Source organism: Aeromicrobium flavum (assembly GCF_007992115.1).
GTDB classification, from domain to species: Bacteria; Actinomycetota; Actinomycetes; order Propionibacteriales; family Nocardioidaceae; genus Aeromicrobium; species Aeromicrobium flavum.
Window position 1 is genome coordinate 1 of the sequence record NZ_BJZQ01000011.1, and the last position, 43421, is coordinate 43421.

Genomic DNA, 43421 nt, shown 5'->3' on the forward strand with positions numbered 1-43421 from the left:
CACCGCGACGGATGCGACCGCTGCGCTCCAGGCACCCGGTGCGGTCGGTGTGTGGGGCACACTGCCCGCCGCCGGATCGGCTGCCGCACCGCTCTCGATCAAGTGGGACCAGATCACCGCGATCGACCCCACCGTCGTGCTCGAGGAGCCGGAGGAGCCCGAGGAGCCGACGCCGAACGTCGCCCCGGTCGCGGACTTCAGCTGGTCGGCCTCGGGCCTGACGGCGGCGTTCACGTCGGGCGCGTCAGACTCCGACGGGACGATCGCGTCGCATGCGTGGGACTTCGGGGGCGGTGCGACGAGCACCGCGACGAACCCCTCGCACCCGTTCACCGCGGCGGGGTCGTACCCGGTCGAGCTGACCGTGACCGACGACGACGGAGCGACTCACTCGGTCACCAAGACCGTCACGGTGACCGCGCCCGAGCCGGAGGATCCGGAGCCGGCCCGGCTGCTGGGCAGGGATGCGTTCGAGCGGTCGGTGACGGGGTCGTGGGGCACGGCTGACGATGGTGGTGTCTGGTCGACGCCGGCGTCGGCGCAGCGGTACTCGGTGTCCGGTGGTGCGGGTGTGCTCGCGCTGCCGGCGGGTGGGACCGTGGCGGCCACGTTGGGTGAGGTGGAGTCGGCGAACACGCGGGTGACCGGGGTGTTCTCGGTCGACAAGCTGTACGAGGCGACGTACGTGTCGTTGGTGGGTCGCAAGGTGGGCAGCAACGAGTACTACGCCCGGTTGCGGTTGGCCGCGGACGGCAGTGTCCGGCTGAACCTGTTGCGCAACCCCGGAACCATCGGGGTGGGGACGCAGTTCGTGCCGAACCTGACGATCGTGCCGGGGGAGAAGTACCGGTTGGCGATCGAGGTGACCGGGTCGGGCACGACGACGGTCCGGGGCAAGGTCTGGAAGGACGGTGCGGCCGAGCCTGACTGGCAGCGCACCGCGACGGATGCGACCGCTGCGCTCCAGGCACCCGGTGCGGTCGGTGTGTGGGGCACACTGCCCGCCGCCGGATCGGCTGCCGCACCGCTCTCGGTGAAGTGGGACGACATCACCGCGATCGACCCCACGGTCCCGGAATGACCGGCGGGTCGAGCATCGGAAAGTGAGCGACGCCCCGGCGCCGCGGAGCTAGGGTGGAGTCCGCTGGCCTCGACATCGCGGGTCGGGGGAGGAGGCGCCGGTGACGCGACGCGACGCTGCGCGCAGGCTGTCGACCTTCCCGGGCGGGACGGCCGCGCGCGAGGTCGAGCTGGTGCACCTGCTCGCCCTGGCGCTCGTCCTGCTGACGGCGCTGAGGGTGCCGCTGCCGCTGGGGGTGCCCTCCGCGTTGGTGGTGGGGGTCCCGCTGCTGCCCATCACCCTCGGCGCGCTGCGTCGCTTCCGCTTCATCCCGCTTTTCGTGGTCCTCAGCACCGTGGCGGCGCTCTGCGGCGTCCTGCTGACGATGCACCACGCGGCGGACGCGGGCTGGGACTCCTCCATCCTGGTCGCCAACACGGCGCGCCTGTTGGCCCTGGCCGTCGCGGTCGTCAGCCTGCTCTGGGCCAGGACGGTCCTCGGGCTGCGCACCGTCATCCTGGTCTTCGGCCTCGGTGCGCTGATCAACGTGGCGCTCGTCGGCGGCATCCATCCGGGCAACCCGTGGAAGTTCTCGCTGTCCGTCCCGGTGATCCTGCTGGCACTCAGCCTGAGGGGGGTGTACGGCAACCGCACGCGGGAGTTCCTCGTGCTGGTGGTGCTCACGGTGATCTCGGCGATGAACGACTCGCGGTCGGCCGCGGCCATGCTCATCATCGCGGCGGCGATCGTCCTGACGCAGGGAGAGCGGAACCGGGACGGTCGGGGGTCGCGGCGCCGACTCGGCGTGGTGCTGGTCCAGCTCACGGCGATCGGGCTCGGTGGCTACTTCGCCGTCCAGGCGGCCATCCTCGAGGGGGCCCTCGGTGAGGCCGCCCGGGACCGCACGGTCGCCCAGTCCGAAGCCGCCGGATCGACGCTGCTCGGCGGCCGGCCGGAGATCGGCGCCAGCATCGCCCTGATCGAGGCGCATCCGCTCGGTCTCGGCGCGGGCACCCTCGTCAGCTACGACAACCTCGTGCTGGCCAAGGAGGGCATGCGCACGATCGGGTACGACCCGAACAACAACTACGTCGAGGTCTATCTGTTCGGCCGCACCTTCGAGGTGCACTCGGTCGTGGGCAACCTCTGGATCCATTTCGGCCTCGCCGGGCTGGGCGTGGTGGTCATGATCGCCCTGATCCTGATCCACGGCCTCATGGTCGTGTCGTCGGACAGGGTCGCCCGCGGCGCGGTGGTCTACCTCGCCCTGAGGTCGCTGTGGGACCTGCCGTTCAGCCCGTTCTACACGTCTGCGGCGACCCTGGCGCTGACGCTGGCGGTGAGCGCCGTTCCGGCCGCGAGGTCCGCGGACCCGGTCGAGAAGCTCAGCTGAACCTGCCGACGAAGCGCGCCACCGGCAGCTGCGGGGCGAGGTCGACCTCGAGGGTCACCCGCCTGCGGTCCTTGCGGTCGATGTCGAACAGGTAGACGCCCGAGGCGGATCTGCCCGCCGGGATCGACGTGGGGAGGGGACGCCCCCCGGGCTGGCTCAGGATGTTGGCCGGGACGAGGTCGTTGCCGTGGTAGGCGTTGACGACCGCGAACCGGGTGTCGAGGAGGTCACGGGTGCGATTGGTGACCCGGAGGGTCACGCGGACGGCCGGCCCGGCCGTGTCCTCGGGCAGGACGGCCTTGCTCCTGACGGACTCGATCCTGACGACGCGCAGACTGATCGCCTTCGAGAGCTTCGCCGTGCCGTCGGGCTCGACGGGATCGAGAGCGGTCCGCTCCCCGGCGGGGTCGGTGGCGACCGGCGAGGGATCGTCCGTCGGCACCACGGCCGACGGCTTGCCGGAGGCGGGGGCCTTCGACGGCTCGGCGGTGGTCGCGGAACCCTTCGTCGCGTCGGCGTCATCGTTCGCGGCGTCGCCGGCGGTGACGGCCCAGATCCCCCAGGCGAGCGCGGCGACGACCACGAGGGCCACGAGTCCCAGCAGCCAGGGTCGTGCGGCGCGGGGGCCGTCGGAATGGTCGCTCATGTGCTTGCTTCTTCCTCGCGGCCCGGTGCTGTTCGCCTCCCAAGTGTAGGTGGCGAACGGCGCGCGCGGACCCGATCAGCGCGGTCCGCCGGTCCCCTCCCCGCGGGAGGGGGACAGGCCGACCGCCTCCCGGATCTGCCGGCGGTACCGGTCGGTTCCGAAGCGCTCCAATGCCTCCGTGTGACCGTTCTCGGCCAGCCTCCGCGCGAGGGCCGGGTCGTGCGCCAGCGTCGAGATCTGCTGCGCCAGGGAGTCGGCGTCGCCCGGGACGGCCAGCAGGCCGGTGGACCCGGCGGTGACGATCTCCGCGAGTCCCTGCGTGTCGGAGGCGACCAGCGCGCGCCGGGCGAGGAGCGCCTCGACGGCCGTGTTGCCGAAGGGCTCGACGCGTGAGGGGACCAGGACGACGTCGGCGCGTTCGAGAGCGGGCCACACCGGGTTGACGTAGCCGTGGAAGGCGACCCGGCCGTCGAGGTCCGCCGACGCCGCCAGGTCGCGCAGGTCGTCGACGAACCACTCGTACCCCTCGAACACCGAGCCGTACACGTCCAGGGTCACGTCGATGCCGGACCGGGCGAGCCGGGCGGCCGCCTCGAGCGCGACGTCGATCCCCTTGCGGGGGGAGAGCCGCCCCACGACCACCAGCGCGAGCGGATCATCGGGCCTGCGCTCCCGGGCGGGCGCGGGAACGGTGGGTGGTCCGGGGACGCCGTTGTAGACGACCTCGACCCGGCGGCGCAGCACCGGCAGGACGTCGGTCAGGGCGCGCGCCGAGGACCGGCTGTTCACGATCAACCGCGTGGCCAGGAGGTTCGGCAGGGCCAGGAGCGTCCGGAACGCCTTCGCCCCGTCCTCCTCGGCCTCGTGCACGTGACAGATCGTGGGCCGGCGCATCGCCCGGCCGGCGGCCAGCCACCAGGGGATGGTGATCGTGTTCACGAGGACGAACTCGGGATCGAGGCGTCGCAGGAGCGCGGCCACGCGCGGGAGGGCCGCGAGCACCTCGGCCAGCAGGCGGGCGAAGCGCAGCGGGTGCAGGGCGGACTTCCGCAGCACCGGGAACCGCATCGTGAGGACCTCGGCGCCACGCGCCCGCAGCTCGCCGACCAGGGGTCCGGGGCCCGGCAGTGCCACGACGACGTGGCGGCCGGACTCGACGAAGGCCTCGACCGTCTCCAGCAGCTGCAGGTCGGAGCCGTACAGGTCGGCGGACGGATGGGCGACGAGGATCGCCGGGGCCGTCACGTCGGGCCACCTCGCCCCGTCGCCGCGAGGAACGCCCGGAGGTGGGCGCGTCCGGCGTCGGACCAGTCGCGCGCCGCGAGGTTCGGTCGGTCCGACGCGTCGATGGCGGCCGCGGCGTCGAGCGCGCGGGCCAGGTCGGAGGCATCCACCCGGTCCTCGAAGAGGTGGACCCATCGGGCACCGACCTCCGCGGCCAGCGCCCGGTTCACGGGGGTGTCCGGGACGAGGATCGGGCGGTCGAGCGAGAGGGCAGCCAGGGAGACGCCGGAGTTGTGCATGTGCAGGTACGGCATAACGACGAGCGAGGCGCTCGAGAGCTCCTCGACGAACGCGGCGTCGTCGACGTACTCCAGCCGCAGGCTGATCCGGGGGTCCTGCTCCGCCAGCGACGTGACGGTGTCGGCCAGCTCGGTCGTGGAGGGCTGACCGGTGACCCGCAGCGTCGCGCCCTCGTCGTCGAGATCGTGGAAGGCGCGCAGCAGGTCCTCCACGCCCTTGTACCGGCGGATGAGCCCGATGTAGCCGATGCGTCCGGGGACGGCGGTGGCCCGGGGGAGGCGCGCGTACCACTCCCGGTAGTGGCCATGGGGGATCGTCTCCACGACGCGGCCGACCGGGAGGTCGGTCGCGTCGTTCAGCCGGATCTGGACCCGGGTCAGCCGGTCGATCCAGTCCAGGAGCCGGTGGTCGTACCAGGCCAGGCCGCTGGGTCGATGGAGGTTGTGCGTCGTTCGCACGATCGGGGTGCGCGTCAGTGTCAGTCGCAGCAGGATCAGCGTCGTCAGCGCCCGGCGGGCCACACGTCCCTCGAGCGAGTGGCCGCCGAAGAGGTTCTCGGGCCAGTGGAGGTGCAGGAGGTCGTAGCCGCCGGTCAGCGCCCGCCGGGCCGTGAAGGTCGAGACGGTGAGGCCCTCGGTCGCGCGCAGCGCCGCGTCCACCTGCGTGATGTAGGGGTTCGTCGTGGGCTTGATCCCCGCGTACCCCTCCAGGACGCGGATCGGCCGACCGTGAGCGCTCACCGCGCGACCTCCCGGTACCAGCGTCCGACCACCGCGGGGAGTCTCTCGCGCGACCAGCGGTCGTGCGGCGTGCCGCCGTGCTCGGCCGCCGCGCCCAGCTGCTCGGCGAGATTGGCCACGATGTCTCCTTCCAGCGGAGCGACGTACGCATTGCGCTCGGCGAGCGTCGCGGGTCCGCCCAGCGGCAGGCAGACGACGGGGCAGCCCAGCGAGCTCGCCTCGCCCGCGACCCACCCGGCCTGGTCGTGCATGGACGGGAACAACAGCGCGTCGGCGCGGACGAAGGCGTCGAGGACCTCGGTGCGGGGACGGTGCCCGTGGAAGGTGACGCGGTCGTCGATGCCGAGCTCGCGCGCCAGGGCCTCGAGCGCCGGACGCTCGTAGCCCTCGCCGAACACCTCGAGTCTCCAGCCGGCGGCACGGGGGTGGGCGAGTGTCGCGAGGGCGAGGCGTCCGCCCTTCCAGGCGAGGAGCCGGCCGACGAAGACCGCGAGGTGGCCGTCGTCGCTCCGCCGCACGTGAGGACGGTCGACGACGGCCAACGGCTCGAGGGCGGCGTTCGGCTCGACCTCGACCCGGCGGCTGTCGCCGAACCGCTCGGCGACGCCCGGGTTCTGTGCCACCACGAGCGACGCCCGCGCGGCGATGCGGTCGCCCCAGAGCCGTCGCGGCAGGCCGGTGAGCGCACCGCGGACGGTCTCGACCACGGCGCCCCGGGCACCGAGCCAGCGGCGGAGACGGCGCACGGGCACGGCGGTGGCGCCGCCGACCGGACCCCAGACGAGGGGAACGTCGGGCACGGCGGTGAGCGCGGTGGGCAGCCAGTCGTTCGCGAAGGTGACGTGGTGGAGGACGTCGAAGCCGACCTCGTCGTGCGTCCGCCGGACCACGCGGCGCAGCGTCCACTGCCAGAAGCCGTAGTAGACGTAGATCCCGAGGGGCAGGGTGCGGATCCGCTGCACCCAGGCCGGCAGGTCGTGATAGATCAGCGTCACGTGCTGGGCCAGCTCGGTGTCGGCCCGCAGCGCCGACTCCATGGACTCGGCGAGGCGTGGCCGCGTGAACACCCAGACGTCATGCTCCTGCGCGGCCGCCAGGGCGAACGCCCATCCGGCGCTCTGCTCGGGCTCGTCACCGGGGCCGCATGCGGCGGCGCCCAGGGCGACGCGCAGCCGCCCGGCGTCGCCCGACCCGGCACGGGGCTGGCCGCTCATGTCGGTCTCCTGCCGGTCAGTGTCGCCATGCTGCCGCGAGTGTAGTGGGCTCGCGCGACTTGGTGAACAGGACGCGATTTGCGCTCTACCCTGACGCCATGAGCGATGCATCCGGCGTGCGTGACCTCGACGTCGTCGTGGCCGTGGTGACGTTCCGGCGCCCCGAGCAGGTGGCGGAGCTGGTGCCCGCGTTGCTTCTGCAGCTCGACGATCTCGCTCAGGAGGCGAGTCGGACGCGGCTCACGCTCCTCGTCGTCGACAACGACCCGGAGCGCTCGGCGCACGCCGTGGTCGAGCGGTTCGACGATCCTCGCATCCGCGTGGTCGCCGAGCCGGTCCCCGGCGTCTCCGCGGCGCGCAATGCGGCCCTCGGGGCAGCGGACGAGGCCGATCTCCTGGTGTTCATCGACGACGACGAGCGACCCCACCCGGGCTGGTTGCGGCACCTGCTCCGGACGAAGGAGGTCACGGGCGCGGACCTGGTCAGCGGGCCGGTGGTCTCGATCCACGACGGCGACCTGGACCCGTGGGTGGCCGCCGGCGGGTTCTACGACCGCGAGCACCGGTCCGGACTGGTCACCGGCGCCCCGATCACGCACGCCGCGACGAACAACCTGCTCGTCGACCTGCGCACGGTGCGTGCCGCCGGCGTGCGGTTCGACCCGGGTTTCGGGCTCACCGGTGGCGAGGACTCGCTGTTCACGGGCACCCTGGTCCGGGACGGCGCGCGGGCCGTCTGGTGCGCCGAGGCCCGGGTCGACGACGTCCTCCCGACGGAGCGGACGACCCCGCGGTACGCCGTGGACCGCACCGTCTCGCTGGCCAATGCGGCAGCACGCGTCCGGCTGGCGCTGGCCACGAGCCCCCGGCAGCGGGTCCGGGAGCGGGCGACGCTGGGGGTCAAGGCGGCCGTCCGGCTCACGACCGGCGCGCTGCGGCACGGGTGGGGGCGCCTCACCGGCTCGGAGCGCCACGCGGCCCGGGGCGCCCGCGCGATGGCTCGCGGCCGTGGCGAGGCCATGGCGGTGTTCGGTCATGCCGAGGCTCCCTACGCCCGTTCCTGACTACCCCGACGCACCGACGCGGGCGACGAGGTCGGCGATCTCGGGCTCGCCGAGGCGGGCGACCTCGATCAGCCGTGCACCGTCGCGGCGCCAGATGCCGGCGCGCGGCTCCGGCGACGCGACTCCCGCGAGGCGGGGGTTGTCGACGATCATCAGGTGCCCGCCCTGCGGGAGGCTGTCGCGCACGGACGTCAGGGCGGAGCCCAGCTGGGCGTCGGTGAAGTAGAGCCGGCGGAGCAGGTTCGCGATCTTGATGACCTGCGGCTGTGGTCCGGGCCACACCGCGAAGACGTCGTGGACCCGGTAGGTCACCCGGGGGTCCTCGGCGATGAGGCGGCGCGTCTCGGGGTTGAGCAGCAGGACCTCGTGGCCGGACGCGACGAGCCGGTCCCGGCCACGACGGATGAGCGGCGCGTAGAGACCCCGCACGGCGCGAGACAGGTGCGGCCAGGCGGAGAGGCGCCGGCCGCCCACGAGGACGCAGGTGCCGTCGGCGTCGAACAGCAGGGTGTGCCGGCCGACGTCCACGGCGCGCAGGGTCAGGAACAGGTCGGCGATGACGTACTCACCGAAGTCGGGCAGCCGCCGCACCAGGTCGACGCTGGTCGAGCCGTCGGACGCGCCGATGTCGACGATGCGGGCGCCGTCGAGGGGAACCGTCTCGATCAGGAGGTCGTCGGGGCCGGTGTGGCGTGCGGCTCCGGTGATCTTGATCGTGCCGCCGACGTAGATCGATGCCATCGCCTCCCGGAAGGCCTCGGGGGTCGCCGTCTCGTCGAGGATCGTCAGGGGGTCCTGGCGGAAGAAGCGCCGGGTCGGACCGACTCGCTCGAGCGCTGCAGGCCAACGACCGCGCACGGGCCGGATGGGTGCACGCATGCCCGCATGCTAGCGAAGCGGCTTCGGAGCCGTGGCGCTTTCGCTTGCGCTCCGCGTCACGTGCTCCGGCGCCTTCCGCTCGCCGTCCGGCGGGTCGAGGAGCCGTCGGCGAGCCGGGCCGCGAGGGCGAGGTAGCCGTCGGTGACCGCGTCCCAGGAGTAGCGGTGCCGGACCCGCTCGCGGACGACCTCGGCCGTGGCGACGGCGCCCGGGACGTCCCCCTCGACCGCGACGAGGGCCGGGGCGAGCTCCTCCGGCGTCGCGAAGTACCGCGAGTCCGAGCCCAGCGACTCGGCGTTGAAGCTGACGTCGAACGCGATGACCGGGGAGCCGGCCCCGATCGCGCGGAGCAGGGACGGGTTGGTGCCTCCGACGCTGTGGCCGTGCACGTAGGACGCGGCGTTCGCGTACAGGGCGTCCAGGAGCTCCTGGTCCCACACGCCGCCGACCAGCCGGATGCGGGGGTCGCCCGCGGCGATCGCCTCGATCCGGGCCGTGTACTCGTCGGCGTACGGAGCCGAGCCCACGACGACGAGCGGCAGGGTCGCCGCGCTGTCCGCGTAGCCGCGCACGATCTCCAGCACGTGGTTCTCGGGCTCGAAGCGGGCGACGACCAGGTGGTAGCCGCGGTCCGTGAGCCCGAGCTCGGCGATGCGGGCGGTGTGCCGGTCCGTGAGGATCGGGGCGCCGTAGACGAGCAGGTCGGTCGGGGCGCCGAACTCCTGCGTGTAATAGTCCGCGATCCCCTGGGCGTCGGCGATCAGGGCGTCGGCCCACCGCACCGAGAGGGCCTCGGCCGTGCGGTAGTACCGACGACCCGCGCCCCCCCACTTGGCGCGCTTCCACTCGAGGCCGTCGACGTGCACGGCGACCGGCAGCCGGCGGAGGCGCAGCAGCGGCAGGAACACCGCGTTGGCCGAGTTGAAGACGAAGGCGGCGTCGTGGCGACGCCGGGTGGCCAGCACGTGGAGCACGGACAGGAAGGTGTGGCTCAGGGTCTCGAGGGCCTTCTTGCGCGCGGCGGGCAGGTGCACGAGCGTCATGCCCAGGTGCTCGGCCGGTTCGCCCTCGGCGCCCCGGCAGTAGACCGTCACCTCGTGCCCACGATCGGCCATCCGCCGGCCGATCTCCTCGATCGCGGTCTCGAAGCCGCCGTATCTCGCGGGCACGCCGCGGGTGCCGATCATGACGATCCGCATCAGCGGGTCCCGGAGTCGAGGGCGCGCAGCTCACGCCACCACTTGACGAGGGCCAGGGCGAGCATCGCCGCGCACGCGGCGAGCACCAGCGTCCACGCGACCCGGAAGCCGGCCTCCCAGCCGAGCAGGACGAACACCCAGCACTGGAGGCCGTAGTCGGTGGGCAGGATGAGGAACCGGCGCACCGGGTGCTCCGCGGGCAGGCTCGCCGGGTCCACGGGCGCTGCCGGCGGTCGCAGGGTCGGCATGAGGATCAGGCCGAAGTAGGTCGCCGCGGCCACGAGGGTGAAGCCCAGCGGCACCAGGAGCCAGCCGTCCGAGGGCAGGTCGAAGAAGCGGAACCAGCACACGGCGACCGCCAGGTGCAGGCCCAGGGTCTTGAAGCAGTCGATCGTGTGGTCGAGCCACTCGCCGGCCTTCGAGCCGCCGCCCCGCAACCGCGCGAGCTGGCCGTCGACCGAGTCCATCACGTAGCCGGCCGCGAGCAGCACCGCCACGAGCACGCCCGACCACCACGTCGGATCGACGAGCGCCAGCACCGCGATCCCCGCCCCCGAGAGGAGGGCACTGACGACGGTGGCCTGGTTGGGCGTGAGGCCGAGGCTGTTCATCCACGCGGCGACGAGGCGGCCCGCCGGCCGGTTGACGTGGCGGGAGTACGCGGCCGTGCCCCGGGCCGGCTTCTGGGCGGAGCGCAGCGCGTGCAGGCCCGTCCGGAAGTCGATGCGAGTCGTCTCGGTCAAGGTGGCGCCTCTCCGCTGTCGCGCGTCTGCGGCGCGAACGTCGCGCGTCAGCCTAGTGCGGCCGGGTACGCCCTGTCCTCGGCTTGCGGCGGCCCGTGACGGGAGGGACGGCGGCGGGGCGATCCGTGGCCGGTGACCGGCGAGCGACCATGGGCGGTGGCCGTAGTCTTGACAGGCCATGGCCCAACCTCTTGTGACGGCGTCCGTCGCCGCCGAACCCCACCTCGCATCGTTCGTCTCCGCCGTGCGGGAGGGAGCCGAGACACTGCACCTGACGGCGCCGGCGCCGCTGTACCCGTTCGTCACCGCGGCACTCGTGCACGACGCCGCGGTCGTCGTCGCCGTCACCGCCACCGAGCGCGAGGCCGACGACCTGGCGGCCGCGGTGGGGGCCCTGATCGGACCCGAGGCCGTCGCCGTCTTCCCGGCGTGGGAGACCCTGCCGCACGAGCGCCTCTCGCCTCGGTCCGACACCGTCGGCCGGCGGCTCGCCGTCCTGCGCCGGGTGGTCCACGGGGGCGACCAGCGGCCGCGCGTCGTTGTGGCGCCGGTGCGCTCGATCCTGCAGCCGCAGGTCAAGGGCCTGGCCGACCTGGAGCCGGTCGAGCTGCACGCCGGCAGCGAGATGGAGCTGGACGAGGTCGTCCGGCGGCTCGCCGACGCGGCGTACACGCGGGTCGACCTGGTCGAGCGGCGCGGTGAGTTCGCGGTGCGCGGCGGCATCGTCGACGTGTTCCCGCCGACCGAGGACCACCCGCTGCGCGTCGAGTTCTGGGGCGACACCGTCGACGAGATCCGGCGCTTCGCCGTGGCCGACCAGCGCACGCTCGAGCCCGTCGAGCGGCTGTGGGCCCCGCCGTGCCGCGAGCTGCTGCTGACCGACGAGGTCCGGGCGACGGCCGCCCGGTACGCCGAGCGTCATCCCTCGCTGGCCGAGATCTTCACGAAGCTCGCCGAGGGCCACGCCGTCGAGGGCATGGAGTCGCTCGCGCCGGTGCTGTCGGGCGAGATGGAGCTCTTCGTCGACCTGCTGCCGGCCGGGTCCGTGGTGCTGGCGACCGACCCCGAGCGCATCCGGGCCCGCGCGGCCGACCTGTTCGCGACCAGCGAGGAGTTCCTCGCGGCGTCCTGGGCCAGCGCCGCCGGCGGTGGCGAGAGCCCGATCGACCTGGGCTCCGCGGGGTTCCACGAGCTGGACGAGGTGCGCACCCACGTGGCCGGGCTCGGCCTGCCGTGGGCCGAGGTGTCGCCGTTCGCGCTCGACGCCTCGCGCACGATGGACGCCGAGGCGGCTCCGCAGTACCGCGGCGACCTCGAGGCGGCCGTCGCCGACATCGTCCGCTGGCGGGGCGAGGGGCGGCACCTGGTGTACGTCGCCCCGGCCCACGGCCAGGCCCAGCGCGCCGTGGAGCTGCTCGGCGAGCGCGACATCCCGGCGGTCCTCGTCGACCGCGCGGACGGCGCCGACGTCGCCGGCCAGCGCGTCGTCCAGGTGGTCTGCGCCGACCTCGACCACGGCTTCGTGTCGGAGTCGCTCGGCCTCGTGGTCCTGACCTACGGCGACCTCGTCGGACAGCGCGCCCCCGAACGAGCCGCGCGCTCGATGCCGGCGCGCCGGCGACGCCAGATCGACCCGCTCGAGCTCAAGCCGGGCGACCCCGTGGTGCACGAGCAGCACGGCGTGGGCCGCTACGTCGAGCTGGTCAACCGGGTCGTGCACGGCGCAGCCCGGGAGTACCTCGTGCTGGAGTACGCCGCGAGCAAGCGCGGCCAGCCCGCCGACAAGCTGTTCGTGCCGATGGACCAGCTCGACCAGGTCAGCCGGTACGTCGGCGGCGAGTCGCCCTCGCTCGACCGCCTCGGCGGCGGCGACTGGGCCAGTCGCAAGAGCCGCGCCCGCAAGGCCGTGCGCCAGATCGCGGACGAGCTGATCAAGCTCTACGCCGCGCGGCAGTCGACCCAGGGCCACGCGTTCGGTCCCGACACCCCGTGGCAGGCCGAGCTCGAGGACGCCTTCGCGCACATCGAGACGCCCGACCAGCTCTCCACCGTCGACGAGGTCAAGCGCGACATGGAGCGCACCGTCCCCATGGACCGTCTGGTGTGCGGCGACGTCGGCTACGGCAAGACCGAGATCGCCGTCCGCGCCGCCTTCAAGGCGATCCAGGACGGCAAGCAGGTCATCCTGCTCGTCCCGACCACGCTGCTCGTGCAGCAGCACTACACGACGTTCGCCGAGCGGTACGGCCAGTTCCCGGTCACGCTGCGGCCGCTGTCGCGGTTCCAGACCGAGAAGGAGGCCAGGGCGACGCTCGACGGCCTGGCCGACGGCTCGGTCGACATGGTGATCGGCACCCACCGGCTGCTGCAGCCGGGCGTGAAGATCAAGGACCTCGGCCTGGTCATCATCGACGAGGAGCAGCGCTTCGGTGTCGAGCACAAGGAGGCGCTCAAGCACCTGCGCGCCGCCGTCGACGTCCTGAGCATGTCGGCCACGCCCATCCCGCGCACGCTCGAGATGGCCGTCACCGGCATCCGCGAGATGAGCACGATCGCCACCCCGCCCGAGGAGCGCCACCCCGTCCTGTCGTTCGTGGGTCCGTACGAGGACCAGCAGGTCACGGCCGCGATCCGGCGCGAGCTGCTGCGCGAGGGCCAGGTCTTCTACCTGCACAACCGCGTGCAGAGCATGGACAAGGCGGCCGCCCGCATCCGTGACCTCGTGCCCGAGGCGCGCGTCGCGGTGGCCCACGGCCAGATGGGGGAGGCCCGCCTCGAGGAGGTCATGGTCGACTTCTGGGAGAAGCGCTTCGACGTGCTCGTGTGCACGACGATCGTCGAGTCCGGCCTCGACGTCTCGAACGCCAACACGATGATCATCGAGCGCGCCGACACGCTCGGCCTGTCGCAGCTGCACCAGCTGCGCGGCCGCGTCGGCCGCAGCCGCGAGCGCGCCTACGCCTACTTCCTCTACCCGCCGGACAAGCCCCTCACCGAGACGGCCCACGACCGGCTGGTGACGATCGCCCAGCACTCCGAGCTCGGCGGCGGTATGGCGGTGGCGATGAAGGACCTCGAGATCCGTGGCGCGGGCAACATGCTCGGCGGCGAGCAGTCGGGCCACATCGCCGACGTCGGCTTCGACCTGTACATCCGGCTCGTCGGCGAGGCGGTCGCGGAGTTCCGCGGCGACGCCGAGCCCGAGAAGGAGGTCAAGCTCGAGCTGCCGGTCGAGGCGCACCTGCCGCACGACTACGTGCCCAGCGAGCGGCTCCGGCTGGAGATGTACAAGCGCCTCGCCGACGTGCGCGCGACCACCGACATCGACGAGCTGCGCACCGAGCTGCAGGACCGCTACGGCCCGCTGCCCGACTCGGTCGACACGTTGCTGCTCGTGGCGGCGCTGCGCGTCAAGGTGCGCGCGGCCGGCCTGACCGAGGTGACCTCGGCGGGCTCGAACATCCGCTTCACGCCGGTCACGCTCAGCGAGTCGGCCAAGCTGCGGATGAACCGGATCTACCCCAAGAACCTCTACAAGGAGGCCGTGAAGGTGCTGCTGGTGCCCGCGCCGCGCCAGGAGGGCATCGGGGGCAAGCCGCTGCGCGGACGCGAGCTGCTGGAGTGGGTCGGTCGCGTCGTCGACACGATCACCGGGTAGGCCCGCAGCAGGTCGCTGCGGGCCCCCGGATCAGCGGCGGCCGGAGAACGCGCCGAGCGACTTGGTGCCCGGGGTGCGGCCGATCGCCTGGGCGATCGTCGTCGGCAGGGGAGTGGCGACCGACGCCGTGGCGCCGCGGACGGCGCTCGTGGTGGTGCCTCGGCCGTCCACGACCGCAGCTCCCTGCAGGAGGCGGGACGCCTTGTCGTTGCCGGTCCACGCGCGGAACTGGGCGAGGTCCTTGAAGCTCTTGACCTGCTTGAGGCCGTTCGCCCAGCAGGCGAAGTTGGCGGGCGCCGTGACGCCGCGGCGGTGGAACACGTTGTTGTTGGAGCGGATGCCGAAGTCGTTCCCGTGGCGGACCTGCGCCTCGTCCTGGGTCAGGATCGGGCACGTGTTCGACCCGGTCATGCTGACTACGTTGTTGCGCAGCTCGATGTCGTCGGTCTTCCACGGGATCGTGGCGGCGAGGGACGCGACCTCCTGCTTGCGCGCATCGTCCCAGGCCGCGAACGGCCGCGGGTCGACGATCGTGTTGTTCCAGACGTCGACCGAGCCCGACGCCTGGACGCGCAGGCCGGTGCCGACGTTGCCGTAGATCTGGTTGTCGGCGACCAGTGCGCCCTCGCTCAGCTCGATCATGAGGCCCGCCGCGTTCCCGTGGATCGCGTTGCCGACGATCGTCAGGTTCGAGGACGAGACGTCGAACCAGATGCCACCGGCGAAGGGGGTGTCGGCGACGACGTTGTTGCGCAGCACCACCCGGTCCGCGCGGGTGATCTTGATGCCCGAGGCGACCGGCGCCGGCTTGAAGCCCTGGGCGTTGTTGCCCCGGAACTCGGAGTTCTCGATGACGAGGTTGCTCGACTTGTTGCCGCCGAAGCCCATGATGCCGTTGTTGGACACGGTCACGTTCCGGTAGCGCTGGCCGGAGGCCCACGCGGCGATGCCGACCCAGGCGTTGTCCGAGACCACGACGTTCTCGAAGGAGATGCCGGAGACGCCGGCGACCACCGCGGCGAACTGCTTCTGGGTGGACGCGTAGCGCCGCACGCCGATGCCGCGGATCACGACGTCCTTCGCGTGGATCTCCATCGCCTTCTGCAGGCTGCTCGCGTCGACCTTGCGCCCTGCGGGATTGTCGCCGATGACGATCCGCTTGCCGGCCTTGTCGATGAAGAACGTCCCGGAGGTCACGGACTTCTCGGAGGCGACCTGCGTCAGGGCGCGGCCGTCGAGCCACACCTGGTCGGGGTGGCTCGCCAGCGGGCGAGCGGCGTTCACCCAGCGACTCGTCTCGTCCTTCGATCCCGACATGATGCGGTGGTCGAACGTGTGGTTCCAGCCGGCTGCGGCCCAGCGGCCGCCCGTGGACTTCCAGTTCGTGACGCGCTCCGAGCCGTCGAGCCACACGGCCTCGCCCGGGGCGTTCTGGATCGTCAGGCCGGTCTTGCGGGCCCCGATGAGGAAGCTCTCGTGGTACGTCCCGCCGCGCAGGACGAGGGTGGCGCCGGCGGGTGCCTTGGACACCGCGTGGGCCAGGCTGCCGAAGGGGTTCTGGGCCGTGCCGGTGCCGCTTGCTGTTCCGCGCGCGGCGACGTACAGGGCGTTCGCGGGCACGGCGTAGCGCGCCGAACCGACTGGCGCCGATCCGAGCGTGCGGTCGCCCGCGACGGGAGCCGGGGCCGGAGCGGGCGCGGGAGCGGGGGAGGTGGACTTCGCGGCGGCGCGGCCCAGGACCGAGACGGCCGCGGAACGGGTCGTGGGGAAGGTGCGGACCTTCGTGCCGGCGCGCTGGCGCACCTTCGACGCGGTCGCGCGGTAGCGCCACGTGCCCTTGGGAGCCTTGATCGTGATCCGCACCGAGGTGCGCGTCTTGCGACTGGCGACGGTGCGCCACGTGCGCTTCTTGCCGTCCCAGCGCTGGAGACGGACGGTGCGCTTGACCTTGCTGGTGTTCGTGATGCGGAAGGTCACGGGCGAGCCGGCCGTCACCTTCTTCTGCGTCGTGCTGAGTCGCAGGGCGACCTTCTTCGCGGTGCGCGCCTTCACGGTGACGACGGCAGACCGGCGCGTCGCGCCGGACGCGACGGCGCGGTACCGGGAGGTGCCCTTCGGCGCCTTGACCGAGACGCGGGTCGAGGCGCGCATCTTCCGCTTCGCCACGGTGCGCCAGGTGCGCTTCTTGCCGTCCCAGCGCTGGAGGCGCACGGACCGCTTGGACTTGCTCGGGGCCGTGATCCGGAACTTCACGCGGGCGCCGGGGGAGACGCGGGTGTCGGATGCGCGCAGCTTCAGCGCGGGCTTCGCCGTCGCCTTCGTCGCGACAGCCACGGACGGCACCTGGACGCCGGTCGCCGCGGGCGCGCCGACAGCAGCCGTCGTCGACCCCACGAGAGCGAGGACGAGGAGGCTCAGGATGACCAAGGGACCGGTGGTGCGTGTGTGACTCACGTGATTGATGGTCGCACGTTTTGCCCATGATTTGCAATGTGATTGAGGGACACGCGGGCCCAATGAGTTGCAAGGGAGTGTCGGTGCGCTATGGGGGGAGTCCGCCACCACCGGTCGTGCAGCGCTCACGGGCGCCCTGCTCGCGCTTGCGGGGAAGCGTCAGGATTCGCAGGGGGCGACAACTACAGTGACGAGGTGAGTTCCGAGGATTTGACCCCGACCGCCGAAGAGCCGTCCACGTCGCGCCCGCGCTGGAAGTCGGTGCTGATCGTCCTGGTACTGGCGGTGGGACTGGCGCTGGTGGCCGCACTGCTCTCGGGAGCCTGGCTCCAGCGGCAGCTCGGCGGCCAGGTCGAGCGCCTGCCGTCGGCCATGCCGACCGGGGACCGGCCCGAGCCCACCGAGGCGATGAACATCCTGTTGATGGGCAGCGACAAGCGCAAGGACGGCTCGGTCGCCGGCCAGCGCAGCGACACGCTCATGGTGCTGAACGTCGCGGAGGACCGGAAGTCGGTCTCCGTGGTCGGGATCCCGCGTGACTCCTGGGTGCAGGTGCCCGGCCTCGGGCCGTCGAAGATCAACGCGGCCTTCGCCGACGGCGGACCCGCCCTCGCCGTCGAGACCGTCGAGAAGCTGACCAACGTGCGGATCGATCACGTCGGTGTCATCGACTGGGAGGGATTCAAGGCGCTCACTGACGCCCTGGGCGGCGTGCCGATCACCATCCCCGAGACGGTGCGCGACGGCTCCAACGGCCGGACGTGGGAGAAGGGCACGCAGCGCATGGACGGCAAGACCGCGCTGGCCTACGTGCGTCAGCGCTACGGCCTCGCGGGCGGCGACCTGGACCGCATCAAGCGTCAGCAGAACTTCATGCGGGCACTCATGAATCAGACGCTCTCGCGCCAAACGTTCACGAACCCCAGGCGTCTTTACGACGTGCTCGACGCGGTCACGGACAACCTCGCGGTCGACGAGGACTTGACGACGGGCGACATGCGCAATCTGGCGTGGTCGCTGCGGTCGATCAGGTCGAGCGACGTCAAGTTCACGACCGTCCCGGTCAAGGGCACGGGGATGGAGGGCGCGCAGAGCGTCGTGTACCTCGACCGTCCCGCCGGCGACGAGCTGTGGCAGGCGGTCCGTGAGGACAAGGCAGCCGAGTGGATCGACGCGACCGACTCGGGCCTGCAGGAGAAGGTGAACTGAGTCACGCGCCCGGTACTGTGGCGCCCATGATGAAGACTCGTGTGGCCGTCCTCGCGATCGCCGCGTCGGTGATGGCCGGCTGCGGTCCCGTGAGCCCGGGCGCCGCCGCCGTGGTGGACGGCAACAAGATCCCCTTCTCCGAGGTCGACGACGGAGCCGACGTCTATTGCGCGGCGTCGCTCTCCCAGGGTGGCGAGGGCGCGGCGAGCGTCGACAACGCCGCCCTGCGGCGCCAGTCGCTGGCCGACCTCGTCGCCGGCGAGGTGGCCGACCGGATCGCGGCCGAACGCGACTACACGGTCACGGTGCCGGCGCTCGGCGCGCAGGAGAGGGCCCAGCTCGAGGAGCTCTTCGGCGACCGGTTCGACGCGGCGTTGCGGCTGGTCGAGCGCAACCAGCGCACCGGCGTGATCGCGACGCAGATGGCGCGCGAGGCCGACGCCAGCCTCACCGACCAGGAGCAGCTCCTGCAGGCCGGCCAGCAGCTGTTGGCCCAGGAGACGGCGAGCAGCGACATCGACGTCGACCCGCGCTTCGGCCTCGACGAGACCGTCCAGCAGATCGGCGAGACCGGATCGCTGTCGGTGGCCGGCGGCGAGCTCGACGCCACCGCGGTCGAGGACCGTCCCGCGGCACTGCAGTGCTCCTGACGTGAGCCGGGAGTTCGACCGCCTCGTCGAGGTCATGCGGCGGCTGCGTGCCGAGTGCCCGTGGACCCGCGAGCAGACGCACGAGTCCCTGCGCCGCTACGTCATCGAGGAGGCGTACGAGACCGCCGAGGCGATTGACCTCGCCGACTCCGAGCACCTCCGCGAGGAGCTGGGCGACCTCCTGATGCAGGTCGTCATCCACGCGTCGATCGCCGAGTCGGACCACGAGGGGTGGACGACCGACGACGTGGTGCGCGGGATCGCCGACAAGCTGGTCCACCGCAACCCGCACGTCTTCGGCGACGTCACCGTCTCGTCGGCCGCGGAGGTCGACGCCAACTGGCAGCGGCTCAAGGCCGAGCGCAAGCAGCGGACGCACCCGGCCGAGGGCATCCCTGCCGACCTCCCGGCGCTGATGGCGGCCGACAAGGTCCTGGGTCGGGTCGACCGTCCCGTCGAGGGGGACGACCTGGGTGCGCGGATGCTGCGCCTGGTCGACGAGGCCCGGAACGCGGGTCTCGACGCCGAGGCCGAGCTGCGTGCGGCGACCCGCCGCCACGCGGACGCGTCGGCGGTCGAGTAGTCAGACGACGGTGATCTGGGGGGAGTAGAGCCCCATGACGTCGAGGGCTCTGGCGTGGTTCTCGGGCGTCGACCCCGCACACGCCTCGGCGACGACCCGCACGGTCGCCCCGGCGTCGGCGGCGGCCAGTGCGGTCGAGATGACGCAGCAGTCCGTCGCGACTCCCGCGAGCAGCAGCTCCGGGGCGGGACCGGTCACCGACTCCAGGGCCCGCCACTTGCCGAAGGTCGTGGCGTCGACCGTGTCGTCGGCCAGGTCGGCCAGCTCGGGGACCAGGTCGAACAGGGCGTCGGTCGGCGGGCGGTCGGCGAACGGCCACGCCTCGAAGTAGGCGTTCCACGACCCGGTGCGCGCCGCCCCGACCGCCGGCACCCAGCGTGTGACGATCGTGCGGTGCCGGGCCGCGAGGGTGCGGATCGGGTCGACGATGGCACCGAACATCGGCGAGCCCCACGGCGAGTCCGGGGCGGCGAAGACCCGCTGCGGGTCGATGACGACGAGCCAGGGCTCGGTCACGCCCGGTCCTCCTGCCGGGCGACCCGGCCGCGCTGCAGCAGCAGCGTCGCGAGGAAGCCCAGGCCGAAGGCCAGCAGCACGCCGAGGTTGGCGTAGGCCCAGTTGCCCGTCCAGTAGCCGTCGTCCGCGACGAAGGTGCCCAGGCCGAGCGGTTCGATGAGGTAGCCCTGCCAGTTGTTCCACGACGCGTCCGCGGCGAAGCTGTTGACCACCAGACCCCACCCGACGACCGAGGCCACGACCATCGTGGCGATGGCGGGCCAGTTCCAGGCGCCGTAGCGACCACGCGGGTCGAAGAGCGCCTCCTCGTCGTAGTCGTCGCGGCGCAGCGCGAGGTCGGCGATGACGATGCCGGCCCACGCCGCGATCGGGACGCCCAGTGTGATGAGGAAGCTCTGGAACGGCGCCAGGAAGGTCTCGGAGAAGAAGACGACGTAGATCGTGCCGAGGGTCAGGATGACGCCGTCGATGAACGCGGCGGTGGGCCGGGGGATCTTCACACCGAGGCTCAGCAGGGTCAGGCCGCTGGAGTAGATGCCCAGCACCGCGCCGCTGACGAGGGCCAGGATCGCGGCGATGAGGAACGGCACGAGGTACCAGGTCGGCAGGACCGTGGCGAGGGTGCCGACGGGGTCGATGACGATCCCGTCCGCGAGCTCGGTGGAGGAGCCCGCCAGCAGGATGCCGTAGAGGACGAGCACGACCGGAGCCAGCGACCCGGCGAGCGTGTTCCAGGCGACGATCTGCGACCCGGGCGTGGACCGACGCTGGTAGCGCGACCAGTCGGCGGCGATGTTGATCCAGCCGAAGCCGAAGCCGGTCATGACCATGACGAACGCGCCGATGACGGCCTGACCCGAGCCGTTGGGCATGGCGGTCACGGCGTCGAGGTCGATCTCGTCGACCGTGAGGGCGATGTAGCCGATGGTGGCCAGGCCGGTCAGCCACGTCAGGACCGACTGCATGCGCATGATGACGTGGTAGCCGGCGACGGAGGCGGCGACGATGAGCGCGGCGACCACGATCATCGCGATGATCTTGGTGGCGGTGCCGCTGCTCCAGCCCAGCTCGCGGAACACCGTGGCCGTGGCGAGCGTGGCCATGATCGCGAGGAACGTCTCCCAGCCGATCGAGATCAGCCAGCTGAAGACGCCCGGGAGCTTCTGCCCGAGGACGCCGAACGGCGCGCGCGACAGGATCATCGTGGGCGCGGACCCGCGCTTGCCGCCGATCGCGACCAGGCCGCACGCGGCGAACGACACGACGATGCCCAGCACCGCGACGAGCGTGGCCTGCCACAGGGACAGGCCGAAGCCGAGCACGTAGGTGCCGTAGGAGATGCCGAAGACCGACACGTTGGCCGCGAACCACGGCCAGAACAGGTCGGACGGCCTGGCGGTGCGCTCGCTCTCGTCGATGATCTCGATGCCCGTGGTCTCGATCCCGGCGCGGCGGACCGCCTCCAGGCCCCCGGTGGGACCGTCGTTCCGTACCGTCATGGTGGTGCCTCCTGCTCGTGCGTGCGATCACTTTCCCACGCGTCACGCGACCGGTGGGGGACCCGGCGGGGTGCTTCGTGGCGGGGCGTGGCCGGGGCTAGGCTGGCCCTGCTCGACTCCCACCCTCCGAACCACACCGAGGAGCCTGCCGTGGCCATCATCAGCGACGTCGCCGCCCGAGAGATCCTGGACTCCCGGGGCAACCCGACCGTCGAGGTCGAGGTCGTCCTCGACGACGGGACGCTCGGCCGTGCCGCGGTGCCGTCAGGAGCCTCCACCGGCCAGTTCGAGGCCGTCGAGCTGCGCGACGGTGGCGACCGCTACCTCGGCAAGGGCGTGCTGAAGGCCGTCGAGGCCGTCAACGGCCCCCTGGCCGAGACGCTCGTGGGCTTCGACGCCGACGACCAGCGCGCCATCGACCAGGCCATGCTCGACCTGGACGGCACGCCCAACAAGGGCCAGTACGGCGCCAACGCGATCCTGGGCATCTCGCTCGCGGTCGCCCACGCCGCGGCCGAGTCCGCCGGCCTGCCGCTGTTCCGCTACGTCGGCGGCCCCAACGCGCACGTGCTGCCCGTGCCGATGATGAACATCCTCAACGGCGGCGCCCACGCCGACTCCAACGTCGACGTCCAGGAGTTCATGATCGCGCCGATCGGCGCCGAGAGCTTCGCCGAGTCGCTGCGCTGGGGCGCCGAGGTCTACCACGCGCTCAAGGGCGTGCTGCACGACCGCGGGCTGTCCACGGGCCTGGGCGACGAGGGCGGCTTCGCCCCGAACCTCGAGAGCAACCGGGCCGCGCTCGACCTCATCGCGGTCGCCGTCGAGAAGGCCGGGTTCACGCTCGGCTCCGACATCGCCCTGGCGATGGACGTCGCGGCCAGCGAGTTCCACGGCGACGGCGGCTACACGTTCGAGGGCGTGGCCAAGTCCACCGACGAGATGATCAGCTACTACTCCGAGCTCGTGTCGTCGTACCCGATCGTGTCGATCGAAGACCCGCTCGACGAGGAGGACTGGGCCGGCTGGTCGGCGATCACGGCCGCCCTGGGCGACAAGACCCAGCTCGTCGGCGACGACCTGTTCGTCACGAACGTCGAGCGCCTCAGCCGCGGCATCGCCGAGAAGGCCGGCAACGCCATGCTGGTCAAGGTCAACCAGATCGGCTCGCTGTCGGAGACCATCGACGCCGTCGACCTCGCGCACCGCGCCGGCTTCCACAACATGATGAGCCACCGCTCGGGCGAGACCGAGGACGTCACCATCGCCGACCTCGCCGTCGCCACGAACTGCGGCCAGATCAAGACCGGCGCTCCGGCCCGCTCCGACCGCGTCGCCAAGTACAACCAGCTGCTGCGCATCGAGGAGATGCTCGGCTCGGCCGCCAGCTACGCGGGCGCGCGCGCCTTCCCGCGGTTCTCCTGAGCATGGCCGGACGCGGATCGACCCCGCCCTCGCGCCGACCCGCCGGTCGCCGCGACGGTCGGTCGACCCCGCGCGCGACCACCCGCCCGACGACCGCTCCGGTCGCGGTCGGCCCCACCGGGTCGGGCACCCGCTTCACGACGCGGGCGCTGATCCTGCTGGGCGTGGCCGTGATGCTGATCGCCTCGTACACCGCCTCGGTGCACGCCTGGTGGCAGCAGCGGTCCGAGATCGCCGCGCTCGAGGCCGAGAACCGGCAGACCGAGGCCGACATCGACGACCTCGAGGACCAGCAGAAGCGCTGGAGCGACCCGGCGTACATCCGCCAGCAGGCCCGTGAGCGCTTCGGCTGGGTCATGCCCGGCGAGGTCGGCTACCGGGTCATCGGCGTCGACGGCGAGCTGAAGGGCCAGTCCTCGACGCTCGAGGAGCCCGAGGTCGCCCCGCGCAAGCCGTGGGTCGAGCGCCTGTGGGGCTCGGTCGAGGCCGCCGGCGAACAGCCCCAGGAGGCGGCGCCCGCCGAGCCCGCCGACGACGACCCCGCACTGGAGACCGACGAGTGATCGACCCCGAGGACATCGCCGCCATCACCGACCAGCTCGGGCGGCCGCCCCGCGGCATGATCGAGGTTTCCTCGCGCTGCCCGTCAGGTCATCCCAGCGGCGTCAAGACCGAGCCGCGGCTGCCCGACGGCACCCCGTTCCCGACGCTGTACTACCTGACGTGCCCGCGGCTGACCGGTGCGATCGGCACCCTCGAGGCGTCCGGCCTGATGGCCGAGTGGACCCAGCGGCTCGCCGACGAGCCCGAGCTCGCCGCCGCCTACCGCGCCGCCCACGAGTCCTACCTCGCCGAGCGTGAGGCGATCGGCCACGTCGACGAGATCGACGGGATCAGCGCCGGCGGCATGCCCGACCGGGTCAAGTGCCTGCACGTGCTCGTCGGTCACTCGCTCGCGAAGGGGCCGGGCGTCAACCCGCTCGGCGACGAGGCCGTCGGGCTGCTGGGCGACTACTGGGGTCACTCGTCGTGCGCTCCGGCGTCGGCGTCCGACTGACCGACCCGCTCAGCAGGTACCGGGTCAGCAGGTAGGTGATCGGGATGGCGAAGACGGCCACGGCCAGCGGTGCGATCCTCTCGCCGACGCCCAGCTGCGACACCGCGATCGACATCCCCACGGTGGTGATCACGAAGTTGGCCAGGTTCGACAGCGGGAACAGCAGGAAGGTCCGCCAGGTCGGCCGCACCTTGAACGTCAGGAAGCAGTTCAGGAAGTACGAGAGCACCATCGCCAGCAGCGTCGCCACGACGTGCGCCACCAGGTAGGGCACGTCCATCGCGTGCATCAGCAGGTACAGGACGTAGTAGACGCCGGTGTTGATGACGCCGACGACGACGAACCAGAGGGTGGACCGGGTCCAGTGGACGGCCGTCACCGGGTCGCGACGTCGTCGGTGCTCGGCGGGGACGTCAGGGCATCGTGTCCGCGGCCGATCAGCGGCAGGTCGCCGGGCGGTCCGCCGTCGACCTCGCGGACGAGGAAGTGGGGGCGCTGCTTCGTCTCCATGTAGATCCGCCCCAGGTACTCGCCGAGGACGCCCAGCATCATGATCTGCAACCCGCCCAGGCCGAGGATCGCGCACAGCAGCGTCGTGTAGCCCGGGACCGGGTTCCGGTGGATCGCCGAGTCGATGCCGACCCACAGACCGTAGAGCACGGCGAGCACCGAGATCAGCATGCCGAGGTGGATCGCCAGCCGCAGCGGCTTGCTGTTGAACGAGATGATCGAGTCCAGCCCGTAGTTGAACAGTGACCGCGAGCCCCACTTGCTCTCGCCGCCGACCCGGGGCGCGTTGCGGTAGTGGATGTGGGTCGTGGGGAAGCCCACCCACGCGAACAGGCCCTTGGAGAAGCGGTTAGTCTCGCCCAGCGACAGCATCGCCCGCACGGCCGGTCGGCTCAGGGCGCGGAAGTCGCCGACGCCGTCCTGGATCCGAACGTCGATGAGCCGGTTGACGAGACGGTAGTAGAGCCGCGACAGGGCGGTGCGGACGGCCGGGTCGCCGGTCCGGTCGCGCCGGGCGACGACCTGGTCGTGGCCGGCGTCGACCAGGGCCAGCATCGACGGGATGAGGTCGGGCGGGTGCTGCAGGTCGGCGTCCATGAGGACGGTGACGTCCGCGCGGGAGCGACTCATCCCCGCCAGCATCGCCGCCTCCTTGCCGAAGTTGCGGCTCAGGGCGGTGTAGTGGACCTGCTCGTGGGCGTGGCTGAGCGCCCGCATCCGCTCGAGCGTGTCGTCGCGGCTGCCGTCGTCGACGAGGATCACCTCGAACGTCCGGCCGGTGGAGGCGAGCACCGGGACGAGGGCCTCGACCAGCCGGTCGACCACGGCGCCCTCGTCGAAGCACGGGACGACGACGGCGACCTGCGGCTGCGGAGACGTCTCGCCGTCGTGGTGGGTCACGCGACGAGGATAACGCCGGTCCGCGGTCGGTCGACCCATCACGCGACCGGGATCGCCTACGATGCTCCGGTGACCGACCACGATGATCGGGAGGCGACGTCCCGGACGTCCCGGGCGGCGCGGTGGGTCTCCGTGGTGGTCCTCGTCGCGATGGCCGGCCTGCTCGCTGCGGCCGCCGCCGGAGGCGCCGACGTCCGGCCGATCGCCGACGAGTGGTGCCTCGCGGCCTGGACGTGGAACGACGGGGTGGACGGCATCGTCGACCGCCTCTACTTCGACGTCAACGGCCGTGCTGCGAACGCCGCGGCCAACGGCGTGGTCTACAGCTTCGGCCTGACCGGCTCGCGGATCCTGCCGCTCGTGCTCATCGTCGGCTACGTGGCCGGGATCTTCCTGCTGCTGCGCCTCGGGGGCCGATTGACGCGGTGCGTGGTCCCGAGGCTCGCCGCCCTCGCGGCGGCCGGCACGGTCACGGTGCTCCTGCTGATGGCCGGACGGGTCGTGTACCAAGTGCTCTACTGGGCCCCCGGCAGCCTGTCCCACACGCTTCCCCCGCTGATCGGCGTGTGGGCGCTCGTCCTCGTGCTCGCGGCGGAGCTCTCCGGCCGACGCGCCGTGCGGGTGCTGACGGTCGTCGTGCTGTGCCTGGCCGGCTTCGTCATCGGCACGCTCAGCGAGGCGTTCGTGCTCGTCAGCGGGATCCAGGCCGCGGCTGCGGGCCTGTGGCTCCTGGTGCGTCGCGCGCCGCGGCGGCTGCTGGGATACCCCGCGGCCTGGTGCGTGGGACTGGTGGCGGGCTTCGCGATGCTCTACCTCTCGCCCGGCCGCAGCACGCGTCAGGCGCGAGCGAAGGACAAGGCGTCCCTGCTGTCGTCGGAGGGCCTGCAGGACCTGCTGCGGCAGTGGGCCTCGATCTGGGAGGTCCTGCTCACCGAGCCGCTCCACCTGGCGGCCATCGCGGTCGGCGTGCTCCTCGGGCTCTCGGTCGGTCTGCCCGCCCACCGGCGGGCGAAGCCGGCCACGGTGTTCGAGGTCGTCGCGATCGTGGCGCTCGTCGCCCTCACGTCCCTGGGCGTCATGGTGGCGCTGCGGGTGGGCTACGGCGTGAACGGCTGGAGCTACGAGCGGGTCTGGACCAACTTCGTGGCGTCGGCGCTGCTCTCGGTCGTCCTCCTCGGCGCGATGCTCGGTGCCTGGGTGCGCGGACGTCTGGCCGATGCCGGCGGGGCGGTGGTGGCGGTGGCCGCGGGTGGGGTCGTCGTCCTGTGCGCGGTCGGCGTGGCGACGCAGCTGACGACGCTGCACCGGGACATGGCCGCGCGCTCGGTCGCCTGGGACGAGCAGGACGCCCGCGTGAAGCGCCTCGCCGCGCAGGGGCAGGACGACGTCGCCTACGCGCCGCACCCGATCGGCGGACTCACGGAGCCCTTCACGTACCGGGACTACGAGGTCGACTGGGTCGCCCGCTGCGTCGAGTACTACTACGGCGTCGACCGCCTTCATCGGCCACCGACCGACGGCCGATAGCCTGACGGCATGGGCGGCAGCACGGTGGCGGCGATCGATTGCGGGACCAACTCCATCCGACTGCTGATCGCCGAGGTCGACGGGTCCACGAAGACCGACCTGACGCGCGAGATGCGCGTGGTGCGTCTGGGACAGGACGTCGACCGCACCGGAACGCTCGCGCCCGAGGCGATGCGCCGCACGCTCGACGCCTGCCGGGAGTACGCGGGCATCATCGCCGCGATGGGGGTCGACGTCGTCTCGTTCGCCGCCACGTCCGCCGTGCGTGACGCCGACAACGCGACGGAGTTCTCCGACGCCGTCGAGGCGGTGCTCGGTGTCCGGCCCCGGGTCCTGACCGGCGAGGAGGAGGCGCGCGCCTCGTTCGAGGGCGCGACCGGCGACGTCGCCGACGTGCTCACCGCGGTGATCGACCTGGGCGGGGGATCGACCGAGGTCGTCCAGGGCCTCGGCACGCCGTCCTTCTCGCACTCCTTCGACCTGGGGTCGGTGCGGATGACCGAGCGCTTCCTGCTCACCGACCCGCCGTCGGTCGGCGAGGTCACCGCGTGCATGGCCCACCTCGACGCGGTCATCGCACCCGTGCTGGCGGGCCTCCCCCCGACGGAGGAGATCGTCGGGGTCGCCGGGACGATCACCACCATCGCGGCCCACAGCCTCGCCCTGCCGTCCTACGACAGCGAGCGCATCCACCTCGCCCGGCTCCGCATCGACGACCTCCGCGCGGCGTGCGGGTCCCTCATGCAGATGCCCGTCGCCGACCGGCGTGCCCTGCCGTACATGCACCCCGGGCGGGCCGACGTGATCGCCGGCGGCGCGCTCATCCTCGACCGCGTGCTCGAGCACCTGCCGCGCGCGACCGACGAGATCGTCGTCAGCGAGCAGGACATCCTCGACGGCATCGCCTGGGGCGCCGCGCGAGAGCTCGGATGATCCGCGTCTCCGTGCCCGACGAGGCGTGGCACCGGGCGCTCGAGGACCTCGACGTCGAGCTGGTGCGGTGGGACGGGACGTCCACGCAGCCCGAGGGGTGGCTCGACCTCGCCGTGTGGCCGTACACGCTGGCACCGGCCGACCTGGCGGCCATCGACGCCTCGCGCATCGGGCTGGTGCAGGGGCAGTCCCTCGGCTACGACGGCGTCGCCGACGCCCTGCCGGCCGGCGGCCGGTACGCCAACGTCGTGGGCGTGCACGAGGACTCGACCGCCGAGATGGCCGTGGCGCTGCTGCTGGCCGCGGTCCGCAACCTCGACGTGTTCGCAGCGCAGCAGGCGCAGGGCCGGTGGCGGAAGGCTCGGTCGTCGAGCCTGGTCGACCGGCGCGTGATGCTCCTCGGCGTCGGCGGCATCGGCTCGCGCGTCGCGGCCCGGCTGGACGGCTTCGGCTGCGAGATCGTCCGGGTCGGCTCCACGGCGCGCGACGACGAGCGCGGTCACGTGCACGGCACCGCCGAGCTGGCCGACCTGCTCCCCACGGTGGACGCCGTCGTGGTGGCGGTGCCGCTCACGCCCGACACGGAGCGCCTCGTCGACGCCGACTTCCTCGCGCGGCTGCCCGACGGTGCGATCGTCGTGAACGTGGCCCGCGGTCGCACCGCCGACACCGATGCGGTGCTGGCCGAGGCCGGCCGCCTGCGCTACGCCTCGGACGTCTTCGATCCGGAGCCGCTGCCCCGGGACCACCCGCTGTGGTCGGCGCGCGGCGTCATCATCACGCCGCACGTGGGCGGGCGCGATGACGACGAGGACGGACCAGCAGCCCAGGACGCCGTGCGGGCCCAGATCGCCCGGCTCGTCGCCGGCGAGGAGCCCGTCGACGTCGTGGTGGACCACCGCGCGGTCGGCACCTCGTAGGCTGGTCCCTGCTCCCGTAGCCCAACGGCAGAGGCAGACGGCTTAAACCCGTCCCAGTGCGGGTTCGAGTCCCGCCGGGAGCACCCTCGAGGTCAGGACTGGCGCAGCTGGACCGCGGACCACGTCTCGTCGAGCAGGGTCGGCTCGGTGGTGCGCCATCCGTACTCGTCGACGCCGGTGCGCAGGATCGTCAGCGGCAGGTCGCCGGTGGGGTAGAGGACCCACACCCGGCCCACCGACCCCAGTCGCGGCAGGACGTCGTCCAGGCGCATGTGGAACTCTTGGGTGTTCGACACTGCGATGACGGCGGTGTCGATGCCCGACGGCTTGTCCCGCTCCGAGGGCTCGGGGTGGTTCTGGGCGCCGGTCCAGGTGTCGTCGAACCAGCGGTCGTCGTTGTCGGTCGCGTCGTCCTCGTAGGTCTCGACGCCCTCGGGGAGGGGGTCCAGCAGGGCCGTCTCCTCGACCGAGTCGCCGACGATCCAGACCAGCGACCCCGGAGTGATGCCGAGGGTCTCCGCGGTGGTCTGCTCGTCGGTCATGGGGTCAGCATAGTGGCGCTGACGTCCCGGATCGTGCGTCCCTTGGCCAATCCCTTGGCCTCGAAGCGGGTGACGGGGCGTCCGGGGAACCGGTCGTCCCAGGTGCCGGCGGTGGTGAAGCCCTCCGCGCGGCCGACCACCTCGAGCATCTGGTCGGCGTAGTCCTGCCAGTCCGTGGCGAGCCGCCAGACGCCCCCGGGCCGCAGCACGCGGCGCACGAGCGGGACGAACTCGTCGGTCACGAGCCGACGCTTGTTGTGGCGCTGCTTGTGCCACGGGTCGGGGAACCACACGCGCACCTCGTCGAGGCTCGCCTCCGGCAGCACCCGAGTCAGCATCGGCACCGCGTCGACCACGGCCAGCCGCACGTTCTCGACCTCGTGGTGGCGCAGCGACAGCAGGGTCTGGGCGACGCCCGGCACGTACACCTCCAGGCCGAGGAAGTCAGTGTCCGGGTGCTCGCGCGCCGCGTGGACGAGGGACTCGCCGCGCCCACTGCCGATCTCGAGCACCAGCGGCGCCCGGCGCCCGAACAGCTGCTCCGGGTCGAGCGTGAAGCCCTCGGCGACCGACGTGCTGGTGCGGCCGCGGGGGATGTCGACGACGAAGCGGTCGGCGACGTCGTCCCAGGCACCCTGCAGCCGCTCGGTGAGGCGTCCGCCGCGCCGGGTGAACGAGACCACCTCGCGGCGGAACGGCTCGTCGTCGGCGTGATCTCGACGGTCTTCGGCAGCATCGGGCATGGTCCGAACCTATCGAGCCTGCCATCGTGGCCGACATGGTGATCAGTGCGGACACGAAGGACTGGACCTGGGTCCTCGAGCGGACCTGCGACGCGTGCGGGTTCGACCCCGCCGAGGTCGACCCGGCGCGGGCGGGGGAGGAGGTCCGGGCGATGGTGCCTCGGTGGCGCGCCGTGCTCGGCAGGCCGGAGGCGGCGGATCGACCGGACGACGCGACCTGGTCGGCGCTGGAGTACGCGTGCCACGTCCGCGACGTGCTGGTGCTGTTCGCCGACCGACTGCGGCTGATGCGCGAGCAGGAGGCGCCCGAGTTCCCGGACTGGGACCAGGACGCGACGGCCGTCGACTCCGGGTACGCGACGCAGGACCCCGCCGTGGTCGCCGGTGAGCTCGGGCCCGCCGCGGACGCGTTCGCCGCCGAGATCGCCGCGGTCGTCGACTGGACGCGGCCCGGCCACCGCTCGAACGGCTCGGCCTTCACCGTCGACACCCTCACGCGCTACGCCATGCACGACCTCGTGCACCACCTGCACGACGTCGACGCCTGAGGCCCGACACGCCGCTTCGGTGTCGTGGTCTGCACACTAATGCGGATTGCGTGGTACCGTCCCGTGCATGGATGCAACACAGCTCCTCAAGGGAGTGCTCGACGTCGCGGTCCTCGCGGTCGTCGAAGGCGAGGACGGGTACGGCTACGACGTGGTCAGGCGACTGCGCGCGGCCGGGCTCGAGGAGGTCGGCGACGCCTCCGTCTACGGCACGCTGCGGCGGCTGTACTCGGCCGGCGCCCTGACGTCGTACGTGGTCCCCAGCGAAGAGGGACCGCACCGCAAGTACTACGGCATCACACCGCAGGGTCGATCGATGCTGGCCACGCAACGCAAGACCTGGGCCGAGTTCGCCCGCACGATGGACCGCCTGCTCGAAGGAGTCGCCGTATGAACGCCACCACCCTCCCGGCCGAGATCATCGCCTTCGCCGCCGCGGTCCGCGCCTCGCTGCGCGACCTGCCGGCCGACGAGGTCGAGGAGCTCACCGACGGTCTCGAGGCCGACCTGGCCGAGGCCTACGCCGAGGACCTCGCCCGCGAGCTGCCCGACCCGGCCGCCTACGCGGCCGAGCTGCGGGGTGCGGCGGGGCTGCCCACGCCGGAGCCGGTCGTGAAGCAGGGTCGACTGCGGCCGATCGTCGACGGGTTCGCCGAGACCCTGCGCGACCTCGACCGCTCCCTGCGCAAGAGCCCGGTCGTGGCTGGGGTGCTGGACTTCCTCGTGACCCTGCAGCCGGCGTGGTGGATCGTGCGTGGCTGGGCTGCGTACCAGGTGCTGGGAGGCATCTTCGGGTTCGAGGGCGACCTGCTGCCGACGCATCCTGGCTACTGGATCCTGATGCTCGTCCTGGTGGCCGGCAGCGTGGCCGTCGGGTTGCGGCGCTGGCGACCCTGGGTGCACGCGCTGATCATCGTCGGCAACATCGTCGCGGCGATCGCGACGCTCGCCGCGATGGCCAGCATTCCGACGAATGCCGAGGTCTGGCAGGCGTGGCAGGAGGCGGACCAGACCTACTACGACGACAGCATGGCGGCGGGCCCGGACGGCACGGGCGTCTGGCTCAACGGCAGCGAAGTCACGAACATCCATGCGTACGACGCGAAGGGTCAGCCGCTGAACGGCGTGCAGCTCTTCGACCAGGACGGCAAGCCGCTCGCGACCTCGGTGCCCGGCGGTAACGGGTGCCTGGTTCCCTCGCCGGTGGACGAGGACGGCTGCCAGACGTTCGGCGCGTGGGTGCCCACGCAGCTCGAGACGGGCGCCACGGTGTGGAACGTCTACCCGATGAAGATGGCCGAGTCGACCGAGGACGAGCCGACCACGCCGATCGCCGGTGCCGTCCCCCAGGACCGCCCGGCGCCGTTCGTCAAGGTGCCGGCGCTGATGCGGGCCGAGCCCGTGGATGCGGACGCTCCGAAGGTGGCCGACCCCGCGAAGAAAGAGGCCGAGAAGACCCCGTGAGCGGGAAGCGTGAGGGTGGTGGCGGCGTTGGATAGGGTAGACCCACCGACCCCGCCACCACCGGCGCGCGGGGCCACATCCTCCCGGAGGAACAGCATGAGAAGCAGCAACCCGGTCTTCGCGAACAACGCGGAGTTCAACGGCCGAGGCACCACGCAGTACGCCGATCCGTCCCAGTGGAAGATCGACCTGTCCGGCGACGGACGCGGCACGCAGACCCCTGGCCTGCAGGCCCCCGCCTCGCCCGGCCGGATGACGCTCGACTCCGTCGTCGAGAAGACCGCCATCACCGTCGGCACCGTCATGGTGTTCGCCGCGATCGCGTGGTTCACCATCGGTCAGATGTGGACCGACTCGCTCACGGTCAACGAGACCGCGGTCCAGCGGGCGTGGATGTTCGCGATGGGCGGCATGATCGTCGGCTTCGTCCTGGCGATGGTCAACTCCTTCAAGAAGGTCATCAGCCCCGCGCTCGTGCTCGCGTACGCCGCGGCCGAGGGCGTCTTCGTCGGTGCCTTCTCCAAGATCGTCTCCACCTGGGTGGGCGACTCCACGATCGTGTTCCAGGCTGTCCTGGCGACCTTCGTGGCCGCCGGCGCGACGCTCGCGGCCTACAAGTTCTTCAACATCCGGGTGACGGCCAAGTTCCGCAAGGTCGTCACGATCTCGGTGTTCGCGTTCTTCGCGGTCATGCTGGTGAACTTCGCGCTGAGCATGTTCGGCGTGCTCGACCAGGGCGGCCTGCGCGGCTTCGGCATGCTCGGCCTCGTGGTCTCGCTGTTCGCCATCGGTCTCGCCGTGCTGTGCCTGATCATGGACTTCGACTTCGTCGAGCGCGGCGTGGCCGCCGGGCTCCCCGAGCGTGAGTCCTGGCGTGCGGCCTTCGGCCTCACGGTCACGCTGGTCTGGCTCTACCTCGAGATCCTGCGCGTCCTGGCCATCCTCCGCGGTGGCGACTGATCCAGAGCGCACGAACGGCCCGTCATCCCCTGGGGGATGGCGGGCCGTCGTCGTGTGTGCGGCAGGACGGTCAGCGACGCCAGGGCAGCACGGCGGCCCAGCGGCGGCCACGGGTGGCCGGCGCGACCTGGGTGCCGCCGTGCTCGGAGGCCCATTCGGCGGCCTCGTCCAGCGTCATCTGCTCGGTCGCCCCGACGTCGACGGGCTGGACGCCGCGGGTGCGCCACTGGGCGACCGCGGCGGCCACGAGGAAGGTCGAGACCGTGGCGTAGCCGTCGGCGCTCGGGTGGAAACGGTCGTCGCCGAAGAGTGCGTCGCCCTTGAGCAGCAGGATCGGCTCGAGCGCGTCGGCCAGCGAGACGACGCGGGCGCCGGCCTCGACGGCGGCGACGGTCTGACGGCGGGCCAGGTGCCGGCTCCAGTAGCGGCAGACCGTGCGCAATGGCACGGGCAGCGGCTTGATCGTGCCGAAGTCCGGGACCGAGCCGACGACGACCTCGGCGCCCGCGGCCCGCAAGCGGGTGACGGCCGCCGCGAGTCGACGGGCCGATCGCTTGGCGGGCACCTGGTGCGTGATGTCGTTGGCGCCGATGAGGATGATCGCCAGCTGCGGGCGGTGGTCGTCGCCCGTGGCGATCTGGGTGGCGAGGTCGCGCGAGCGTGCTCCGACCGTCGACACGTTCCGGATGTGGGTCGGGCGATCGAGCAGCTGCGCGATGCCCTGGCCGATCAGCGCCGACGGCGTGTGGTCGACGCTCGACATCCCGTAGCCGACCATGGTCGAGTCCCCGAGCAGCAGGACGCGGATCGGCTCGCCGTTCAGCTCGTCGCCGTAGACGCCGTTCCCGATCGGCGGACGGTCGGGCGTGGTGCCGATGCGCCTGCGGGCCAGGAGTGCCTGTCCGATGAGGACCCCGTAGGTCCCGGCGCCGACGCCAGCGGTCCGGACGGCGGCCTTGGCGGTCGTCTTCGCGGGGCTCGGCACGCTCCCAGTGTAGGAAGTCGGGCCGCACGGTCGGACCCGGTTCCTAGGATGGAGGGGTGACCGACACCGTTCCCAACCTTCGCGACCTCGGCGGAACCGACGTCGAGGGCGGCAGCATCCGTCCCGGGCGCCTGTTGCGCAGTGCCCTGCCGCTGCGTGACGACGTGGCCCCGCCCGAGATCGTGTGGCCGCCCGCCGTGGTGATCGACCTGCGGTCCGTCGCCGAGGTCGAGCCCGAGCACCCGCTCGCCGGCCCGGACGTCACGGTCCACAACTTCCCGCTGCTGAGCGCGCTGCGGCCGGGGGTGGCGCCGCCGGAGTCCCTGGCCGAGCTCTACCAGCTGATGCTGCAGACCACGGCGCGTCACCTGGTCGAGGTAGTTGACGCCGTCGCCGCGGCCGACGCCACCACGCTCGTGCACTGTGCCGCCGGCAAGGACCGTACCGGGGTGTCGATCGCGATGGTGCTGGCGCTGCTGGGGGCCAAGCGCGACGACATCGTCGACGACTACCTCGTCACGGCCCAGAACGAGGAGCAGATCCAGGCCCGGTTCGCCCGCCTCTACGGCGAGCGTCGGGCGGCACTGCCCGCCGGGTACATCGCCACCCCGGTCGAGGCCATCTCGGGCGTGCTCGACACCTGGGACGAGTACCCCGGCGGTGCCGTCGCCTGGTTCCACCGCTGGGGCGGCCGCCCCGAGACGATCGACCGACTCCGCACCACCTTGGTCCGATGAGCCACGACCGGACGATCGAGTCGCGTGAGGTCCCGTTGGGCGGACTGCGCGGCCTGCGCGTCCACCGCACGCTCCCGAGCAAGGAGCTGCCCCTGATCGGCGCGTGGTGCTTCCTCGACCACTTCGGTCCCACCGACGACCCGATGCAGGTCCTGCCGCACCCGCACACGGGCCTGCAGACCGTCACGTGGCCGTTCGAGGGCCGCATCCGGCACCGCGACAGCCTCGGCAGCGACGTGGTCCTCGAACCCGGCGAGCTCAACCTGATGACCTCCGGCGACGGGGTGTCGCACTCGGAGTTCTCGCACGGCGAACCGGCTCCGATGCACGGCGTGCAGCTGTGGGTGGCGCTGCCGGACCATCGTCGCGCCGGGCCGGCCGCCTTCGAGCACCTGCCCGACCTTCCGCGCGTCGAGGGCTCCGGCTGGACCGCCGTGGTCTTCGTCGGCAGCTTCGCCGGGCGCACGTCCGAGGCCACGGTCCACACGCCGTTGGTCGGCGTCGAGTTGAGCCTCGAGCCGGGGCGGCACGAGCTCGACCTCGCCGCGGACTTCGAGCACGGCTTCCTCGGGGTCGACGGTGAGGTCGTCGTCGCCGGCGAGCCCGTCGAGCAGGGCGCGTTGCGGTACCTCGCGCCCGGCCGGGCCCGCGTGGCGCTCGAGGTCGAGCGGGCCACGACGGTCGTCCTCATCGGCGGCGAGCCGTTCGCCGAGGAGATCGTGATGTGGTGGAACTTCATCGGTCGCACGCACGACGAGATCGAGGCGGCCCGGGCCGACTGGGAGGCCCATGCGCCCCGGTACGGCAGCGTCGAGGGCCACGACGGGCAGGTCATCCCGGCGCCCCCGATGCCGCACGTCCGGCTCCGGCCGCGCGTGCGTCGCGACTGAACGTGACAGCGACACTGTCGAGGTAACTGCGAGTTACCGTTGACCCTCGCCGCTTTCCGGATACTCTCGGTATCCGGAGGTGGGTATGACGTACTTCACAGGCAAGGTCGCCGTCGTCACGGGCGCAGGATCCGGCATCGGCCGCGCTCTCGCACTGGAGCTGGTGCAGCGGGGAGCCCGCGTGGCGATCAGCGACGTGGACGCCCACGGGCTGGCCGAGACCGAGCACCAGGTCGCGGCGGCCGGGGGAGAGGTCCGGGCCGACCACCTCGACGTCACCGAGCGCGAGCGGGTCCTGGCGTACGCCGCCGATCTCGTCGCGCACTTCGGCGCAGTCCACCAGATCTACAACAACGCGGGCATCGCCTTCACCGGCGACATCGAGGCGATGGACTTCAAGCACCTCGAGCGGGTGATGGACGTCGACTACTGGGGCGTCGTCAACGGCACCAAGGCGTTCCTGCCGCACCTGATCGCGTCCGGTGACGGGCACGTCGTCAACATCTCGAGCGTCTTCGGCATCATCTCGGTGCCCACCCAGGGCGCCTACAACGCCGCCAAGTTCGCCGTGCGCGGCTTCACCGAGGCACTGCGGATGGAGATGGTCTCGCGCGGCCGGCCGGTGAAGGTCACGTGCGTTCATCCCGGCGGCATCCGCACCAACGTCGCCCGCAACGCGGGATCGGTCGACTCGCTCGACCACGACGCGCTGGCCACCTCGTTCGACCGCGTCGCCCGCACCACCCCGCGCCGCGCCGCGGAGGTCATCCTGAACGGCGTCGAGAAGGGCAAGGCCCGCGTGCTGATCGGAGCCGACGCCCGGGTGATCGACCTCGTGGCCCGCGTCGCGGGGCCCCACTACCAACGACTCGTCGGCCGTTTCGCCGGGAAGGCCGGACTGTGAGCCTGCTGAAGGTCAAGAACGCGTGGAGCGGCCAGAAGTTCCCGCACCCGCCCGGCCGCGTTCCGTTCGCGTACGACGCGCTGAAGATGCGCACGGGCACGCCGATGGCGAACATCATGCGGATGGGCGACGACCTGGGCCCGCTGTTCGAGCTGCGGGTGTTCTCGCAGCGCTTCATGTTCGTCTCGGGTGCCGAGCTGATGGCCGAGCTCTGCGACGAGACCCGCTTCCACAAGAACCTGCCGCCGGCGGTGGCGGCCCTGCGCGAGTTCGTCGGCGACGCGCTCTTCACGGCCTTCGACGGCGAGCAGAACTGGCACACCGCGCACGGCGTGCTGATGCCCGCCTTCTCCAAGGCGGCGATGCGCAGCTATCACGACACGATGCTCGAGACCGCGGCGGAGATGTTCGCGGTGTGGGACGGCCTCGAGGGCCCGATCGACGTCACCGCCGACATGACCAAGCTGACGCTGGAGACGATCAGCCGCTGCGCCTTCAGTCGCGACTTCGGCTCGTTCACGTCGCGCGAGCGCCATCCGTTCGTCGACGCCATGGTCTCCGCCCTGACGACCGGGATGCAGAAGGGTGCGCTCGACTCGGTGCCCGGTGGCCAGCGGATCGCCCGCCGGATCGACGAGGAGAACGCGGAGCACCGCGCCTACGTCGACGACCTCATGGACACGATGGTGCGCGAACGCCGCCAGAGCGGCGAGCGCCAGGACGACCTGCTCGACCGGATGCTCTACGAGGCGCACCCCGAGACGGGCATCAAGCTCGACGACGAGAACATCCGCGAGCAGATCATGACGTTCCTCGTCGCCGGACACGAGACGACGTCGGGCGCGCTCAGCTTCGTCCTGTACTACCTGTCGCGCGACCCCAAGATCCTCGCGAAGGCCCACGCCGAGACCGACGCCCTGCTCGGCGACGACGTCGACGCCGAGCCGACCTTCGAGCAGGTGCCGCGGTTCCGCTACCTGCGTCGCTGCCTCGACGAGGCGCTGCGGCTCTGGCCGACCGCGCCGGGCTTCGCGCGGTCGCCGCGCGAGACCACGACGATCGGTGCGGGCACCGAGTACGAGGCGGTCATGACGCCCGATGACTGGGCGCTCATCATCCTGCCGATGTCGCAGCGTGATCCCGCGGCCTGGGGCCCGACGGCCGACGAGTTCGATCCCGACCGCTTCCTGCCCGAGAACTCCAAGGGCCGGATGAAGAACGTGTACAAGCCGTTCGGCACGGGGGAGCGGGCCTGCATCGGCCGCCAGTTCGCGCTCCACGAGGCGATACTCGTGCTGGCCCGGCTGTTGCACCGGTACGACATCTCCGGCGATCCGGACTACGAGCTGAAGATCGACGAGCGGCTCACCATCGTGCCGCGAGGCTTCGAGCTGACGTTGACCCCGCGCACGCCGGGGGTGCCCGCGACCGTTCCACCGGTCGTCGACGTGGGCCCTGCCGAGGCGCCCGCGGAGTGCCCCGTCGCCCACTGAGCCACGGCACGGCGTGCGGTGTGACGTGGACCATCCAAGCAACTTGAGCAACTTCATCCCCACACGCTCTGTTTTCAGTACCCTTCCCGTGGCGGGCGCTCGGAGCGACCGGGATGTCGCCACGCCCTGACGCGATGGGAGGCAAGGATGACCCCCTTGCGGATGGTGCTGGCCTGCGGAGTGATGTCGGCGGCGGTCGGCGGTGGCGCGGCGCTCGTGACCACGTCCGTGTCGTCGAACGATGACGCGGTGCGCGTCGGCGCTCCGATGTACGGCTGCATGGACGTCGGTGCCGGATCGCTCACGCTCTCCGACACGTCGGGCGTGTGTGCTGACGGCCTCGTGCCGGTGACGTGGAAGGACGCATCCGACGGAGCCGCTGGCGCGGACGGCTCCGATGGGTCCGACGGCGATGACGGCTCCGATGGCGTGGACGGCGTGGACGGCGCAAACGGCGCGGATGGCTCCGACGGGGCTGAAGGCGCGAAGGGCGACAAGGGCGACGCCGGCGCGGCTGGCGCCAAGGGTGACCCGGGTGCGGATGGTCCCGCGGGCGTGAAGGGTGACGCGGGCGCGAAGGGCGACACCGGAGCCGCTGGGGCCAAGGGTGACCGGGGCGCCGATGGTGCCGCCGGCGCGAAGGGCGACAGGGGAGATACCGGCGCGGCCGGCGCGAATGGCGACACCGGAGCCAGGGGCGACAAGGGCGACAAGGGCGACACCGGAGCTGTCGGCGCCGCGGGCGCGAAGGGCGATACCGGAGCCAAGGGCGACAAGGGCGATACCGGCGCGAAGGGCGACAAGGGAGATACGGGAGCTGTGGGCGCCGCGGGCGCGAAGGGCGATGCCGGAGCCAAGGGCGATACCGGTGACACCGGCGCGAAGGGCGACAAGGGCGACACCGGAGCTGTGGGCGCCGCGGGCGCGAAGGGCGATGCCGGAGCCAAGGGCGACAAGGGCGACACCGGAGCTGTCGGCGCCGCGGGCGCGAAGGGTGACAAGGGCGATCAGGGCGACGTGCCGTGGAGCGCGGTCGCGGCGTGGGACGCGGGAACGACCTACAGCGCCGGACCGCCGTCGTCGGTCGTGACGCGTGCCGGCAGCACCTACGTGGCGGCGCGATCGTCGGTCGCCTCCGACCCCGCGACCAACCCGTCGGACTGGATCCTCATCGCAGCCGCCGGAGTCAAGGGCGACAAGGGAGACAAGGGCGATCAGGGTGCGGCGGGCGCGGACGGCGCCGCGGGTCAGGCGGGCGCCGTCGGCGCCACCGGTGAGACCGGAGCGACAGGTCCTCAGGGTCCGGTCGGACCAGCCGGCCCGACCGGCCCGACCGGCCCGACCGGCCCGATGGGTCCGATGGGCCCGCAAGGTCTGCCCGGCAACTCGCTGTTGGCGAACCAGTTCGGCAACACCGCGGGGACCAACCGCAGTTTTGAAGCACCGTACGACTGCATGCTGGGCGAACTCCGCCTGTCGGCGCAACCGTTGGGCGTCCCGGCCGATGGACGGCTGCTCTCCATCGCTCAGAACTCGGCGCTCTACTCCTTGTACGGGACGACCTTCGGAGGCGACGGCGTGACGAGCTTCGCGGTCCCGAACCTCCGAGCCGTGACCCCGAACGGGCTGCACTACGCCGTCTGCGACCAAGGGGTGTACCCCCAGTCGAACTGAGGGTCTGCTCAGGCGGTGAACAGTCCCGCAGCGACCGCCGCCCCGCGGTAGGCCACGGCCAGCGAGTCGACCGTCTCGTGTGCGTTCAGCCCGCTCGGGTTCGGCACGACCCACACCTGGGCACCCTCCAGGTCGTCGGGCTGGCGACCCGGACGGGCGGTCCGGTGGCCGAACGCCGTCCGGTAGGACGTGATGCCGGCGATCGCGACCACCCGCGGCCCCCGGGTACGCACGAGCTCGGCCAGGCGCGCGCGGCCGGCCACCAGCTCGACCGGGTCGAGTTCGTCAGCGCGGGCGGAGGCTCGCGCCACCAGATTGGTGATGCCGACGCCCCGGGCGCGCAGCTGCTCGGCGGCGTCGGCCGGGTCGTCGGTGTCGACCAGCCCGGCACGCACGAGGGCCGGGTAGAAGCGGTTGCCGCGCCGGGCGAAGTGCAGACCGGTGGCCGCGCTGACGAGTCCGGGGTTGATGCCGACGAACAACAGCCGCAGGTCGTCAGGTATCAGGTCGGGGATGGTGCGGCCGGCGAACGACTCCAGCTCCGCCCGCGTCCAGCTCATGGATCCAGTCTGCCGGAATGGATGGATCGGCACCGGCCACGGTTCGCACCGTCCAGAATGTGCCGATGAGCGATTCGCTGGTGGTGATCCCGTACACGGCCGAGCTCCTCGCGGGCTTCCTGCGGGACCAGGGCATCGAGCCACCGGAGAGGGAGGGCCACCCGGCCGCGCCGGCCGAGGTCGAGCGTGTCCTGCGTGAGGCGGACTGGCCCTTCGTGCACAACGGCCCGAGCGGCGCGGACGACGGGTGGGCGGTGATGTGCGAGCAGCGCGAGGGCCGCTGGCCCCCGCTGCAGGAGATCACCCAGGCCGACGACGGCGTCCTGGGCTTCCGGCTCGGGCCGCTCTACGGACCCTTCCACGTGGCGCGCGAGGTGTCACGGACGTGTGGACCGCAGGTGGCCGTCGAGAGCGGCGGTGCCCGCGCGGCGGTGGTCACGCCCGACGCGACCTACGAAGAGTTCCATCTGGCTCTCTACGAGACCCCGGCGCCCGCCGACGGCGAGGACCGGGAGTGGTCCCCGCCGCGTTGATCGATCAGGCGTAGCGGACGCCGGTGGCGTGCAGCGGGCAGTAGCCGAACGGGTTCTTCACGAGGTACTGCTGGTGCTCGACCTCGGCGTAGTAGTAGGCGTCGAGCGGCCGGATCTGCGTGGTGATCTCGCCGTACCCGTGGGCCGTCATCTGCTGCTGGTACGCCTCGCGCGACGCCTCGGCCTCGGCCTGCTGCTCGGGCGTGGTGGTGAGGATGACCGAGCGGTAGTTGGAGCCGCGGTCGTTGCCCTGGCGCATGCCCTGCGTCGGGTCGTGGTTCTCCCAGAACACCTTGAGCAGGTCGGCGTAGCTGATGATCGAGGGGTCGAAGACGACGCGCACGACCTCGGCGTGACCGGTGCGACCGGTGCACACCTCCTCGTACGTGGGGTTCGGGGTGTGGCCGCCGGCGTAGCCGACGGAGGTGGACCAGACGCCGGGCTGCTCCCAGAACGTCTTCTCCTCACCCCAGAAGCACCCGAGTCCGAACACCGCGACGCCGAAGCCGTCAGGGCCGTCGGTCTCGATCGGGTTGCCCGTCACCAGGTGCCGGTCGCCGACCTCGAACGGGCGGGTGTCACGGCCGGGCAGGGCCGTCTCGGGGGTGGGGAGCGTCGCCTTGTCGAATCCGAATCGCATGTCGTCGTCAACGCCGTGCGGCCCCGGAGTGTTCCCGTAGCCTCGGAGCGTGAGCAACGAGACGCCGCGCGGCGCCGGTCGGTACGAGGTCCCCATCGGGATCGAGATCGCGGCGGCGTGGGCCTGGCGGATCGTCATCATCGGTGCCGCCTGCTACGTCCTGGCCCTGACGCTGGGCCACTTCTCCGAGGTCACCATCCCGGTGGCCGTGGCGCTGCTGCTGGCGGCGCTGACGATCGGCTCCGTGGAGTGGCTCGTGCGCCACGGAGTGCCGCGGGTCCTGGCGTCGCTCGGCGTGGTGCTGGCGCTCCTGGCGTCGCTCGTGGGCCTGCTCGGCCTGGTCGGCCAGCAGCTCTCCACCCAGTTCAACGACCTGCGCGAGAGCGTCGTCGAGGGCATCGACAAGCTGCAGGACTGGGCACGTACCGGTCCGCTCAACCTCTCCGACCGCCAGCTCGACGTGTGGGTCGAGCGGATCCAGGACGCCATCTCCGGCGGCGACCAGGAGGTCGTCAACCAGGCCACCGAGGTCGGCTCCCAGATCGGCCACTTCGTCGCGGGGTTCTTCATCGCCCTGTTCGCGCTGTTCTTCTTCCTCTACGAGGGCGAGCGGATCTGGTCGTGGGTCGTGCAGCTGTTCCCGCGTGCCTCGCGCGAGAAGGTGACGTCCTCCGGCCGCGCCGCCTGGGGCTCGCTGACCGCGTTCGTCCGGGCCACCGTGCTCGTCGCGCTCGTCGACGCGATCGGCATCGCGGCCGTCGCCCTGATCCTGCAGGTGCCGCTGGCCGCGGCGATCGGCGTGCTGGTGTTCCTCGGCGCCTTCGTGCCGATCGTCGGCGCCCTGGTCTCCGGCATGGTGGCGGTGCTCGTGGCCCTCGTGGCGCACGGCCCGGTCACCGCCCTGCTGATGCTGGCCGGCGTCGTTGCGATCCAGCAGCTGGAGTCGCACGTCCTGCAGCCGTTCCTCATGGGTGCGATCGTGGCGCTCCATCCGCTGGCGATCCTGCTGGCGATCACGGCCGGCCTGGTCGTGGCCGGTGTCGTGGGCGCGCTGCTCTCCGTGCCGTTCGCTGCCTGCCTCAACAGCGTCGTGAGGCACCTGGCCCAGGGGGAGCCACCCGACACCGACGGCCTGCTCGGCGAGGAGTCACGCGACTTCGGCGACGACCCGCCACCGTCGACGGCCTAGGCTGAGCACGTGGACCTCCACGACGCGCGCGAGGCGCGCAACCTGCTGCAGGGCGTCAGCGAAGTCACCCCGCTGACGCATTCGCGCTGGCTCGAGGCGCTCACCGGCCGCGACGTTCACCTCAAGTGCGAGAACCTCCAGCGCGCGGGATCGTTCAAGATCCGCGGCGCCTACACGCGCATCGCCCGCCTCTCGGACGAGGAGCGCTCACGCGGCGTGGTCGCAGCCAGCGCCGGCAACCATGCGCAGGGCGTCGCGCTCGCGGCCAAGCAGCTCGGCGCCGCCGCGACGATCTTCATGCCGCACGGCGCCGCCCTGCCGAAGGTGCAGGCCACGCGCGGCTACGGCGCCGAGGTGCGCTTCCACGGGTCGGGCGTCACCGAGGCGCTCGTCGCCGCCCAGGAGTTCGCCGACGAGACCGGCGCCACCTTGATCCACCCCTTCGACCATCCCGACATCGTCGCCGGACAGGCGACGGTCGGCCTCGAGATCGTCGAGCAGCTGCCCGAGGTGGCCACCATCCTCGTCCCGCTCGGCGGCGGGGGACTGACAGCGGGCATCGGCCTGCTGAAGTCCGAGCGGCCCGACCTGGTGATCGTGGGCGTGCAAGCCGAGGCGGCCGCGGCGTATCCCGACTCGCTCGCCGAGGGCATGCCCGTCTCGGCCGACCTCGGGTCGACGATGGCCGACGGCATCGCCGTGGCGCGGCCCGGCGACGTGCCGTTCGACCTGATTCGCGAGCACCTCGACGAGGTCATCACCGTCTCGGAGGAGTCGATGAGCCAGGCGCTCATCGGCCTGCTGGAGCGCGCCAAGCTGCTCGTCGAGCCCGCCGGCGCCGTGGGCGTCGCGGCGCTGCTGGAGCACCCGGATCGGTTCGACGGCCCGATCGTGCCGGTGCTGTCCGGCGGCAACATCGACGCCCTGCTGCTGCTGGAGGTGATCCGCCACGGCCTCGCGTCGGGCGGGCGGTTCCTCATGTTCCGGGTCCGGATCTCCGACCGTCCCGGCGAGCTGATGCGCCTGTTGACCGCCCTGGCCGAGATGGACGTCAACATCCTCAACGTGCACCACGACCGTGGCTCCGAGGCGCTGGGCGTGCGCGAGGTCGAGGTGGCGCTGCAGGTCGCCACCCGCGGCACCGAGCACCGCGCCGACGTGTGGAAGCGCCTCGTCGAGCTCGGCTACGCGCCTCGCTGAGCGCCACCGCCCCGCGAGTGGCGCAAAAAGGCCCGCCACTCGTCGAGTGGCGGGGG

42 protein-coding genes and 1 tRNA gene are annotated in these 43421 nt (G+C 72.0%); 26 read left to right on the forward strand and 17 right to left on the reverse strand.

The window, feature by feature from the left end:
- Both AFL01nite_RS10765 and AFL01nite_RS10770 read left to right on the forward strand, forming a co-directional pair.
- Positions 1-1081: PKD domain-containing protein (locus AFL01nite_RS10765; protein WP_146827685.1), on the forward strand; the 1081-nt coding region annotated here is incomplete at its 5' end.
- A gap of 100 nt (positions 1082-1181) precedes the next feature.
- Positions 1182-2453 carry a hypothetical protein gene (locus AFL01nite_RS10770; protein WP_146827686.1) on the forward strand — a complete coding sequence of 424 codons (1272 nt, stop codon included), beginning with the start codon at positions 1182-1184 and terminating at the stop codon, positions 2451-2453.
- Here the strand turns inward: AFL01nite_RS10770 and AFL01nite_RS10775 are convergent.
- The 4 genes from AFL01nite_RS10775 to AFL01nite_RS10790 form a co-directional block, all read right to left on the reverse strand.
- On the reverse strand, positions 2446-3099 hold the full coding sequence (locus tag AFL01nite_RS10775; protein WP_146827687.1) for a hypothetical protein: 654 nt from the start codon (positions 3097-3099) through the stop codon (positions 2446-2448). The two genes, AFL01nite_RS10770 and AFL01nite_RS10775, sit on opposite strands and share 8 nt — an antisense overlap.
- A 75-nt stretch (positions 3100-3174) precedes the next feature.
- The gene (locus tag AFL01nite_RS10780) at positions 3175-4344 is read right to left on the reverse strand and encodes a glycosyltransferase (protein WP_146827688.1); all 1170 of its coding nucleotides are present in this window, start codon (positions 4342-4344) and stop codon (positions 3175-3177) included.
- Positions 4341-5363, reverse strand: coding sequence for a glycosyltransferase (locus AFL01nite_RS15625; RefSeq protein ID WP_186813917.1), 1023 nt, complete (start codon positions 5361-5363; stop codon positions 4341-4343). Before AFL01nite_RS15625 ends, AFL01nite_RS10780 begins: the two co-directional genes overlap by 4 nt.
- On the reverse strand, positions 5360-6577 hold the full coding sequence (locus AFL01nite_RS10790; protein WP_186813918.1) for a glycosyltransferase: 1218 nt from the start codon (positions 6575-6577) through the stop codon (positions 5360-5362). The genes AFL01nite_RS15625 and AFL01nite_RS10790 overlap by 4 nt, the downstream gene beginning before the upstream one ends.
- Positions 6578-6675: 98 nt before the next feature.
- On the opposite strand from AFL01nite_RS10790, the gene AFL01nite_RS10795 reads away from it, so the two are divergent.
- A complete protein-coding gene (locus AFL01nite_RS10795; protein WP_186813919.1) occupies positions 6676-7641 on the forward strand; it encodes a glycosyltransferase family 2 protein in 966 nt (321 codons plus the stop codon).
- Here AFL01nite_RS10795 and AFL01nite_RS10800 read toward each other — a convergent pair whose 3' ends face one another.
- The 3 genes from AFL01nite_RS10800 to AFL01nite_RS10810 are packed head-to-tail and all read right to left on the reverse strand — an operon-like array spanning position 7642 to position 10462.
- Positions 7642-8520, reverse strand: a complete 879-nt coding sequence (locus AFL01nite_RS10800) for a hypothetical protein (protein WP_146827692.1) — start codon at positions 8518-8520, stop codon at positions 7642-7644.
- 56 nt (positions 8521-8576) lie between these two features.
- On the reverse strand, positions 8577-9707 hold the full coding sequence (locus AFL01nite_RS10805; RefSeq protein ID WP_146827693.1) for a DUF1972 domain-containing protein: 1131 nt from the start codon (positions 9705-9707) through the stop codon (positions 8577-8579).
- Between the two features lie 11 nt (positions 9708-9718).
- Positions 9719-10462, reverse strand: coding sequence for a CDP-alcohol phosphatidyltransferase family protein (locus AFL01nite_RS10810; protein ID WP_222593499.1), 744 nt, complete (start codon positions 10460-10462; stop codon positions 9719-9721).
- A 178-nt stretch (positions 10463-10640) separates the two neighbouring features.
- On the opposite strand from AFL01nite_RS10810, the gene mfd reads away from it, so the two are divergent.
- On the forward strand, positions 10641-14120 hold the full coding sequence (gene mfd, locus AFL01nite_RS10815) for a transcription-repair coupling factor (RefSeq protein ID WP_146827695.1): 3480 nt from the start codon (positions 10641-10643) through the stop codon (positions 14118-14120).
- Positions 14121-14150: 30 nt separating this feature from the next.
- Here mfd and AFL01nite_RS10820 read toward each other — a convergent pair whose 3' ends face one another.
- Positions 14151-16574 (reverse strand): right-handed parallel beta-helix repeat-containing protein, encoded by a 2424-nt coding sequence (locus AFL01nite_RS10820; protein WP_146827696.1) that lies wholly within the window; start codon positions 16572-16574, stop codon positions 14151-14153.
- Between the two features lie 195 nt (positions 16575-16769).
- Here AFL01nite_RS10820 and AFL01nite_RS10825 point away from each other — a divergent pair, with 195 nt between their 5' ends.
- Genes AFL01nite_RS10825 through AFL01nite_RS10835 form a run of 3 tightly spaced genes read left to right on the forward strand, consistent with a single transcriptional unit; the run spans position 16770 to position 19016 of the window.
- Positions 16770-17783 carry an LCP family protein gene (locus AFL01nite_RS10825; protein WP_186813920.1) on the forward strand — a complete coding sequence of 338 codons (1014 nt, stop codon included), beginning with the start codon at positions 16770-16772 and terminating at the stop codon, positions 17781-17783.
- Positions 17784-17809: 26 nt separating this feature from the next.
- Positions 17810-18433 (forward strand): hypothetical protein, encoded by a 624-nt coding sequence (locus AFL01nite_RS10830; RefSeq protein ID WP_146827698.1) that lies wholly within the window; start codon positions 17810-17812, stop codon positions 18431-18433.
- A gap of 1 nt (position 18434) precedes the next feature.
- Positions 18435-19016: a nucleoside triphosphate pyrophosphohydrolase gene (locus AFL01nite_RS10835; RefSeq protein WP_146827699.1), complete on the forward strand. Its 582-nt coding sequence runs from the start codon at positions 18435-18437 to the stop codon at positions 19014-19016.
- Here the strand turns inward: AFL01nite_RS10835 and AFL01nite_RS10840 are convergent, their stop codons facing one another.
- Both AFL01nite_RS10840 and AFL01nite_RS10845 read right to left on the reverse strand, forming a co-directional pair.
- A complete protein-coding gene (locus AFL01nite_RS10840; protein ID WP_146827700.1) occupies positions 19017-19532 on the reverse strand; it encodes a cysteine hydrolase family protein in 516 nt (171 codons plus the stop codon). It lies immediately after the preceding gene.
- Complete coding sequence (locus tag AFL01nite_RS10845; RefSeq protein WP_146827701.1) at positions 19529-21031, reverse strand: purine-cytosine permease family protein; 1503 nt, start codon at positions 21029-21031, stop codon at positions 19529-19531. The genes AFL01nite_RS10840 and AFL01nite_RS10845 overlap by 4 nt, the downstream gene beginning before the upstream one ends.
- A gap of 150 nt (positions 21032-21181) precedes the next feature.
- Between AFL01nite_RS10845 and eno the strand changes: the two genes are divergently transcribed.
- The 3 genes from eno to AFL01nite_RS10860 are packed head-to-tail and all read left to right on the forward strand — an operon-like array spanning position 21182 to position 23513.
- Complete coding sequence (gene eno / locus AFL01nite_RS10850) at positions 21182-22456, forward strand: phosphopyruvate hydratase (RefSeq protein WP_146827702.1); 1275 nt, start codon at positions 21182-21184, stop codon at positions 22454-22456.
- Positions 22457-22458: 2 nt separating this feature from the next.
- Positions 22459-23019, forward strand: a complete 561-nt coding sequence (locus AFL01nite_RS10855) for an FtsB family cell division protein (RefSeq protein ID WP_146827703.1) — start codon at positions 22459-22461, stop codon at positions 23017-23019.
- Entirely contained in the window at positions 23016-23513 is a 498-nt protein-coding gene (locus AFL01nite_RS10860) for a DUF501 domain-containing protein (RefSeq protein ID WP_307724465.1), read from the forward strand. Before AFL01nite_RS10855 ends, AFL01nite_RS10860 begins: the two co-directional genes overlap by 4 nt.
- On the opposite strand, the gene AFL01nite_RS10865 is transcribed toward AFL01nite_RS10860, so the two are convergent.
- Positions 23428-23892 (reverse strand): GtrA family protein, encoded by a 465-nt coding sequence (locus tag AFL01nite_RS10865; protein ID WP_146827704.1) that lies wholly within the window; start codon positions 23890-23892, stop codon positions 23428-23430. The two genes, AFL01nite_RS10860 and AFL01nite_RS10865, sit on opposite strands and share 86 nt — an antisense overlap.
- On the reverse strand, positions 23889-24923 hold the full coding sequence (locus AFL01nite_RS10870) for a glycosyltransferase family 2 protein (protein ID WP_246119685.1): 1035 nt from the start codon (positions 24921-24923) through the stop codon (positions 23889-23891). The genes AFL01nite_RS10865 and AFL01nite_RS10870 overlap by 4 nt, the downstream gene beginning before the upstream one ends.
- Positions 24924-24992: 69 nt before the next feature.
- Between AFL01nite_RS10870 and AFL01nite_RS10875 the strand changes: the two genes are divergently transcribed.
- From AFL01nite_RS10875 to AFL01nite_RS10890, 4 genes are all read left to right on the forward strand, one after another.
- Entirely contained in the window at positions 24993-26450 is a 1458-nt protein-coding gene (locus AFL01nite_RS10875; protein WP_146827706.1) for a DUF6056 family protein, read from the forward strand.
- A 9-nt stretch (positions 26451-26459) separates the two neighbouring features.
- Positions 26460-27383, forward strand: coding sequence for a Ppx/GppA phosphatase family protein (locus AFL01nite_RS10880; protein WP_146827707.1), 924 nt, complete (start codon positions 26460-26462; stop codon positions 27381-27383).
- Entirely contained in the window at positions 27380-28303 is a 924-nt protein-coding gene (locus AFL01nite_RS10885) for an NAD(P)-dependent oxidoreductase (protein ID WP_146827708.1), read from the forward strand. The genes AFL01nite_RS10880 and AFL01nite_RS10885 overlap by 4 nt, the downstream gene beginning before the upstream one ends.
- Positions 28304-28313: 10 nt before the next feature.
- Positions 28314-28386 (forward strand) — tRNA-Leu (locus AFL01nite_RS10890).
- A 9-nt stretch (positions 28387-28395) separates the two neighbouring features.
- Here AFL01nite_RS10890 and AFL01nite_RS10895 read toward each other — a convergent pair.
- Positions 28396-28845 (reverse strand): hypothetical protein, encoded by a 450-nt coding sequence (locus AFL01nite_RS10895; protein WP_146827709.1) that lies wholly within the window; start codon positions 28843-28845, stop codon positions 28396-28398.
- Positions 28842-29588 (reverse strand): tRNA (guanosine(46)-N7)-methyltransferase TrmB, encoded by a 747-nt coding sequence (gene trmB, locus AFL01nite_RS10900; RefSeq protein WP_146827710.1) that lies wholly within the window; start codon positions 29586-29588, stop codon positions 28842-28844. Before trmB ends, AFL01nite_RS10895 begins: the two co-directional genes overlap by 4 nt.
- 35 nt (positions 29589-29623) lie before the next feature.
- Here trmB and AFL01nite_RS10905 point away from each other — a divergent pair, with 35 nt between their 5' ends.
- From AFL01nite_RS10905 to AFL01nite_RS10920, 4 genes are all read left to right on the forward strand, one after another.
- Positions 29624-30136: a DinB family protein gene (locus AFL01nite_RS10905; protein ID WP_146827724.1), complete on the forward strand. Its 513-nt coding sequence runs from the start codon at positions 29624-29626 to the stop codon at positions 30134-30136.
- A gap of 67 nt (positions 30137-30203) precedes the next feature.
- A complete protein-coding gene (locus tag AFL01nite_RS10910) occupies positions 30204-30530 on the forward strand; it encodes a PadR family transcriptional regulator (RefSeq protein WP_146827711.1) in 327 nt (108 codons plus the stop codon).
- On the forward strand, positions 30527-31600 hold the full coding sequence (locus AFL01nite_RS10915; protein WP_146827712.1) for a hypothetical protein: 1074 nt from the start codon (positions 30527-30529) through the stop codon (positions 31598-31600). The genes AFL01nite_RS10910 and AFL01nite_RS10915 overlap by 4 nt, the downstream gene beginning before the upstream one ends.
- 96 nt (positions 31601-31696) lie before the next feature.
- Positions 31697-32560 carry a Bax inhibitor-1/YccA family protein gene (locus AFL01nite_RS10920; RefSeq protein WP_146827713.1) on the forward strand — a complete coding sequence of 288 codons (864 nt, stop codon included), beginning with the start codon at positions 31697-31699 and terminating at the stop codon, positions 32558-32560.
- 70 nt (positions 32561-32630) lie between these two features.
- Here the strand turns inward: AFL01nite_RS10920 and AFL01nite_RS10925 are convergent, their stop codons facing one another.
- Positions 32631-33545, reverse strand: a complete 915-nt coding sequence (locus AFL01nite_RS10925) for an SGNH/GDSL hydrolase family protein (RefSeq protein WP_146827714.1) — start codon at positions 33543-33545, stop codon at positions 32631-32633.
- Positions 33546-33601: 56 nt separating this feature from the next.
- Between AFL01nite_RS10925 and AFL01nite_RS10930 the strand changes: the two genes are divergently transcribed.
- The 5 genes from AFL01nite_RS10930 to AFL01nite_RS15720 all read left to right on the forward strand — a co-directional run bounded on the left by AFL01nite_RS10930 (position 33602) and on the right by AFL01nite_RS15720 (position 39243).
- On the forward strand, positions 33602-34282 hold the full coding sequence (locus tag AFL01nite_RS10930) for a tyrosine-protein phosphatase (protein ID WP_146827715.1): 681 nt from the start codon (positions 33602-33604) through the stop codon (positions 34280-34282).
- Positions 34279-35172 carry a pirin family protein gene (locus tag AFL01nite_RS10935; RefSeq protein ID WP_146827716.1) on the forward strand — a complete coding sequence of 298 codons (894 nt, stop codon included), beginning with the start codon at positions 34279-34281 and terminating at the stop codon, positions 35170-35172. The genes AFL01nite_RS10930 and AFL01nite_RS10935 overlap by 4 nt, the downstream gene beginning before the upstream one ends.
- Positions 35173-35257: 85 nt before the next feature.
- A complete protein-coding gene (locus AFL01nite_RS10940) occupies positions 35258-36076 on the forward strand; it encodes an SDR family NAD(P)-dependent oxidoreductase (protein ID WP_146827717.1) in 819 nt (272 codons plus the stop codon).
- The gene (locus AFL01nite_RS10945; RefSeq protein ID WP_186813921.1) at positions 36073-37569 is read left to right on the forward strand and encodes a cytochrome P450; all 1497 of its coding nucleotides are present in this window, start codon (positions 36073-36075) and stop codon (positions 37567-37569) included. The genes AFL01nite_RS10940 and AFL01nite_RS10945 overlap by 4 nt, the downstream gene beginning before the upstream one ends.
- Before the next feature lie 147 nt (positions 37570-37716).
- On the forward strand, positions 37717-39243 hold the full coding sequence (locus AFL01nite_RS15720; RefSeq protein WP_222593500.1) for a phage tail protein: 1527 nt from the start codon (positions 37717-37719) through the stop codon (positions 39241-39243).
- Between the two features lie 8 nt (positions 39244-39251).
- Here AFL01nite_RS15720 and AFL01nite_RS10965 read toward each other — a convergent pair whose 3' ends face one another.
- The gene (locus tag AFL01nite_RS10965) at positions 39252-39803 is read right to left on the reverse strand and encodes a mismatch-specific DNA-glycosylase (RefSeq protein WP_146827718.1); all 552 of its coding nucleotides are present in this window, start codon (positions 39801-39803) and stop codon (positions 39252-39254) included.
- A 65-nt stretch (positions 39804-39868) separates the two neighbouring features.
- Between AFL01nite_RS10965 and AFL01nite_RS10970 the strand changes: the two genes are divergently transcribed.
- Positions 39869-40336 (forward strand): hypothetical protein, encoded by a 468-nt coding sequence (locus AFL01nite_RS10970; protein ID WP_146827719.1) that lies wholly within the window; start codon positions 39869-39871, stop codon positions 40334-40336.
- 4 nt (positions 40337-40340) lie between these two features.
- Here the strand turns inward: AFL01nite_RS10970 and msrA are convergent, their stop codons facing one another.
- Entirely contained in the window at positions 40341-40976 is a 636-nt protein-coding gene (msrA, locus tag AFL01nite_RS10975) for a peptide-methionine (S)-S-oxide reductase MsrA (protein WP_146827720.1), read from the reverse strand.
- A 49-nt stretch (positions 40977-41025) separates the two neighbouring features.
- Between msrA and AFL01nite_RS10980 the strand changes: the two genes are divergently transcribed.
- Together AFL01nite_RS10980 and ilvA are read left to right on the forward strand one after the other, a co-directional pair.
- Positions 41026-42165, forward strand: a complete 1140-nt coding sequence (locus AFL01nite_RS10980) for an AI-2E family transporter (protein WP_146827721.1) — start codon at positions 41026-41028, stop codon at positions 42163-42165.
- Positions 42166-42174: 9 nt separating this feature from the next.
- Positions 42175-43365: a threonine ammonia-lyase gene (gene ilvA / locus AFL01nite_RS10985; protein ID WP_146827722.1), complete on the forward strand. Its 1191-nt coding sequence runs from the start codon at positions 42175-42177 to the stop codon at positions 43363-43365.
- Positions 43366-43421 lie beyond the last annotated feature (56 nt).

Bases quoted from the DNA above. Each gene is read 5' to 3' on its own strand.
- AFL01nite_RS10775 (WP_146827687.1), bottom strand. From the start codon at position 3,099: ATGAGCGACCATTCCGACGGCCCCCGCGCCGCACGACCCTGGCTGCTG.
- AFL01nite_RS10790 (WP_186813918.1), bottom strand. From the start codon at position 6,577: ATGAGCGGCCAGCCCCGTGCCGGGTCGGGCGACGCCGGGCGGCTGCGC.
- AFL01nite_RS10795 (WP_186813919.1), top strand. From the start codon at position 6,676: ATGAGCGATGCATCCGGCGTGCGTGACCTCGACGTCGTCGTGGCCGTG.
- AFL01nite_RS10800 (WP_146827692.1), bottom strand. From the start codon at position 8,520: ATGCGTGCACCCATCCGGCCCGTGCGCGGTCGTTGGCCTGCAGCGCTC.
- AFL01nite_RS10805 (WP_146827693.1), bottom strand. From the start codon at position 9,707: ATGATCGGCACCCGCGGCGTGCCCGCGAGATACGGCGGCTTCGAGACC.
- mfd (WP_146827695.1), top strand. From the start codon at position 10,641: ATGGCCCAACCTCTTGTGACGGCGTCCGTCGCCGCCGAACCCCACCTC.
- AFL01nite_RS10830 (WP_146827698.1), top strand. From the start codon at position 17,810: ATGATGAAGACTCGTGTGGCCGTCCTCGCGATCGCCGCGTCGGTGATG.
- AFL01nite_RS10845 (WP_146827701.1), bottom strand. From the start codon at position 21,031: ATGACGGTACGGAACGACGGTCCCACCGGGGGCCTGGAGGCGGTCCGC.
- AFL01nite_RS10855 (WP_146827703.1), top strand. From the start codon at position 22,459: ATGGCCGGACGCGGATCGACCCCGCCCTCGCGCCGACCCGCCGGTCGC.
- AFL01nite_RS10880 (WP_146827707.1), top strand. From the start codon at position 26,460: ATGGGCGGCAGCACGGTGGCGGCGATCGATTGCGGGACCAACTCCATC.
- AFL01nite_RS10885 (WP_146827708.1), top strand. From the start codon at position 27,380: ATGATCCGCGTCTCCGTGCCCGACGAGGCGTGGCACCGGGCGCTCGAG.
- AFL01nite_RS10895 (WP_146827709.1), bottom strand. From the start codon at position 28,845: ATGACCGACGAGCAGACCACCGCGGAGACCCTCGGCATCACTCCGGGG.
- trmB (WP_146827710.1), bottom strand. From the start codon at position 29,588: ATGCCCGATGCTGCCGAAGACCGTCGAGATCACGCCGACGACGAGCCG.
- AFL01nite_RS10905 (WP_146827724.1), top strand. From the start codon at position 29,624: ATGGTGATCAGTGCGGACACGAAGGACTGGACCTGGGTCCTCGAGCGG.
- AFL01nite_RS10910 (WP_146827711.1), top strand. From the start codon at position 30,204: ATGGATGCAACACAGCTCCTCAAGGGAGTGCTCGACGTCGCGGTCCTC.
- AFL01nite_RS10915 (WP_146827712.1), top strand. From the start codon at position 30,527: ATGAACGCCACCACCCTCCCGGCCGAGATCATCGCCTTCGCCGCCGCG.
- AFL01nite_RS10920 (WP_146827713.1), top strand. From the start codon at position 31,697: ATGAGAAGCAGCAACCCGGTCTTCGCGAACAACGCGGAGTTCAACGGC.
- AFL01nite_RS10935 (WP_146827716.1), top strand. From the start codon at position 34,279: ATGAGCCACGACCGGACGATCGAGTCGCGTGAGGTCCCGTTGGGCGGA.
- AFL01nite_RS10940 (WP_146827717.1), top strand. From the start codon at position 35,258: ATGACGTACTTCACAGGCAAGGTCGCCGTCGTCACGGGCGCAGGATCC.
- AFL01nite_RS15720 (WP_222593500.1), top strand. From the start codon at position 37,717: ATGACCCCCTTGCGGATGGTGCTGGCCTGCGGAGTGATGTCGGCGGCG.
- AFL01nite_RS10965 (WP_146827718.1), bottom strand. From the start codon at position 39,803: ATGAGCTGGACGCGGGCGGAGCTGGAGTCGTTCGCCGGCCGCACCATC.
- AFL01nite_RS10970 (WP_146827719.1), top strand. From the start codon at position 39,869: ATGAGCGATTCGCTGGTGGTGATCCCGTACACGGCCGAGCTCCTCGCG.
- msrA (WP_146827720.1), bottom strand. From the start codon at position 40,976: ATGCGATTCGGATTCGACAAGGCGACGCTCCCCACCCCCGAGACGGCC.